Origin of the sequence: Flavobacterium endoglycinae (genome assembly GCF_017352115.1) — a bacterium.
Lineage (GTDB): Bacteria > Bacteroidota > Bacteroidia > Flavobacteriales > Flavobacteriaceae > Flavobacterium > Flavobacterium endoglycinae.
Map to the genome: position 1 here is coordinate 519,042 of NZ_CP071448.1, position 57,671 is coordinate 576,712.

General features: G+C 34.7%; 59 protein-coding genes (2 of these 59 cut by a window edge). 43 read left to right on the forward strand and 16 right to left on the reverse strand.

Going from position 1 to position 57,671, the window contains the following annotated elements; genetic code table 11:
* Positions 1–1,471, forward strand: the 3' portion of a protein-coding gene (locus J0383_RS02195) for a PAS domain-containing sensor histidine kinase (protein ID WP_207296820.1). 35 nt of this gene lie to the left of the window's left edge; 1,471 of the gene's 1,506 nt are visible here — the last part of the coding sequence; its start codon lies beyond the left edge, outside the window; it ends in the stop codon at positions 1,469–1,471.
* A 464-nt stretch (positions 1,472–1,935) separates the two neighbouring features.
* On the opposite strand, the gene J0383_RS23830 is transcribed toward J0383_RS02195, so the two are convergent.
* Positions 1,936–2,142, reverse strand: coding sequence for a DDE-type integrase/transposase/recombinase (locus J0383_RS23830; RefSeq protein ID WP_394369538.1), 207 nt, complete (start codon positions 2,140–2,142; stop codon positions 1,936–1,938).
* 70 nt (positions 2,143–2,212) lie between these two features.
* On the opposite strand from J0383_RS23830, the gene J0383_RS02200 reads away from it, so the two are divergent.
* Positions 2,213–2,500 carry a hypothetical protein gene (locus J0383_RS02200; protein WP_207296821.1) on the forward strand — a complete coding sequence of 96 codons (288 nt, stop codon included), beginning with the start codon at positions 2,213–2,215 and terminating at the stop codon, positions 2,498–2,500.
* A 292-nt stretch (positions 2,501–2,792) separates the two neighbouring features.
* Here J0383_RS02200 and J0383_RS02205 read toward each other — a convergent pair whose 3' ends face one another.
* Positions 2,793–2,984, reverse strand: coding sequence for a cold-shock protein (locus tag J0383_RS02205; protein WP_207296822.1), 192 nt, complete (start codon positions 2,982–2,984; stop codon positions 2,793–2,795).
* Positions 2,985–3,290: 306 nt separating this feature from the next.
* Between J0383_RS02205 and J0383_RS23835 the strand changes: the two genes are divergently transcribed.
* From J0383_RS23835 to J0383_RS23660, 6 genes are all read left to right on the forward strand, one after another.
* Positions 3,291–3,359 (forward strand): hypothetical protein, encoded by a 69-nt coding sequence (locus J0383_RS23835; RefSeq protein WP_394369552.1) that lies wholly within the window; start codon positions 3,291–3,293, stop codon positions 3,357–3,359.
* A gap of 939 nt (positions 3,360–4,298) precedes the next feature.
* Positions 4,299–4,508 (forward strand): hypothetical protein, encoded by a 210-nt coding sequence (locus J0383_RS23645; RefSeq protein ID WP_239023221.1) that lies wholly within the window; start codon positions 4,299–4,301, stop codon positions 4,506–4,508.
* Positions 4,409–5,410: an IS3 family transposase gene (locus tag J0383_RS02215; protein ID WP_239023342.1), complete on the forward strand. Its 1,002-nt coding sequence runs from the start codon at positions 4,409–4,411 to the stop codon at positions 5,408–5,410. The genes J0383_RS23645 and J0383_RS02215 overlap by 100 nt, the downstream gene beginning before the upstream one ends.
* A gap of 18 nt (positions 5,411–5,428) precedes the next feature.
* Positions 5,429–5,647, forward strand: coding sequence for a transposase (locus tag J0383_RS23650; protein ID WP_239023222.1), 219 nt, complete (start codon positions 5,429–5,431; stop codon positions 5,645–5,647).
* 35 nt (positions 5,648–5,682) lie between these two features.
* A complete protein-coding gene (locus tag J0383_RS23655) occupies positions 5,683–6,249 on the forward strand; it encodes an IS3 family transposase (RefSeq protein ID WP_239023223.1) in 567 nt (188 codons plus the stop codon).
* 83 nt (positions 6,250–6,332) lie between these two features.
* The gene (locus J0383_RS23660; protein ID WP_239023224.1) at positions 6,333–6,548 is read left to right on the forward strand and encodes an IS3 family transposase; all 216 of its coding nucleotides are present in this window, start codon (positions 6,333–6,335) and stop codon (positions 6,546–6,548) included.
* A 306-nt stretch (positions 6,549–6,854) separates the two neighbouring features.
* Here the strand turns inward: J0383_RS23660 and J0383_RS02225 are convergent, their stop codons facing one another.
* From J0383_RS02225 to dnaK, 5 genes are all read right to left on the reverse strand, one after another.
* Positions 6,855–7,187 carry a helix-turn-helix domain-containing protein gene (locus J0383_RS02225; protein WP_207296823.1) on the reverse strand — a complete coding sequence of 111 codons (333 nt, stop codon included), beginning with the start codon at positions 7,185–7,187 and terminating at the stop codon, positions 6,855–6,857.
* Between the two features lie 113 nt (positions 7,188–7,300).
* Positions 7,301–8,050 (reverse strand): hypothetical protein, encoded by a 750-nt coding sequence (locus J0383_RS02230; RefSeq protein ID WP_207296824.1) that lies wholly within the window; start codon positions 8,048–8,050, stop codon positions 7,301–7,303.
* The gene (locus J0383_RS02235) at positions 8,047–9,306 is read right to left on the reverse strand and encodes a site-specific integrase (RefSeq protein ID WP_207296825.1); all 1,260 of its coding nucleotides are present in this window, start codon (positions 9,304–9,306) and stop codon (positions 8,047–8,049) included. The genes J0383_RS02230 and J0383_RS02235 overlap by 4 nt, the downstream gene beginning before the upstream one ends.
* Positions 9,303–9,857, reverse strand: coding sequence for a helix-turn-helix domain-containing protein (locus tag J0383_RS02240; protein WP_207296826.1), 555 nt, complete (start codon positions 9,855–9,857; stop codon positions 9,303–9,305). The genes J0383_RS02235 and J0383_RS02240 overlap by 4 nt, the downstream gene beginning before the upstream one ends.
* A 205-nt stretch (positions 9,858–10,062) precedes the next feature.
* Positions 10,063–11,949 carry a molecular chaperone DnaK gene (gene dnaK / locus J0383_RS02245; protein WP_207296827.1) on the reverse strand — a complete coding sequence of 629 codons (1,887 nt, stop codon included), beginning with the start codon at positions 11,947–11,949 and terminating at the stop codon, positions 10,063–10,065.
* A 320-nt stretch (positions 11,950–12,269) separates the two neighbouring features.
* Here dnaK and J0383_RS02250 point away from each other — a divergent pair, with 320 nt between their 5' ends.
* From J0383_RS02250 to J0383_RS02300, 11 genes are all read left to right on the forward strand, one after another.
* A complete protein-coding gene (locus tag J0383_RS02250) occupies positions 12,270–12,926 on the forward strand; it encodes a hypothetical protein (RefSeq protein ID WP_207296828.1) in 657 nt (218 codons plus the stop codon).
* A 65-nt stretch (positions 12,927–12,991) separates the two neighbouring features.
* Positions 12,992–14,254 (forward strand): Na+/H+ antiporter, encoded by a 1,263-nt coding sequence (locus tag J0383_RS02255; protein ID WP_207296829.1) that lies wholly within the window; start codon positions 12,992–12,994, stop codon positions 14,252–14,254.
* 88 nt (positions 14,255–14,342) lie between these two features.
* Positions 14,343–14,780: an acyl-CoA thioesterase gene (locus J0383_RS02260; protein ID WP_207296830.1), complete on the forward strand. Its 438-nt coding sequence runs from the start codon at positions 14,343–14,345 to the stop codon at positions 14,778–14,780.
* A 12-nt stretch (positions 14,781–14,792) separates the two neighbouring features.
* On the forward strand, positions 14,793–15,185 hold the full coding sequence (locus J0383_RS02265) for a hypothetical protein (RefSeq protein WP_207296831.1): 393 nt from the start codon (positions 14,793–14,795) through the stop codon (positions 15,183–15,185).
* 33 nt (positions 15,186–15,218) lie between these two features.
* Positions 15,219–16,052: a mechanosensitive ion channel family protein gene (locus J0383_RS02270; protein WP_207296832.1), complete on the forward strand. Its 834-nt coding sequence runs from the start codon at positions 15,219–15,221 to the stop codon at positions 16,050–16,052.
* Between the two features lie 101 nt (positions 16,053–16,153).
* Positions 16,154–17,140, forward strand: coding sequence for an alpha/beta fold hydrolase (locus tag J0383_RS02275; RefSeq protein WP_207296833.1), 987 nt, complete (start codon positions 16,154–16,156; stop codon positions 17,138–17,140).
* Positions 17,141–17,216: 76 nt separating this feature from the next.
* A complete protein-coding gene (locus tag J0383_RS02280; RefSeq protein WP_207296834.1) occupies positions 17,217–17,606 on the forward strand; it encodes a DUF1398 domain-containing protein in 390 nt (129 codons plus the stop codon).
* Between the two features lie 2 nt (positions 17,607–17,608).
* Positions 17,609–18,466, forward strand: coding sequence for a ThuA domain-containing protein (locus J0383_RS02285; RefSeq protein WP_239023225.1), 858 nt, complete (start codon positions 17,609–17,611; stop codon positions 18,464–18,466).
* Positions 18,467–18,485: 19 nt separating this feature from the next.
* Positions 18,486–19,334, forward strand: coding sequence for a sulfurtransferase (locus J0383_RS02290; RefSeq protein ID WP_207296835.1), 849 nt, complete (start codon positions 18,486–18,488; stop codon positions 19,332–19,334).
* 17 nt (positions 19,335–19,351) lie between these two features.
* Positions 19,352–20,590: an ATP-binding cassette domain-containing protein gene (locus tag J0383_RS02295; protein ID WP_207296836.1), complete on the forward strand. Its 1,239-nt coding sequence runs from the start codon at positions 19,352–19,354 to the stop codon at positions 20,588–20,590.
* Positions 20,591–21,202, forward strand: coding sequence for a family 16 glycoside hydrolase (locus J0383_RS02300; RefSeq protein WP_207296837.1), 612 nt, complete (start codon positions 20,591–20,593; stop codon positions 21,200–21,202). It abuts the gene before it with no gap.
* Positions 21,203–21,444: 242 nt separating this feature from the next.
* Here the strand turns inward: J0383_RS02300 and J0383_RS02305 are convergent, their stop codons facing one another.
* Together J0383_RS02305 and J0383_RS02310 are read right to left on the reverse strand one after the other, a co-directional pair.
* Positions 21,445–22,485, reverse strand: a complete 1,041-nt coding sequence (locus J0383_RS02305) for an RluA family pseudouridine synthase (RefSeq protein ID WP_207296838.1) — start codon at positions 22,483–22,485, stop codon at positions 21,445–21,447.
* Positions 22,475–23,095 (reverse strand): PASTA domain-containing protein, encoded by a 621-nt coding sequence (locus J0383_RS02310; RefSeq protein ID WP_207296839.1) that lies wholly within the window; start codon positions 23,093–23,095, stop codon positions 22,475–22,477. Before J0383_RS02310 ends, J0383_RS02305 begins: the two co-directional genes overlap by 11 nt.
* 258 nt (positions 23,096–23,353) lie before the next feature.
* Between J0383_RS02310 and J0383_RS02315 the strand changes: the two genes are divergently transcribed.
* The 4 genes from J0383_RS02315 (at position 23,354) to J0383_RS02330 (ending at position 26,331) form a co-directional block, all read left to right on the forward strand.
* A complete protein-coding gene (locus J0383_RS02315) occupies positions 23,354–24,325 on the forward strand; it encodes a D-alanine--D-alanine ligase (RefSeq protein WP_207296840.1) in 972 nt (323 codons plus the stop codon).
* Positions 24,326–24,444: 119 nt separating this feature from the next.
* On the forward strand, positions 24,445–25,137 hold the full coding sequence (locus tag J0383_RS02320) for a DUF421 domain-containing protein (RefSeq protein ID WP_207296841.1): 693 nt from the start codon (positions 24,445–24,447) through the stop codon (positions 25,135–25,137).
* A 91-nt stretch (positions 25,138–25,228) separates the two neighbouring features.
* Positions 25,229–25,687 (forward strand): pantetheine-phosphate adenylyltransferase, encoded by a 459-nt coding sequence (gene coaD / locus J0383_RS02325; protein ID WP_207296842.1) that lies wholly within the window; start codon positions 25,229–25,231, stop codon positions 25,685–25,687.
* Positions 25,688–25,752: 65 nt separating this feature from the next.
* Positions 25,753–26,331: a PhnA domain-containing protein gene (locus J0383_RS02330; protein ID WP_207296843.1), complete on the forward strand. Its 579-nt coding sequence runs from the start codon at positions 25,753–25,755 to the stop codon at positions 26,329–26,331.
* A gap of 197 nt (positions 26,332–26,528) precedes the next feature.
* Here the strand turns inward: J0383_RS02330 and J0383_RS02335 are convergent, their stop codons facing one another.
* Together J0383_RS02335 and J0383_RS02340 are read right to left on the reverse strand one after the other, a co-directional pair.
* Positions 26,529–26,972, reverse strand: coding sequence for a hypothetical protein (locus tag J0383_RS02335; protein ID WP_207296844.1), 444 nt, complete (start codon positions 26,970–26,972; stop codon positions 26,529–26,531).
* A gap of 174 nt (positions 26,973–27,146) precedes the next feature.
* On the reverse strand, positions 27,147–28,505 hold the full coding sequence (locus tag J0383_RS02340; protein ID WP_207296845.1) for a DEAD/DEAH box helicase: 1,359 nt from the start codon (positions 28,503–28,505) through the stop codon (positions 27,147–27,149).
* A gap of 266 nt (positions 28,506–28,771) precedes the next feature.
* On the opposite strand from J0383_RS02340, the gene J0383_RS02345 reads away from it, so the two are divergent.
* Together J0383_RS02345 and J0383_RS23870 are read left to right on the forward strand one after the other, a co-directional pair.
* Positions 28,772–30,499, forward strand: coding sequence for a M14 family metallopeptidase (locus J0383_RS02345; protein ID WP_207296846.1), 1,728 nt, complete (start codon positions 28,772–28,774; stop codon positions 30,497–30,499).
* Positions 30,500–30,883: 384 nt separating this feature from the next.
* Positions 30,884–32,002 carry a DUF4236 domain-containing protein gene (locus J0383_RS23870; RefSeq protein ID WP_207296847.1) on the forward strand — a complete coding sequence of 373 codons (1,119 nt, stop codon included), beginning with the start codon at positions 30,884–30,886 and terminating at the stop codon, positions 32,000–32,002.
* 350 nt (positions 32,003–32,352) lie between these two features.
* Here the strand turns inward: J0383_RS23870 and J0383_RS02355 are convergent, their stop codons facing one another.
* Complete coding sequence (locus tag J0383_RS02355; protein WP_207296848.1) at positions 32,353–32,982, reverse strand: NUDIX hydrolase; 630 nt, start codon at positions 32,980–32,982, stop codon at positions 32,353–32,355.
* Between the two features lie 7 nt (positions 32,983–32,989).
* Here J0383_RS02355 and pyrE point away from each other — a divergent pair, with 7 nt between their 5' ends.
* Together pyrE and J0383_RS02365 are read left to right on the forward strand one after the other, a co-directional pair.
* Positions 32,990–33,634 carry an orotate phosphoribosyltransferase gene (gene pyrE, locus J0383_RS02360; RefSeq protein ID WP_207296849.1) on the forward strand — a complete coding sequence of 215 codons (645 nt, stop codon included), beginning with the start codon at positions 32,990–32,992 and terminating at the stop codon, positions 33,632–33,634.
* 218 nt (positions 33,635–33,852) lie between these two features.
* Positions 33,853–34,245 (forward strand): orotate phosphoribosyltransferase, encoded by a 393-nt coding sequence (locus J0383_RS02365; protein WP_095930842.1) that lies wholly within the window; start codon positions 33,853–33,855, stop codon positions 34,243–34,245.
* A gap of 115 nt (positions 34,246–34,360) precedes the next feature.
* Here J0383_RS02365 and J0383_RS02370 read toward each other — a convergent pair whose 3' ends face one another.
* The gene (locus J0383_RS02370) at positions 34,361–35,089 is read right to left on the reverse strand and encodes a biotin--[acetyl-CoA-carboxylase] ligase (RefSeq protein WP_207296850.1); all 729 of its coding nucleotides are present in this window, start codon (positions 35,087–35,089) and stop codon (positions 34,361–34,363) included.
* A 95-nt stretch (positions 35,090–35,184) separates the two neighbouring features.
* Here J0383_RS02370 and rsfS point away from each other — a divergent pair, with 95 nt between their 5' ends.
* The 8 genes from rsfS to J0383_RS02410 all read left to right on the forward strand — a co-directional run bounded on the left by rsfS (position 35,185) and on the right by J0383_RS02410 (position 41,947).
* Positions 35,185–35,556 (forward strand): ribosome silencing factor, encoded by a 372-nt coding sequence (gene rsfS, locus J0383_RS02375; RefSeq protein WP_012024667.1) that lies wholly within the window; start codon positions 35,185–35,187, stop codon positions 35,554–35,556.
* A 17-nt stretch (positions 35,557–35,573) separates the two neighbouring features.
* Positions 35,574–37,499 carry an ATP-dependent zinc metalloprotease FtsH gene (gene ftsH, locus J0383_RS02380; protein WP_207296851.1) on the forward strand — a complete coding sequence of 642 codons (1,926 nt, stop codon included), beginning with the start codon at positions 35,574–35,576 and terminating at the stop codon, positions 37,497–37,499.
* A gap of 115 nt (positions 37,500–37,614) precedes the next feature.
* Positions 37,615–38,223, forward strand: a complete 609-nt coding sequence (locus tag J0383_RS02385; RefSeq protein ID WP_207296852.1) for a lactate utilization protein B/C — start codon at positions 37,615–37,617, stop codon at positions 38,221–38,223.
* 1 nt (position 38,224) lies between these two features.
* The gene (locus J0383_RS02390) at positions 38,225–39,115 is read left to right on the forward strand and encodes a phosphatidate cytidylyltransferase (RefSeq protein WP_207296853.1); all 891 of its coding nucleotides are present in this window, start codon (positions 38,225–38,227) and stop codon (positions 39,113–39,115) included.
* Positions 39,105–39,758 (forward strand): phosphatidylserine decarboxylase family protein, encoded by a 654-nt coding sequence (locus tag J0383_RS02395; protein WP_207296854.1) that lies wholly within the window; start codon positions 39,105–39,107, stop codon positions 39,756–39,758. The genes J0383_RS02390 and J0383_RS02395 overlap by 11 nt, the downstream gene beginning before the upstream one ends.
* Positions 39,759–40,028, forward strand: coding sequence for an acyl-CoA-binding protein (locus J0383_RS02400; protein ID WP_207296855.1), 270 nt, complete (start codon positions 39,759–39,761; stop codon positions 40,026–40,028).
* 6 nt (positions 40,029–40,034) lie between these two features.
* Positions 40,035–40,817: a superoxide dismutase gene (locus J0383_RS02405; protein WP_207296856.1), complete on the forward strand. Its 783-nt coding sequence runs from the start codon at positions 40,035–40,037 to the stop codon at positions 40,815–40,817.
* A 71-nt stretch (positions 40,818–40,888) separates the two neighbouring features.
* The gene (locus J0383_RS02410; protein WP_207296857.1) at positions 40,889–41,947 is read left to right on the forward strand and encodes a glycoside hydrolase family 130 protein; all 1,059 of its coding nucleotides are present in this window, start codon (positions 40,889–40,891) and stop codon (positions 41,945–41,947) included.
* A gap of 63 nt (positions 41,948–42,010) precedes the next feature.
* Here the strand turns inward: J0383_RS02410 and J0383_RS02415 are convergent, their stop codons facing one another.
* A complete protein-coding gene (locus J0383_RS02415; RefSeq protein WP_207296858.1) occupies positions 42,011–43,879 on the reverse strand; it encodes an alpha-amylase family protein in 1,869 nt (622 codons plus the stop codon).
* A 281-nt stretch (positions 43,880–44,160) separates the two neighbouring features.
* Between J0383_RS02415 and J0383_RS02420 the strand changes: the two genes are divergently transcribed.
* The 7 genes from J0383_RS02420 to J0383_RS02450 all read left to right on the forward strand — a co-directional run bounded on the left by J0383_RS02420 (position 44,161) and on the right by J0383_RS02450 (position 53,351).
* Entirely contained in the window at positions 44,161–45,855 is a 1,695-nt protein-coding gene (locus J0383_RS02420) for an OstA-like protein (RefSeq protein ID WP_373921627.1), read from the forward strand.
* A 231-nt stretch (positions 45,856–46,086) separates the two neighbouring features.
* The gene (locus tag J0383_RS02425) at positions 46,087–47,280 is read left to right on the forward strand and encodes an aspartate aminotransferase family protein (RefSeq protein ID WP_207296859.1); all 1,194 of its coding nucleotides are present in this window, start codon (positions 46,087–46,089) and stop codon (positions 47,278–47,280) included.
* Between the two features lie 219 nt (positions 47,281–47,499).
* Positions 47,500–48,894, forward strand: a complete 1,395-nt coding sequence (locus J0383_RS02430) for a tetratricopeptide repeat protein (protein WP_207296860.1) — start codon at positions 47,500–47,502, stop codon at positions 48,892–48,894.
* Positions 48,895–48,896: 2 nt separating this feature from the next.
* A complete protein-coding gene (locus tag J0383_RS02435; RefSeq protein WP_207296861.1) occupies positions 48,897–49,646 on the forward strand; it encodes a shikimate dehydrogenase family protein in 750 nt (249 codons plus the stop codon).
* A gap of 67 nt (positions 49,647–49,713) precedes the next feature.
* Positions 49,714–50,466, forward strand: coding sequence for a lipid A phosphoethanolamine transferase (locus tag J0383_RS02440; RefSeq protein ID WP_207296862.1), 753 nt, complete (start codon positions 49,714–49,716; stop codon positions 50,464–50,466).
* 237 nt (positions 50,467–50,703) lie between these two features.
* The gene (locus J0383_RS02445; protein ID WP_207296863.1) at positions 50,704–52,686 is read left to right on the forward strand and encodes a DUF349 domain-containing protein; all 1,983 of its coding nucleotides are present in this window, start codon (positions 50,704–50,706) and stop codon (positions 52,684–52,686) included.
* A gap of 248 nt (positions 52,687–52,934) precedes the next feature.
* Positions 52,935–53,351 (forward strand): OsmC family protein, encoded by a 417-nt coding sequence (locus tag J0383_RS02450; protein ID WP_207296864.1) that lies wholly within the window; start codon positions 52,935–52,937, stop codon positions 53,349–53,351.
* A 71-nt stretch (positions 53,352–53,422) separates the two neighbouring features.
* Here J0383_RS02450 and J0383_RS02455 read toward each other — a convergent pair whose 3' ends face one another.
* Both J0383_RS02455 and gyrA read right to left on the reverse strand, forming a co-directional pair.
* Positions 53,423–54,694: a tetratricopeptide repeat protein gene (locus J0383_RS02455; protein WP_207296865.1), complete on the reverse strand. Its 1,272-nt coding sequence runs from the start codon at positions 54,692–54,694 to the stop codon at positions 53,423–53,425.
* 44 nt (positions 54,695–54,738) lie between these two features.
* Entirely contained in the window at positions 54,739–57,384 is a 2,646-nt protein-coding gene (gene gyrA, locus J0383_RS02460) for a DNA gyrase subunit A (protein ID WP_207296866.1), read from the reverse strand.
* Between the two features lie 257 nt (positions 57,385–57,641).
* Here gyrA and J0383_RS02465 point away from each other — a divergent pair, with 257 nt between their 5' ends.
* Positions 57,642–57,671: the start of an ATP-dependent Clp protease ATP-binding subunit gene (locus J0383_RS02465; protein WP_207296867.1), read on the forward strand. It continues 2,517 nt past the right edge of the window; 30 of the gene's 2,547 nt are visible here — the first part of the coding sequence; it begins with the start codon at positions 57,642–57,644; its stop codon lies off the right edge, out of view.

The following is a 57,671-nucleotide window of genomic DNA, read 5'->3' on the forward strand; positions in this document are numbered from 1 at the left end:
GGACAATACCCTTCTGCCTACGGCCGCCTATACTGGTGATAATCTTACAATTGTATTTGCTAACCAAGCTATGACCGAAACTTGGGGCAGAGGAAAGCAGGTGCTGGGCAGAACATTTAGCGAAGTGCTTCCAGATTCTAATAAAGAGTATTTATCTAATCAGGCTCTGAGCGTTTTAAAAACGGGAATACCAATTCAAGCCAGGGATGAAAAAGTAGAAGTCAGCAGAAATGGTGCCATTTTATCCTATTACTTCAACTATAGTTTTATTCCGCTTTACGATCAAGATAAAAATATCTACGGCGTACTTAATACCGCTGCAGATGTAACAGATCTTCATGAATCCAGACAGAAGACCCTTCAGGCGGATGAAAGGCTTAAAATGGCAGTTGATGCTTCTGGAATAGGAACATACGAGATAAATCTAACAACCAGAGAAGTTACTTCATGTGGAAACTTTAAGCAGATTCTAGCAGTTGATGAACTGAAAGATATTGATGAATTGATTTCAAAAATACATCCAGAAGATCTGGCTGTCCGCGAGAATGCACATAGAGAAGCCGAAATTACAGGGCTGATATCTTATGAAGCAAGAATAATCAGCAGCCAGTCGGAGAAGTGGGTAAAAATAACCGGAAAGATTATTCGTGATGTAAATGGATCCCCACAGACCATTATAGGAACTATTCTGGATATTAATGAGCAGAAGAAGTTTCAGGAAGAATTAAAAAAACAGGTTGCACAAAACACAGAAGAGCTTCGCCGCTCCAATGATGATCTGCTGCATTTTGCCCGTATTGTCAGCCATGATCTTAAAGAGCCTGTAAGGAAAATTAAGTTTTTCAATAATCTCTTAAAAAATGAGGCACAGGGTTTTATAAAAGAAAAATCTAAAAATTATTTTGATAAACTGGATCAGAGCGCACAGAGAATGCAGAATATTATTGAAGGAATTTTAGCCTACTCCACTATTAACAAATCCATACAGACTGTTGAAAGAATAAATCTCAATGAGATTTTTGAAACTATTAAAACCGATCTCGAGCTTATCATAAAAGAAAAAGGAGCCATACTGATTACCAGGGAACTTCCTGATGTAGAAGGGGCTCCTATTCTGATACACCAGCTCTTTTACAACCTTATCCAAAATGCGCTAAAGTTTTCAAAACCCGATCAGCCCCCGCGTGTTACCATAAAATCGTCGATTATAAAGGATAACGGTTCGGACTTTTTAAGAATCATGATTAAGGATAATGGAATCGGGCTGGACCCAGTCTACGCTGAACGGATTTTTAATGATTTTGAAAGGCTGCATTCAAAAGATGAGTACGAAGGAAACGGCCTGGGGCTTTCGCTCTGCAGAAAAATAGTAAAAAGGCATAATGGAACAATAAATGCTTCCGGAAAAAAAGATAATGGTGCAGAATTTACAGTTACTCTTCCATTAAGACAGAACAGATCTGCAATTTAATTATATGTATTCAGCTGGTCAAATGGCAAAACTGTACAATAGTGGATGAACACCTGCCGCGCAAATAATTTCCAGATCTTCATCTGAAAGGTCTGTATGGTCACGCAGGTATCTGGCAAAAACTTCAAACATCATAAGTAAAAGTAATAAAAAGCGAAAAGGTAATAGTTAAATATCACTTTTTTCGAAAAAAGGCTTTTCATAATAAGGTTCATCAGGTTTCTGTCGCATCTGCCATTTTAATCGGTAAGAAATCAGAAACCCGAAAATTATGCAGCCAATTTACAAAATGATTTGAACATAGTTGTTCCTGGCTTAAACTTCTGATTCTTTCTAAAAATATGTACAGCTTCAATTTCTGCAAAGGTTCTTCTGGCAGACTCAAAACTTTTAAAACCCAAGCCGTTTTGTATTCTCCATTTTATAAAACGATGATCTTATTCTGCAATATTGTTAAGGTATTTTCATTGCCTAATCTTTATATTGGAAAATGAGCTTTTGTTGTAAACCCGTATTGCGCTGGTGTTACAGCCGCTTTTGTCTATATTTACTATGGTTGGCCGGCAGTTATTATTTACCGCCTTAATCAGGAAGGACCGGGCACTCACTCTCTGCCTTCTTCTGGTCGAAAGAAGATCCACCGTACTGCCACCACTATCAAAGCCCGACATCAATAATGCCAGATTTCTTTTACCTTTATATAAGTTTCAGCCTTATGCCATTATTTTAAACTATTATACATTGGAAACACCATACGTTTATTTTGAAAGGATACTGAGTAAACTTGCAGAAAGTTACCTTGGGAGCTGCACACTGCAAGCGCTTGCGCCACTTGTGATACCCCCTTATAATGTACTGAAAACATTTAGCGAAAATATATCTGTACAGAGGGAAAATCAGGCAAAAATACTCGATGCTCTGATCCTATTGGAAGATCTGGGATATATTGTCCTTGATCAGGCTTCAGATGAAAGCTGCATAACCGCCAAAGGCCTGATCCAGATAAATCATAGAATATTATCCAATTAACCTGTAAAAAACTGTCCTTTGAAAGCATCAAGTGAATCAGCAATTGCCAATGGTCAAACCCTGCAAAAAATTACTGGAATCAAATCAAAAAAAAGAAGAATACTCTGATTTAATAATTTGTACACTAAATTTTGGAAATACGAATATGAAAATTATAAGTTCCGGCAGTTATGTTCACAGAATCGGAGTCTATAAAAAATACTTTAAGCGGCGCTCGGAAATGATCGGTTCTGCCAATAAAAAAGGCGCCTGCTTGAGCAGGCGCCTTTACAAGCTCACTGTGATAGTATGGTTATGCTACAACTACGTTTACTGCGTTTGGACCTTTAGGGCCTTCTTCGATGTCATATCGTACTGCATCGTCTTGACGGATGCTTTCTGACAGGCCTGAAGCATGAACAAAAACTTCGGCTCCTCCATTATTAGGAGTTATGAATCCGAATCCCTTTTCTTCATTGAAAAATTTTACTGTACCTTCTTGCATTTTAATGTATTTAATTATTCAAAGATATGTATATTTAATTAGAAACGCCTGATTTTGAGTTTTTTATTTTATTTTCTATAATTTATATGGCTGTCCACGGAGTTTCACTGCAGTAATCTGTCCTGCCCGTTCCTTGATGCCGCAGCAAACTTGTCTAAGATCAAGGCTGTTTGTTATAATTAAGTCCTGCTTTCTAAATTACACTGCAAATTCCATATTCGAACAATGAAAAGATTCACTTAAACGCATAGTAGGAATTTATCAGAAAAAGGGCTTATACAAGGGCTGCTGAGTTTTGTAATGCCAATGGCCGCACTCTCTTTTCTAATCGCAGCTCCCGAGGTTTTTCTACCCGATCCAGGCGGAGACTTATAGACAGCAAACCATGTATTACCATTCCTTTCTGCCGGCGTAAGACCAACCGGTAAAGATAGCAGTATAATGGCTGCCGGTCCGGCTCCTGCAGCTGACTGGTCCAGAAGAATATTGAACAATTTCTGCTGCGGTAAAGGATCAATCAAATACATCGCCTAGATCTGCAGTACATACTGTTGAATCTAAAATCGAAAATATTTATGTGGCCGTTTCATTTAAGGCTGCATAACGTGAAGCCCTTAATCGTATTCTGGCATAAGCATTGGCAGAGGTGATTTTCTTATTTATTTTGAGAAGTTTTCCGAACTACGTTTTTGATGCTGCTAAAATCGCCATAAATTTCCCTGCTGCTGCTGCGATTTTACGTCACTTGTCAAAGTGCAGAGAAAGGAAAACGGGCCTATACAAATGCTTTACAGAAAATTGAAAAATCTGGTATAATTTGAAGAAAGCCGAGCTGAAGCTCGACAAAAGACAGCCTAATATCACAGCGGATCAGCAAAAAAAACAGCGGTTATCTAAAAGCCGGAGCCCCTGCACCGGATCTAAAGGATTAGAAAGGCTGAGAAAGCGGCTGATAACGTCCTGGCTGGTCTTTCAGTAAAAAGCCCGCCGGCATACTGCCGGCGGGCTCGGGCATAAACCCGGAATTAACTTAGTTTGTTTATAAAAGACTGCGTACAGGTATTGAATGCTGATAAAAGAATTGCTGCTTTTTTTTAATGGTAAGGCGCTGAAGCCCTGCAAAATTAAAACTGCTCATTGCTTCTTATTTGATCAAAGATAATAATCTTACTGATATTTTCCGCAGGCCGGAATGTTAAAAAAAGCATGCCCCATAATGATATACCTAAGCATGTTATTATCTTCTATTATTTATATATCTAAATCATTATTATTTCTTAAATTCACGTGATCACAGTATCAAAACTTCAAGAGATGGAGAAGTATAAAATTTATGACCGTGATTTCAGAGTGAATGCTGTCAAACTGGGACTTGAAACAAATTTTTTAAAGCGGCAAAACAACTTGGCGTACCTACAACGAATATTTACAGATGGCGGAATGAACTTAGCAAAGACGGATCAAAAAGCTTTTGCGGCAGAACTCCTGAACAAAAACGGATTGCAGAACTTAAGCTCGCACTGAGAAGAAAACTAAAAAAAGTTGAAATTCAAATTGAAATAACACAAAGCGCAGGCAGATATATTCGTGAAGGCAAGCCGCATATTTTTCACTTTATTGAAAACAATCTAGATAAATATTCACTTTGGAGAATGTGCCAAGTTTTAGGTATAGTGCCGGCTACTTATATTAACTGGAAAAACAAAATACTTTCTCCCAGAAAACGTAAGACAATTTTATTAGAGAAAGAAATAACTTCTATATTCTATGAATATAAAGAGATGTACGGTAATGCAAAAATTGCAGCAGAATTACAAAGCCGGGGCATTCAATTAAAATTGTGCGCAGTATCCTGGTATATGAAAAGACTGGGCCTTGTCAGTAAACATAGCACAAAAAACAAGGTCAAATCCAGTATACGATTTACTGCTCATAATCCTTGTATTTTTCCTAACGTTTTAAATAGACAGTTTAAAGCCGACAAACCTTCTCTGATCTGGGTAACCGGCATAGCGAGTCTGGAAACAGCCCAGGGGCTGCTGTATCTGACAATTATCATAGACTTATTCGACAGAAAAATTATTGGATGGAATCTAAGCGAACATTTGACAATAAGAGAAACCTCCATGCCTGCCTGGGAAATGGCTGTTCAAAACCGCGGAACAAAAAAAGGGCTTATATTTCATTCTGACAGATCATCTCAATACGCCAATAAAATTTTCACTCGTAAATTAAACTCTTATGAGCATATTATAAGAAGTATGGCCCGGGCAGGAAATCATTTAGACAATGCTGTCCCCAGGAGCTTTTTTATTTCCATTAAATCGGAACTAGTTAATTTAAACAGTCTTCCAACAAAAAAGGATATGGAAGACAAAGTAGATCACTATATTGAAAATCTCAATTCAAAAGTCGTAACGTCATAAATTATAAAACTTTAAGCTGTGAAAAGAAAATATGAAGACCATTTTAAAGAACAGGCCGTCAGGTTAAGTTTTGAGCGGGGGGAGATCAGCAGTGTCGAGAGAGAGCTCAGCATAAACCGCACCAGTTTGGGCAAATGGAGGAAAAAATATGAACACCTAAAATTAGCGCCGAAGGATGCTGTAATTATAGAGCTCAACAAAAAAATTAAAGATTCGCTGCTTACACTTGAGATTTAAAAAATGGCAGTGAGTTCGCCGCTCAAGGAAAAGTAATGACTAAAAGATTCATTGAAAATAATTCATCGAAATATCCTATTGGTAAAATGTGTGCATTACTGCAGATATCCCAGCGTGTCTATTACAAACTAAAAAAACAAGAAATATCGGATAAGCAGTCTCAAATAATTCTCTTAAAAGAAGAAGTTGCGGCGGTATATTATGAGTTTAAGAAGACATATGGATACAGGAAAATTGCAAAAGTACTTCAATGCCGGGGATTTAAAGTGGGAGAATCGCAGATTAGAATATACATGAATGCACTGGGACTGCGCAGAAGAGCTAAAACCAGATTCACTATAACAACTGATTCCGTTCACAATCATTATATTGCACCAAATATCTTAAACAGGGAATTCACAATTAATCAGCCCGCTAAAGCATGGGTTTCAGACATTACCTATATCGCAGCAGAGAAAGGCTTCCTGTATCTTACAATCGTCTTGGATTTATTTGACAGGAAAATCATTGGATGGAGTTTAGCGGACAGCATGAGCACAAAAGAAACTACTTTACCTGCTTGGGAAATGGCCGTTAAAAACAGGAATATTACTCAAGACTAATTTTTCACTCTGACAGAGGGGTTCAATATGCCAATAAAATTTTTACTGAAACTTTAGACTCTTATAAATTTGTAAGACGCAGTATGAGCCGCAAGCAAAATCATAATGACAATACAGTTTCCGAAAGCTTTTTCGGCAATTTAAAAAGAGAACTAATTAACGGGAATAAGCCTCTTCCAAGAGAACAAATGAGAGTCCAAGTTTACCAGTACATTGAAAACTGGTATAATAAAAAGAGAAGGCATTCATATCTAAATTATAGAACAATCGAAGAGTTTGATAAACTGCATTTCATATGATTGCATTTCGGTCTCCACCTTTAAAATAATTTACGGGCAATAAGGGATAAATTATTTAATTATACACCTACCGCAGCTTATTAAAAAAAACATCTTGAAAGCAGAAGGATAGAAGATAAATTAAGCTACTGCCTTTAAATCTCCCATAAATCTTGCAGAAGTCTGTTCTGTGCTATAACCGCAGCCAAAAGGCGCCGATTGGGCTTCTGAGTCCGAAAACTGGCGTTCTTAACAACTTTCTGCTGCACCTTCTAGAGTAGTGAGGATCTAATTGAACGGCAAAGCTATCCTTGCCGGCTATTTATTTCAATTACGATTATACTTCGATGCTGCTGATTCGATTTCCTGTATTGTTTTCTTTTTCCCTTTAGAAATCCATTCTAAAAGTTCCTCTTCAAAAAAATAAAGTTTTTTACCATACTTATAGCACGGGATTTTTCTCTGCCTTACAAGAGCGTAAATTGTAGGCTTTGCTTTCCCTATCAGCCTGCTTGCTTCTTCAACCCCGATAGGAATGCTTTTTTCTTTAGATTCATATACCTGCACATTCTGAATCAGAAGTTTGATCTCGGCAATTTCTTTCACTATATGCGCTACTGCTTTGGGCAGGTTCTCAAAAGAGATTTCGTTAATGTCCATAGCTATCGTTTTTAACAGTTATGGTGCAAATGAAAAAAGTGTTTCTGCTGTGTCGCTCTTCACAGCAGAAACACTTGAAAAACACGGTGCTTAATGTCAATATCTATCAGTATTTAAAAATCTGCAAGATCCTCCATAATCTTTAAAAGCCCTTTCTGTTCATCATCTTTGAGATGCGTTTTAATGCTCTTCTGCTCGACATCTTTTAAAGCTTCAGCAAAAGTGAGCTTTAGAAATTGTGCGGCTGTGTCCTGTCTGCTGACTTTAAAATAATTCCAGATATTCCAGCCAAAATGATACAAATCCAGATTGGACAGATCTTTTACTTTTACCGGTTTAATCTTTTCAAAATTTAGGCCTTCAGCATATATGAGTATATTGCTGCCCAACTGCTCCAGATCATCATCCGACACATACGGCGCAAACTCCTTATGCGCATAACTGATGGCGATATCAATTCTGGCCTGTTTTTGATTTCTGGCTGCATTTTGCCGCTCCTCCCTTATTTGCTCAATATCAATTGCTGCATTTTTATTTTCAGGCATTTCGGGCTTAATTAAAGTATCCTCCCACTCCTCTTCTATTTTTACAAGGTCCTCACTTGTAATGAAGCTTTCAGGCGATTGCTTTTTTTCAGTCTTCAAAAAACGATTCACCAATCTCTCGGCCAAACCGTTTAGAAACAAACTTAGAATTGCAAACATTAAAACTCCAAATCCAGTGCTGATCCAAAAGAAAACGCCGGCCGTATATTCATCGGCACCTTTTTCCAGAAGCACCAGCCTTCCTATTGCACCGACAAAGACACAGACTAAAAAAACAGACAGGTAAACTGCAATATATTCGAAGTACTTTATTTTCATTGCGCATTTTTCTTTAAAGATTCCAATTGTATTGCCTGCGATGCTCTGTTTTTCTTCTCATCTATTACTTTGGCGTAGATTTGAGTAGTTTTTACGTTGGTATGCCCCAGCATTTTGCTGACCGTATAGATGTCTGTCCCGCTTGAGAGCTGAAGTGTTGCAAATGTATGGCGGAAGCAGTGGAAGGTAATGTTTTTTTTTATGCCGGCAGATTCAATCCATTTTTTCAGAGGACGTGAAATCCACGACGGGTCCGGCAGATCCTCAAAAACAAGCTGCCCGGGAAGTCTTGGCTCTCCGCAGAGCTGCAAAGCCTGCTCAGAAATAGGCATATACTCGACACCCCTTGTTTTTTTCTGGGTGAAATGCAGTTTGGCCATGTCGTCTTCAAGGCTTATCTCTTTCCAGCGGAGCTTCTGGATGTCGGAATGCCGCAGGCCGGTAAGCGCTGAGAAAAGCGCGGCTCTTTTAAGGACATCTTTTTCGCAGGGCGTTTCAGCCAGCACGTTCAATTCTTTAATGGTAAGATATTCGCGTCTTGATTCCTGCTCAGGTATGCCTTTTATTTTTGAAGACAAATCAACGGTTAGATATCCGTCGATAAAGGCCTGTTTTAAAGCAGCTTTAAATATGGAAAAATACCTTGCTGCAGTGTTGCGGGAAAGTATCCCTTTTTTGCCTCCTCCGAGCGGCGCAGCCAGCAGAAACAGCTTAAAATCTTCCGCCATTCTGCTGTCAATCTGGGAAAACACCAGCCTGCCTTTGGAATAGCTTTTTAAAAACTCTATGGTCCGCTCCCAATTGATCATAATGGATTTTGAGCTTCGGGCATGCCTTTTTGCTACCACAGAGGCAATGTATCTGATAAAATCCTCTTTTGCTTTTTCTTTCTGTTCAGCCAATAGGTTCTCGGCATCACTGTACAGATCTGTATTATCGTATTCTTTCTGCCTGATTTTACGCACTCCGTCGGCATAGAGCATAATTTCACGGTCGGTTTCGCTTCTGGTGATTATTATTCCGTTATCGCTGCGTCTGGGCTTATAGGATTTTATGCCCTGGGAATCTGTACGGGCGGTTCTCTGCTTGTCCCACTCCACGGTTTTTACGGTTCTGTTTAAGTATTCACGGATTCTCTGCGGCGTTTTCTTTCCGGAAACCTCAACAGGATAGCTTTCTATGTAGACATACCATTCCTCTCGGTCTTCTGCTTTTCGCAGGCGCACAGTCACCTTGGTTTTTGCTAATTGTTTCATATAAAATCATTTCCGTTATACAAGTTATCAATTTCGCTTTTTGGAGCATATACATGCTTTCCGATCTGCCTGGTAGGTATTGAATATTTCCTGATATGGCTGTAGACAGAACCTTCCGATATCTGAAATCTCTGAGCAATTTCACCAATCGAATAGCAGTCCTCTTTTTCAAGGCTGTATAATTTCTTCTTCGGAGCGCTTTCAGGCTTCGGCAGGCTGCGGGCAGGGCCGAAAATCTCTTCCATGACTCTGCGGTCTATCCTTACAAGGCGGGTTCCAAGATTGACTGAAGGAATTTTTCCCTTGCCGACAAGCCTGTAAAGGGTCTTTTTTGCAATGCCAAAAAGCATGCCAGCTTCAGGAACAGAAATAAATGCTCTGTTCTCGGGTATTTTATCTACCATAGCTTTGACTTCGCCTTCAATTTTAAGCTGCTTTATCTTCTGTTTGTATGCTTTTTTACTGCATATATGTGAGCAGTAAACAGAAGTCACGGTCTTGGGCATAAATTCCTCCCCGCAGTTAAGACATTGTTTATTTGTTCTTTTCATCGCCTTTGTCTCCTTATTAAGGTACCATAAGGGTACATAAGGGACACTTTGTCTCCCTTTAAGTGCCGGTACAAATATGGTACAAATATATGATAAAAAACGATTAAAAAACAGCAGAAACAAAAATGCATAAAAAAGAAAAACCGCTGTAAACTTTACGTTTACAGCGGTTTAACACTTATTGTTAACTGATGTTAATCAGTACTTATTTGACTTCTTCGAATTCAACGTCTTCAACATTGTCTCCAGATTGCTCTTGTTGTGGAGCAGCTTGTTGACCTGCTTGATCACCGCCTTGAGCGTACATTGCTTCTGTAGCTGTTTTCCAAGCTGCATTTACATTGTCTAATCCTTTTTGGATTGCGTCAAGATCTTGAGATTGGTGAGCCATTCTCAATTCAGTTAAAGCGTATTCGATAGCTGTTTTTTGATCGTCTGTCAATTTATCTCCTAACTCTTTCAATTGAGATTCAGTTTGGAAGATAGTACTGTCAGCTTCGTTCAATTTCTCAGCTCTTTCTTTTGCAATTCTGTCAGCATCAGCATTAGCTTCAGCATCTTTTTTCATTTTTTCGATTTCTTCAGCTGTTAATCCAGAAGAAGCTTCGATACGGATATCATGAGATTTTCCTGTTCCTTTATCAGTTGCAGAAACTTTGATGATACCATTAGCATCGATATCGAAAGTTACTTCGATTTGAGGAACTCCTCTTGGTGCTGGTGGAATACCATCTAAGTGGAAACGACCGATAGTTTTGTTATCAGCAGCCATTGCTCTTTCTCCTTGCAATACGTGGATTTCAACAGATGGTTGAGAATCTGCAGCAGTAGAGAATACTTGAGATTTTTTAGTTGGGATAGTTGTGTTAGACTCGATTAATTTAGTCAATACACCACCCATAGTTTCGATACCTAAAGAAAGAGGCGTTACGTCAAGTAACAATACATCTTTTACATCTCCAGATAAAACTCCACCTTGAATAGCAGCTCCAATAGCAACAACCTCATCAGGGTTAACTCCTTTAGAAGCTTTTTTACCGAAGAATTTTTCAACTTCGTCAGCGATTCTTGGCATACGAGTAGAACCTCCTACAAGGATTACTTCGTCGATATCAGATGTAGATAAACCTGCATCTTTTAATGCTTTAGCAACTGGCTCCATAGAACGTTTTACTAAAGAATCAGATAATTGCTCAAATTTAGCTCTAGATAATTTTTTCACTAAGTGTTTTGGTCCAGAAGCAGTAGCAGTTACGTATGGTAAGTTGATTTCTGTTTCAGCAGAAGATGATAATTCAATCTTAGCTTTCTCAGCAGCTTCTTTTAAACGCTGTAATGACATTGGGTCTAAACGTAAATCAATTCCTTCTTCAGATTTGAATTCGTCAGCTAACCAGTCAATAATAACTTGGTCAAAATCATCACCACCTAAGTGAGTATCACCGTTTGTAGATAATACTTCAAATACACCGTCTCCTAATTCAAGAACAGAGATATCAAAAGTACCTCCACCTAAATCGTAAACAGCAATTTTTTGATCATTTCCTTTTTTATCTAATCCGTAAGCAAGTGCAGCAGCAGTTGGCTCGTTGATGATACGCATAACTTTAAGACCAGCGATCTCTCCAGCTTCTTTTGTAGCCTGACGCTGAGCATCGTTAAAATATGCAGGAACTGTAATAACTGCCTCAGTTACTGTTTGACCTAAATAGTCTTCAGCAGTTTTTTTCATTTTTTGAAGTGTCATTGCAGACAATTCTTGAGCAGTATATAAACGACCGTCAATATCCACACGTGGAGTATTGTTGTCACCTTTTACTACTTTGTAAGGAACTCTTTTTGCTTCTCCTTCAGTTTCAGCAAAAGTGTGTCCCATAAAACGTTTAATAGAAGCAATCGTTTTTGTAGGATTCGTTACTGCTTGTCTTTTTGCAGGATCACCTACTTTAATTTCGCCACCTTCAACAAAAGCGATGATAGATGGCGTAGTTCTTTTTCCTTCTGCGTTAGGGATAACAACTGCTTCGTTACCTTCCATTACAGAAACACAAGAGTTCGTCGTACCTAAGTCAATTCCGATTATTTTACCCATTTTTTATATATTTAATTTTGATTTAATTTTCATAACTCAGGTGGCATAAGTCAATCATTGTGCCAATATAAAAAACCAAAGTAAATTGTCAGTTTTACTGTAAACACCAATTAATCATCTGACAACATGACATTTTTTATCCCTGACATGTATGGCAAACCTCAATTTGTGTGTCATTGATTTGAGGAAACTTCTCATTACTTTTCAGTATCTAGAAAATAAAATCCTGATTCTTCTTTTTTATTTGAAACTTCAGAATTTATACGTTATTTTTAAGCCATATTATTCAAAACCAGTCACTATCATTTAAAAAACATTCTATGAAAAAACTGTCAATAATAATTCTTTTACTTATTCTGTCAACTTTAAAAGCCCAAACATCAAAAGTAGAACAGTCTATAACTTTCCCGCTCTCTTTTACAGAGATAATCAATACCAGCAAATCTAATCCTAATCAAAATATTTTAGTTTTTGAACAGCCATTTGACGCTTCGAATTATAAAGTTTATGGCGGGACTCCAATTGGTCTGAAAACAATCCTTGAAAAAACATGGAAAATTCTAGACAGTACCAAACAAAAAATTACTGCACCAGAAAAAATTGCAATCCAGTCTAAAATACAAAAAGACGCATTGCAGAAATTTCCAGAACAAACCGATATTACTTTTGTAACTCTTAAATCCTATCAGCATCAAAATCTGGGTTCGAATGTGGTTCCGAATGCTGATACTTCAGAAGATGTTTTAGATGCTTTAATTTCAAGAAGAATCGATATTATCAGAGCCAACACTCCGTTGCAGGAACAGGAAATTTATCAGTTTACCAAACCGCTGTATTTTAATAAAAACACCAATGCTCTAGTATTGTATTTAATTGCAAAGCCTGGAAAATATGAATTCTACGCGAATTTATACAGCTTTGTAAATAAAAAATGGGAAAAAAAAGACAGCTATCTCTTAACAGCTGACAGAAATTAAAAACCCAAAATCTTTACTTTTAATTTCCCGAAATACTTACATTCGCATTTTTCTAGATTACAAAAATGGAGAATTACAGCATTATTATCTTTATTCTGGCAATCGTAATAGGATTATCAGCTTTTGCCGACAAAGCAAAATTACCCTACCCTATTCTTTTAGTTATTGTGGGAGTTGCCATTGGTTTTATTCCAACCATGACCGAAATTGAAATTAATCCCGAAATCATTTTCCTGATTTTCCTGCCGCCTTTGTTATATGATGCTTCTTTTAATATTTCTCCCAAAGATTTCAAAACAAATATCAATACGATCAGCACTTTAGCCATTTCGCTTGTATTTTTAACGGCAACCGGAATCGCAGCTGCAGCATACTTTATGATTCCAAATATGACATGGCCATTGGCATTTGTTCTGGGTGCTATACTTTCTGCCACAGATGCCGTTGCAGCCATAAGCATTACAAAAGGCTTAAACCTTTCTCATAAAACATTGACTATTCTTGAAGGCGAAAGCCTTATAAACGATGCATCTGCACTGGTTGCCTACCGTTTTGCTGTAGCCGCCGTTATGGGCTCAACTTTTATAATATGGAAAGCAACCTTAGAATTTGTACTTTTATTGGGCGGAGGCTTTTTAGTGGGATTGGTTGTTGCAAAAATACTGGCGATTATTCTCAAAAAAGTTCATAAAAATACCAATGTTACCATCAGCTTTATGCTTTTAATGCCATTTGTAGCCTATTTAATTGCCGAAAACCTGCATGTATCTGGAGTAATTGCAGTTGTAGTCTTAGGTTTGAAAATTGCACGTTTAAGCAACAAAATTTTCCCTGAAAGCCTAAAAAACAATTCCAGAAACCTTTGGGATATCATCATATTTTTATTGAATGGGTTGATCTTTATCCTTATCGGACTTAATTTCCGTTATGTATTAAAGAATATAGATGATGAAATGATTCTGCCTTATATTGGTTATGCTGTAATTATAACTATTGTAGCGTTGTTAATTAGAATGATTAGAATTTTTCTTCAGAAAGTAAATCTGCAAAAAGCTTTTCAGAATACGAAGCGAAAAAGAAAAATCAGCGAGCATGCCCTTCTCGATACCAAAAACAGTATTATTTTAAGCTGGTCTGGAATGCGGGGAATTGTTTCTCTTGCTATTGCTATTGGGCTTCCCAAAGTACTTGAAAACGGAGAAGAATTTCCGCAAAGGAATGCCATAATTTTCATCTCTGTGGCTGTTGTACTCTTAACATTGATTGGACAAGGACTTACACTGCCATGGATTGTAAAAAAATTGAACATCAATAATAATTCAATTTAAAAAATATGCACGCATAGTAATTTTGTCATGTTTGTTTATTTTTTATTCGTAATTTCGGTTTATCAATAAAAAAATACAATTAGAAAAAATGGCATCATTTGTTAAAGAAATATCTTTTCGCTGGTCAGATCTTGACCCAAATTTTCACGTTCGTCACAGTGCCTATTACGATTTTGGCGCACAGCATCGTATAGAAATCCTTGAGGAATTGGGCTTAACTTTAAAAGTAATGCAGACACAAGGTTTTGGTCCCGTTTTGTTTAGAGAAGAATGTGTTTTCAGAAAAGAATTAAAACTTTCGGATAAAATCTTTATTCATACCAAAACATCAAAAATGAAATCTGATGCTTCACGCTGGTCTATTATTCACGAATTTAGAAGAGAAGATGATACACTTTGCGCTACCATTACCGTTGACGGCGCATGGATGGATACCAAATTACGAAAACTGGCTTCTCCAACTCCAGAAATTGCTATTCAAGCTTTGAGTATTTTCCCAAAAAGCGATGATTTTGTGGGACTTTAAAACATAATTACTATGAGGCGTGTTATTTCTTTTTTAGTTATTCTGACACTTTTTACAAACTGTAAATCCCATCAAGAAGCAAAATCACCAAAAGAAACTGTTGAAGCGTATTTAGCAGCCACAAACCGTTTTGATTTTGAAGTCGCTAAAGAATTATTGATTCCTACCAAAGAGAATCAACTGACTTTAGAAACGTTGAAAAAAATGGAAAAAAGTCTTCCTGATAATCAAAAAAAGAGGTTTTTAAACAAAGAGAAAAAAGCTGTTTATTATGAAAAAGAAATAACCGGCTCAACTGCCAAAATTATCGTGTCACTAGATCAAAACACTGTTACGCCATTTGAATTTAATCTAAAAAAAACAAATGAAACCTGGCTTATAGAATCGATCATCCAATTACAATAATTACAATAAATCCAATATCAATTTTCATCCAAAATGGATTTCACTGCCGACTTTAGAATAGGAATTATAATTGCAATAATTATCCTTACTACCATTATTTTAGGTGCTTTTACAGACAAAGTTCTTCGCTATTTCCTGTATCGCAAACTCAGCCAGAAAGAATATGATGTAACAGGATTTAAATTCCTAAAACATTTTATTATCACAGTAATATACATTTTAGGATTTGCTTTTGCTTTGATTCAAATTCCCGAATTTAAAATCATCGGACATTCGTTTTTAGCAGGCGCTGGAGTTATTTCCTTAGTTGCCGGTCTTGCCTCCCAGCAAGCTTTAAGCAATATTGTAAGCGGTATTTTTCTCGTTATTTTCAAACCATTCAAAATAAATGACAAAATAACAATCAATAATTTTGTGGGTGTTGTTGAAGATATTAATCTTAGACAAGTAGTTCTAAAAGATTCCGAAAACAATCGCATTATCATTCCAAATTCGGTTATCAGTGCCCAGATTATTGTAAACACTAATATGAACGACACCAAATGCTGTAAAATAATTGAAATCGGTATTGGTTACGAATCTGATCTTGAAAAAGCGTTGGAAATCATGAAGGAAGAAGTGGCAGCACATCCGCTGTTTATTGACACGAGAACTGCCGAAAATAAAAAACAAAACGCACCTTTGGTAATTGCCAGAGTAGTCGCCCTAGCAGATTCTAGTGTCACTTTAAAAGCTTGGGCTTGGGCAAAAAATTCAACAGATGCTTTTGTATTGTACTGTGATTTATTGCAAAGTATTAAAAAGCGTTTTGACGAAGCTGGAATTGATATTCCGTATCCTCAGAGAGTGGTAACGCTAAAAAAGTAATCCGTTCTCATTTTTTTCTGATAACTTTAAGAATCTATTTTTTGGTTTTAAAAATGCAAGCGGTAAATTTATAATTCTTAACCTAAAAACTGCTTCAAAAAATGAAAACCATAAAACTCTTCATACTTTTATTACCGCTTTTTTGCTTTTCGCAGGAAAAGATAAAGCCATTAGATATCAACTTAACCAATTATGAATATCCTTATCCAGTTAGTTTTCTTGAACTAAATAATCAGCGCCAAGATCTCAAAATGGCTTATATGGATATTAAACCTAATAATTACAATAATAAAAACATACTTCTCCTTCACGGAAAAAACTTTAATGGGGCTTATTGGGAAACCACTATTAAAGCGCTGACAAAAGAAGGTTTTCGGGTTATTGTTCCAGATCAAATTGGGTTTGGAAAATCTTCAAAACCAGATAATTTTCAATATACTTTCCAGCAGCTTGCCGAAAATACCAAAAAACTTCTGGATCATTTAGGCATTCAAAAAACAGCCGTTTTAGGTCATTCTATGGGCGGTATGTTAGCCACAAGATTTACATTGATGTACCCTGAAACAGCTGAAAAACTTATTTTAGAAAATCCGATTGGTTTAGAAGATTGGAAACGTATTGTACCTTATAAACCTGTTGACTGGTGGTTCGAATCAGAATTGAAACAAAATTATGAAGCCATTAAAAAATACCAAATGGCTAATTATTACGATGGAAAATGGAATGCCGATTACCAAAAATGGGCAGAATTAGGCGCCGGATGGACAACAGCTCCAGATTATAATAAAGTAGCTTGGAATTCTGCTCTTTTGTATGATATGATTTTTACGCAGCCGGTTTTATATGAATTTAAAAATATTAAAAGCCCAACATTATTACTCATTGGAACAAGAGATAAAACCGCTTTAGGAAAACCGTTAGTTTCTGCCGAAATTCAAAAAACAATGGGAAACTACGCCGAATTAGGTAAGATAACTCAAAAAGCAATTCCGAATTCCAAATTAGTCGAAATTCCAAATACGGGACATTTACCCCATATTGAATCTTTTAACCAATTTATAAAACCATTAATCGTATTTTTGAAATAACTTTTTGGTTTTAAGGCAAAATTCAATTTACGCGAAACAAAACCTTTTACTATACTAATCTAAAAACTAAAATTATATGTTTACAGTAGAACAAATCAAAGAAGCCCATGCTAAAGTAAAAAGCGGAGAAGATTTTCCAAATTACATTCAGGATTTAATAATTCTGGGAGTAAAAGGATACGACACTTTCGTAAATGACGGACACGTTGAATACTATGGCGTCAACGGTTACTCAGTTACATCTGACGAAAAATACAACCCGATTTCGATTGCTGCAACTCCCAATAAAGAACTTTTTATAGAATTTCTGGTAAAACATCAGCATGGAGAAACTGATTATCTTACTTTTTGCAATCATGCAGGACAATGTGGTATTGCAAAATGGAGAGTTGATATTGTAGAAATGACCTGCACTTATTTCGATATGGCTGGAAATGAAATATTAATCGAAAAAATTCCAGACTAAATATGTCGTATCAAAATTTACAACTGCATTCGGCAGCTAAAAAGAGTATCCTTTTAATACTCTTTTTAGTTTTTTTTTCAGGATTTTCTCAGGATAAAAAAGAAAAACCAAAATTTAAAGTAATTGCTTTTTACACCGCAAAGAACGATCAGGCACATATTAGTTTTGTGCATGAAGCAAATAAATGGTTTCCAAAAGAAGCCGAAAAAAATCACTTTGTTTACGATTCTACAGATAATTGGAACAATCTCAACGCTAAATTCCTTGCCAATTATCAAGTAGTTTTATTTCTAGATACAAGACCTGAAACGCAGGAACAACGTGAAGCTTTTCAAAAATATGTGGAAAATGGCGGTGGTTTTATTGGGTTTCATTTCTCGGCTTTTGCCTTAAATAATTCTTCGTATCCACAAAACTGGGATTGGTATCACAATACTTTTTTAGGTTCAGGCGAATATGGAAGCAATACTTGGAGGCCGACTTCTGCTGTTTTACGAGTTGAAAACCAGCATCCTGTAACTAAAAAGCTTCCTAAAACTTTTACTTCTGCTCCAAATGAGTGGTACCGCTGGTCGAATGATTTAACCAAAAATCCTGATATAAAAATTCTTTTGGCAATCGACGAAAGCAGTTTCCCTTTAGGAACAGGACCAAAACAACATGAAATCTGGCATAGCGGTTATTATCCGGTAGTTTGGACCAATAAAAATTACAAAATGTTGTATGTAAACATGGGACATAATGATATCGATTATGAAGGCGGCACTAACAAAACCCTATCGTACACTTTCGAAAACAAAACACAAAGTCAGTTACTATTAAACACCTTGCTTTGGATGGGAAACTCAAAGAAAAAATAAATCAAAAAAAAAAAAAAAAATGGCTACAATTTCTCCACTAATCACTGCGCAAGAATCACTTGAATTAGACGCTTCAAAAATCATTTTAGTCGATGCCCGAGCGGGTGCAAATACTTTTGAAAACTATCAAAAAGAACATTTAAAAGGCGCTCGTTTCGTCGATTTAAACCGTGATCTAGCCCATATTCAAGAAAATCCTGCTAATGGCGGAAGACATCCTTTGCCTTCACCCGAAGAATTTTCAAAAACACTTTCTGCGTTAGGAATTTCACCTTCAGATCATGTTATCGTTTACGATGATAAAAACGGTTCTAATTTCGCCGCACGATTCTGGTGGATGATGCGCGCAATTGGACATGAAAAAATTCAGGTTTTAAATGGCGGTTATCAAGCGGCAATTCAAGCAGGTTTTCCAACAAATTCTGGAAATGAGACTTTTGAAACAACAACATACCCTTCTCAAGAATGGAAATTACTTCTAGCCGATATTGAAGAAGTTGAAAAAGCTCGAAAAAACGATCAGAATATCGTAATTGATGTTCGCGATAAAAACAGATATGACGGTCTAACAGAACCTTTGGATTTAATTGCAGGACATATTCCTGGGGCGGTCAATGTTCCGTTAACTGAAAATTTAGACGAAAACGGATTGTTTAAATCAGCTGATGAATTGGCTGCAAAATACAAAGCCATTCTTGGAGATAAAAAACCAGAAAACACAATAGTTCATTGCGGTTCAGGAGTTACAGCCTGCCATACTTTATTAGCCATGGATTATGCAGGACTTCCAATTCCGAAATTATATGCTGGTTCTTGGAGTGAATGGTCTAGAAACGACCGCGAAATGGCGTTAAAAGAGAATCAATAATATTTTAAAATAATACAATGCAACACTGGGATATACTTTTGTCAAATCAAGTAAATAAAAAAGCTTTTATAGACGCTTTACTTGCAGGCGAAGCAAAAGGAGATTTAGCCGTTTTTAATAACCAAAAAGGAATTCTTTTCTCTGACATTGCGATCGAGAAATTCATCGAAAAAGAGTTTCAATACGATAGCGTTGAAGCTTCAACTTCAAATAGACAATTGCGAACTTTTTCATCGGGTGAACGAAAAAAAGAATTCTTAAAATACTGCATCAATCAAAAACCAGATTTTATCATTTTCGACAATCCGTTTGATCATTTAGACCAAGCTTCACGAGTAGTTCTTGCAGAATCATTAAAAGATCTTAGTAATGAAATCGCCATTATCCAAATTGTCAATCGTGTAGTCGATGTGCTCGCATTTGTTCCAAACAAAGCACAAATAAAAGACAATACGTTTGAACTGCATGCGCTTTCTCAAACCAATACACATTTTAAAACCTTAAATACAGCTGTAATCCCAAAAGCTGCAGAACCGCATACCTTCCACGAAAGTGTATTAATTAAACTCGACAATGTTTCGGTTAGTTATGAAGAAAGAAAAATTCTGGATAAAATTTCGTGGACTATTAAACAAGGGGAATTCTGGCAATTAATTGGCCCAAACGGATCTGGAAAAAGCACAATCTTATCACTAATTACAGGTGATAATCCAAAAGGATTTGGACAGGATTTGTATTTATTTGGACGAAAAAAAGGAACGGGAGAAAGTGTTTGGGATATCAAAAAACAAATCGGAATCTTCACCACTTCCATGACTGATTTATTCCAAAAAGGCCACACGTTAGAACAAATGATCTTATCGGGATTCTTTGACCAGATCGGACTTTATACTGAACCAACAACACATCAAAAAAATATAGTTACACAATGGCTGGAAGTGATCGAAATGACACATTTACGAAAAAAGCGTTTTATTGATCTTTCTATTGGCCAGCAAAGAGTTGCTTTAATTGTTCGTGCCGTTTTAAAACATCCGCCATTATTGATTCTGGACGAACCTGTAGAAGGTTTAGACGATGAAAATGTTGATTTGGTAATTCAGCTTATTAACACTATAAAACAAGAAACAAACGTTACCATTTTATATGTTTCCCACCGAATTGAAGAAGGCCTTGCTCCTACTTCGGTTTTTGAACTTCTACCATCAGAAACAGGATCAATTGGAAAAATAAAATATCACTCGGAATTAAATTAAATGAAAACAAAATTTGCCTTATTTCTTATTCTTCAATTAGCAATGATTTCGTGTTCTAGTACGATTTCAACAACAAAAAAAGAATATACTTTAAACTACTCTAAGGAACTAAAATCAGATTGGACAATCAATTCTAAAGAATGGATTCTAAAAAATGATACCCTTACCGGAAACGGTTCCCTTTCGCCTTGGGGTGTTTTAGTTTCCAAAAAACAGCTTCCAGAGAATTATGAAATAGATTTGAGCGTCAACATGACCAAAGAATCTTTATTTGAAATCATGCTCAATCTGGATAAAGAAAAATACATTAGAACCTATTTATATCAAATTGATCAAAACATAGTAATTGGCGACGGCGTATATGATAAAAAAGACGATTCGTATGGCAAACGAGGGGGAAAAACCTTGTTTAAAAAACCAATGGAATTGGAAAACAACAAATGGTATGCGGTAAAAATTAAAGTCCTCAATAATCAATTGTACTTTTCTGTAAACGACAAAACAACTTTAGAATATTCTCTTGAAAAAAGCAATCTAAACCAAAAAGGAAAATTAGGATTCATAACCAACGGAGAAGTCAAAATAACCAATTTAAGAATCAAATCTATTTAAATTAGTTAATTTGAGAATGTGTCAATTAGAAAATTATAACACAAAGTATATCTGTAGAGGCGCACTGCAGTGCGTCTCCGCAACGCATATCCACGATACGTTAGACGCACTTCAGTGCGCCTCTACGGAATATTGGAACGAATAAAATTATGGTAAAACAAAAAAGCTCCAAAAAGGAGCTTTTTCTATTTTATAAAGGAAGGAAAATTATCTAATTTCCTAATTGCCAAATTATCTAATTACTACTCTTCGTCAACATTATGCGACTTAGAATAATTACGCCATTTCTCAATACATTCTTTAAAATCGTCTGGCAGTTCGGTATCAAAACGCATTAATTCTCCCGTATTCGGATGAACAAATCCAAGCGTTTTAGCATGCAGCGCCTGACGTGGCAATGCTTTGAAACAATTTTCAATAAACTGTTTGTATTTCGTAAAAGTCGTTCCTTTCAAAATCAAATGACCACCGTAACGTTCATCATTAAATAACGGATGTCCGATGTGTTTCATGTGCGCGCGAATCTGGTGCGTTCTTCCCGTTTCCAGTTTGCAAGAAATCAAAGTCACATAACCAAAACGTTCCAAAACTTTATAATGAGTAATCGCAGGTTTACCAATTTCAGGATCATCAAAAACCGCCATTTGCATGCGATCTTTTAAATGTCTTGCCAGATTTCCTTCAATGGTACCGCTTTCGGCAGCGACATTTCCCCAAACCAAAGCAATATATTCGCGTTCAGTTGTTTTAGCTTCAAACTGTTTTGCCAAATGCGTCATAGCTGCTTCAGTTTTCGCTACAACCAAAAGTCCTGATGTATCTTTATCAATTCGGTGTACCAATCCCGGACGTTCACTGCTGTTCATTGGAAGATTTTCAAAATGAAATGCCAAAGCGTTCACCAAAGTTCCGGTATAATTACCATGTCCTGGGTGCACAACCAATCCTGGCGGTTTATTGATCAGCAAAAGTGCATCATCTTCATAAACAATATCCAGCGGAATATCTTCAGGATCTACCCTGTTTTCAAATGGAGGATGCGATAGCATAACCGTTATCACATCAAAAGGTTTAACCTTGTAATTTGATTTTACTGGAACATCATTCACAAAAATATTCCCATTCGTTGCCGCATTTTGAATTTTATTTCGTGTGGCATTCGGAATCAAATACATCAAATATTTGTCAATACGCAAAAACGCTTGACCTTTTGGGACTTCAAATCTGTAATGCTCGAATAATTCGTCTTCCAGATCTAAATTTTCTTCAATATTATTGTTCATCATTTGGGGTTTCTACAGGCGCCGCAGTACTATCTGCTGCCTGACTTTCATCTACATAACTCGCTTTTCCATCACCTAAAACCAAATCAATTTTAGACGCTTTCAAAACACGATCTCCTACTTTTAAGTTTCTTCCTTTCAAACGCATTTCCAAAACCATATCTTTTCCAAGATTTGGAATATAAGTAATCGTTCCCGGCTCAAGACCTAAAGCCTTTAAAGTTGGAACAGCTTCACGATATGTTTTTTCAATTAAATCAGGAATCTTAACAGATGAAAATCCCGATGAATTAATTTTAATATATATTTTTCTTCCCACTTTTACTTTTGTTCCAGGCAGAGGATCCTGCTCTACAACACTGTATTTCGGAAATTCACTTCTATAATCCACACTATCCAACAGCACATAATCTAAATCCAGCTCGTCTAGTTTTTCTTCAACTTGCTCTTCTGTCAGTCTTGCTAAATTCGGAACCGCAATTTCGTGTCCGTGATCCGTTGTAAATGTCAACCAATGCATAAACAAATACCCTAAAATCGCAATAATAGCAGCTGCAGCCAATACTTGTAAAAAAAACACTCGGCTGGTTAAATACTTACGTAAACTCATAAATTTATTTTTAGTTGAACGCAAAGATAAAGTATTTCATTTCAAAAAAAATGATAATTTTGTTTAAAACAAGAAAGCCTCTATTCATCATCCTGAGCCTAGTCGAAGGAAGGAGCATTTTCCCGCTTTCGCCTATATCTTTTTGCTCTCATAAAAGATGAGATCAAAAAGGATACCGGCTCTATCGGGGCTAGGCATTCGTTTTCAAAAGAAAATTTCGATTCAAAAAATAACGATTAAACAATTAAACAAAAGTCAATGAAAAACATTGCCATCATAATGGGCGGATATTCAAGCGAATACAAGATCTCCCTTATCAGCGGAAACGTTGTATACCAATATCTTGACAAAACAAAATACAACGGATTCCGTATTCATATTTTCAAAGAAAAATGGGTTTATGTAGACGCCAACGATACCGAATTCCCAATCGACCGAAATGATTTCTCAGTTACAGTAAACGGAGAAAAAATTACTTTCGACTGTGTTTTCAACGCCATTCACGGAACTCCGGGAGAAGATGGATTAATGCAGGCTTATTTTGAATTATTGGGAATTCCGCAGTCTTCTTGTGACTACTATCAATCGGCATTGACATTCAACAAAAGAGATTTATTGTCGGTTTTAAAACCTTACGGAATCAAAACTGCCATTTCATATTACCTAAACAAAGGCGATGTTATCAATACTCAAGAAATCATTAAAAAAGTAGGGCTTCCTTGTTTTGTTAAACCAAACAAAGCCGGTTCTAGTTTCGGAATTTCAAAAGTAAAAACCGAAGCCGAATTACCAATCGCAATTGAAGTTGCTTACAAAGAAGACAACGAAATCATCATCGAAAGTTTCCTTGACGGAACGGAGGTTTCTGTTGGTGTAATAAACTACAAAGGCGAAATCATCGTTTTACCAATTACAGAAATCGTATCCGACAATGATTTCTTCGATTACGAAGCGAAATATGAAGGAAAATCACAAGAAATCACTCCTGCCAGAATCTCTGATGAGCTGACACAAAAAGTAGGAGAAACAGCCAAACGTGCTTACGAAGTTTTAAAAATGAAAGGTTTCTCAAGAAGCGAATTTATTATCGTAGACAATGAACCTTATATGCTCGAAATGAACACGATTCCGGGACTTACAACAGAAAGTTTGATTCCGCAGCAAGCAAAAGCAGCTGGAATTTCTCTAGAAGATTTGTTTACAAATGCAATTGAGCTGGCTTTAAAATAAGATATTAAGACACTAAGGTGCTAAGATTTTAAGTTTTAGCACCTTTATTTTTGATGGTCAGGCTGAGCAAAGTCCAAGCCTATGAACCTTAGAATCTCAAAATTAGAACCTCCAAAAAAATGAAAGAAATCTTTGAATGGAATAGACTGTTTTACAACAACCTTCCAGAATCATTTATCCTTGAAGTTATTTTCCGTTCAACGGTAATGTTCACTATTTTACTTCTAACCCTAAAATTAGCTGGAAAACGAGGTGTAAAACAATTATCGATTTTCGAAACCGTAATTATTATAGCATTAGGTTCAGCCGCTGGCGACCCAATGTTTTATGAAGATGTTGGAATCATTCCCGCAGCGATAGTTTTTTCTACAATAATCATTTTATACCGCTCCGTAACTTGGCTGACAGGAAAAAGCAAAAAATTTGAAGAATTTATAGAAGGCAAAACCGAATGTCTAATAAATGATGGTAAGTTCTCTATATCAACTTTCAAAAAAGAAAGTCTGGCACAAGACGAATTCTTTGCTGAATTGAGAATCAAATCAATCGAACATTTAGGTCAAGTCAAACATGCTTTTATTGAAACCAGCGGCGAAATCAGCGTTTTTTATTACGATGATAAAGATGTTGGATATGGATTACCTATTCTGCCTTCGTTATTTTACACAAAAAATAAATTCATTCCTGCTGACGGAATTTATTCTTGTAGTTTCTGTGGACATACGCAAGAGCAAAAAACTGGAACAGCAAATTGTAAAGTTTGTAAAAGAGACGAATGGGTTACGTCTATAAACACCAAGAGAATAACATAAAAATTTCCAAAAAATAAATTCCAAATTCCAAAAATAAGTTCAAATTAATCCTTTGAATCTTTGCCACTAAAAACCTCTGAACCTTAAAAAAATGAGAAAAGCAATATTTCCGGGCTCATTTGACCCCATTACACTTGGACACGAAGATATTATCAAAAGAGGAATTCCTTTGTTTGATGAAATCATAATTGCAATTGGTGTCAATGCCGAAAAAAAATACATGTTTTCTCTCGAAGAAAGAAAACGCTTTATTGAAGAAACCTTCAAAGACGAGCCTAAAGTTTCGGTTATTACGTATGAAGGATTAACAATTGATCTGGCCAAAAAACTAAAAGCCAATTTTATTTTAAGAGGCCTTAGAAACCCTGCCGATTTCGAGTTCGAAAAAGCGATCGCACACACCAACAGAAAACTATCGAAAATAGAAACTGTTTTCTTACTGACAGCTGCAAGTACCTCGTTTATCAGTTCAAGCATTGTACGCGATGTACTGCGTCATGGAGGCGAATATGAAATGCTGGTTCCAGATGCAGTTAGGGTTCAGAAATAAAAATCATAAATTTGCCAGCGAAGCAAATTATAAGTAATTTCGTATTTTTAAAATAAACAATCATAATGAGCATCGAAAGAGAATTAAGCAAACGAAGCGGATCTAAATGTGAGCTTTGCGGAGCTGAAGAAAACCTAAAAGTTTATCAAGTATTACCAACCAGAAAAGGTGGACTTGATGAAAGTATATTAGCCTGTAATACCTGTATTGACCAAATTGAAAATCCAGACAAAGTAGATTTAAATCACTGGAGATGCCTGAATGACAGTATGTGGAATGAGAATATTCCAGTACAAGTGGTCGCTTGGAGAATGTTAAGCCGTATGCGCTCTGCCGGATGGCCTCAAGAATTACTTGACATGATGTATTTAGAAGAGGATGTTCTTGAATGGGCAAAAGCAACTGGCGAAGGCGAAGATGACGAAAACAAACTAGTTCACCGTGATAGTAACGGAGTAGTTTTGCAACACGGAGATTCTGTAGTTTTAATCAAAGATCTTAAAGTAAAAGGATCAAGTATGGTTGCCAAACAAGGAACTGCCGTTAGAAACATCCGATTAGATCACGAAAACGCAGAATACATCGAAGGAAAAGTAGACGGACAGCAAATTGTGATTATTACACAATACGTGAAGAAAATATAGCTTTTTTTGAGTAACAAAGGGACAAAGGTTCAAAGGGACGATTTCTAATTGAAATCAACCTTTGAACCTTTTTTTGCTCTGACCTTTTGAGCCTAAAAACAAAAAAGCCGTTCAATTAAGAACAGCTTTTTTTATAATATTAAGAGAGAAAAAACTTTGTCCCTCTGTCCCTTTGAGACTTAGTCCCTCAAAAAGAATTATTTTTGGAATAATTTGTTGATTTGATCTTTTACGAATGGCTCAGAAACGTTATTTGTTGCTGCGTCTCTTTCTTTACCAGAAACCATAAATTGAACTGTAGCCTTATCTGGAACTACATTTCCTGTGTAGTGTAACCAGATGTAATTGTTAGGTAACTCTAACTTGATATCGTACAACGGAGAAGCTGTAAATCCGCCCATGATAATGTTGTATAAAGAGTTATAAGCATTATCTATGTTCTTGAATGAAAATTTTCTCAAAGTCGAATCATCATCACTTTGAACAATAGTGTAATACACAGTGTATTCGTCACCAATTTTCTGAATGTAATTGTTATTTACTTTTCCTAATTTCTCAACAGGAACTGTTTCAAGAACTTTAACCTGTGCAAATGAAACAACGCTAAAGAACAAAATAGCAAGGGTAATAATCTTTTTCATAATGAATTTGGGGTTACAATTTTACTGCAACAAAAAAACATAGAAATATTGAAAAAACACCTATCAAAGCATTATTTTTTTAACACAAAATTGTAAAACTTGTTCAATATTGCATAATAAATTGATTTACAATATCATACAAAAACAAAAGACTTCTTAAAAGTTCAAAAAAAACTAAAATTTCTTACTTTTTTCTTCTTCTTTTTTAATAACATTTCGGGCTACTTCAATTTTAAACTTTTTACCCTTCATTTTTTCGTCTTTTACGTTCTTCAAAAGATCTTTTACTTTATTGTATTTTACAGCAGCAAACGACACAAAATCTTTTACTTCGATTAACCCCAAATCATCTTTTTCTAATTTTCCTTTTTGCGAAAAGAAACCTACAATATCAAACTTATTCAGTTTTGTTTTCTTTCCTCCGCTGATATAAATAGTTTGAAATTGTGGCGGTTTTGGCAGCGAAACTTTTCCTTCAACATCTAAAACAGCCATTTCATAATCGATATAATCCAATTCTTTTTCACTTTCGTGAATGATTATATAGGCCGTTCCCGTTGCCTGCATACGCGCTGTACGTCCGTTTCTATGCGTGAATTCGTCTTCTTTTAAAGGCAAATGATAATGAATAACATGTTTCATTTCAGGAATATCCAAACCTCTCGCAGCCAAATCGGTTGTGACTAAATACGTAACACTTCCATTTCTAAACTGAATCAAAGCCCTCTCCCGCTCTTCCTGATCCATTCCGCCGTGATAATACACTGAATAAATTCCTTTTTCGTTCAAAGTATCGCTAATACGTTCTGCAGCATCGCGATGATTACAGAAAATAATAGCCGATTCTGATTTTAAAGAACAAATCAAATGGAACAAACTTTGCAGTTTATCTTTTGCTGGCGAAATCACCATTTTCATCGAAAGATTCGTTTTTTCTTCTTCTTCCGGAATAAAATCTAAAACCGTTGGATTGATGACTTTTGTATATTTTGGAATTTCAATATCTGAAGTTGCCGAAACCAAAACCCGTTTATTAACTTTCGGTAATCTTGCAATAATAAAAGACATTTGCTCATGAAAACCCAATTGCAGCGATTTATCAAACTCATCTAAAATCAAAGTTTGGATTTTATCGGTTCTGAAAGTTTCACGGTCAATATGATCGGCAATTCTTCCTGGCGTTCCAATTAAAACTGCCGGCGGATTGCTTAAATTCTTGATTTCTGTTTCAATTGAATGACCACCATAACAAATATTGACTTTATATTGCGTTCCCATTTTTTTCCAAACCTGTTCAATCTGCAGTCCAAGTTCGCGTGACGGAACCAAAATCAAGCACTGAACCGATAATATTTCCGGCTGCAATAATTCTAATATCGGAAGCAGGAAAGCCAATGTTTTACCCGATCCAGTTGGAGAAAGTAATAAAGTATTGTTTTCGTTTAAAATAGCATCGTGTGCCATTTCCTGCATTTCGTTCAGACTCTGAATCCCTAAATTCGAAAGTATATCGTTAGAATGGTGTTTTTTCATGCTGCAAAAGTAACTAAAATTTTGTTTCAAGTTTTTCTTGTTTCAGGTTTCAGGTTATGGTAGTGATTTAACCGCAAAGCACGCAAAGTTTTTTTGTTTTAGATTTAGTTGAGCAAATGCAAAGCACGCAAAGCTTTGCGAACTTTGCGTAACCTTAGCACCTTTGCGGTTAAAAAAATATAGACAAAGTACATCAACTTGAAACCTGAAACTTGAAACTTTTAAACAAATAAAAAACTATATTTGATTCCATAAAAACCCAAACCATGAAACTTTTTACCATTCTCATTTCACTTTTCACAATCTCTATTTCTGCTCAAAACATTAAAAAATACGACACTTTTTTTGAGAAAGGAAACGGAAATCAATCCGCATCTTATCAGGAAACCATTGCCTATTTTAAAATGCTTGCTGCTGATTTTCCGACTATTCAAATGAAAGAAATGGGACTGACAGATTCTGGCGAACCTTTGCACATGATTACTTTTAATCCTGACAAAGAATTTGATTTTGATAAAATTCAAAAAACCAAAGCCGTTTTGTTTGTCAATAACGGAATCCACGCCGGAGAACCTGACGGAATAGATGCAACTATGCAATTCTACAGAGATTTAGCAACCGGAAAAATGAAAGCGCCAAAAAATACGGTTTTGGTTACCATTCCGGTTTATAATATTGGCGGCGCTTTAAATAGAAATTCGACAACTCGCGCCAATCAGGACGGACCGGAAATTTATGGTTTTAGAGGAAATGCCAGAAACTACGATTTGAATCGTGATTTAATGAAATCCGATACTCGAAACACCAAAAGCTTTGTAGAGATTTTCCAAAAAATAAACGCCGATGTTTTTATTGATAATCACGTAAGCAATGGTTCTGATTACCAATACAAGCTGACGTATATCATGACGCAGCACAACAAACTCGGAACGGTTTTGGGCGATTTTATGAATAACGAAATGATGCCGGCTTTGGTGAAAGATCTTCAGAAAAAGAAAATCGAAACGACGCCTTATGTTGATTCGTTTAAAGATACACCTGACAAAGGTTTCGGACAGTTTGTTGATAGTCCGCGATATACAACGGGTTACACTTCATTGTTTAATACGATTGGTTTTGTGGTCGAAACACATATGTTGAAGAAATATGCCGAACGCGTAAAAATGACCTACGAATACATGAAAACAACTATGGATTTTACCGATGCGAATTATCAGAAAATCAAAGAGCTTCGTGTGAAAAATTTAGAGCAATATCAGCCTAAAAAATCGTATACTTTAAAATGGGAAATGGACAGTACGAAAGCAACCAAATTTACCTTTTTGGGTTACGAAGCAGGTTACAAAAAAAGCGAAGCGACAACAGGCGATCGTTTGTATTATGACCGAAGCAAACCGTATAAAAAAGACGTTCCATACATCAAGGAATTCAAATCACAAAAAGAGGTTATTATACCTTCTGCTTATATCATTCCGCGTGGTTATTGGAATATTATTGAGCTGCTGAAAAACAATAACATCTCTTTCAGGCAATTTAAAAACGACACTATTGTTGAGGTTGAAAGCTATAGAATTGCCGATTTTAAAACCGTTCCGTCTGCTTACGAAGGACATTATTTGCACCGAAATACAACCATAACTTCTAAAATGGTAAAAATGAATTTCGCTAAAGGAGATTATTACGTTCCAACGAATCAAAAAGGTGTAAAATATCTTGTAGAAGCTTTTGAACCAGAAGGTGTTGATTCGTTCTTTAACTGGAATTTCTTCGATGCGATTTTACAGCAAAAAGAACATTATTCCCAATATATTTTTGAAGATACTGCAGCTCAGCTTTTAAAAGACAACCCAACTCTAAAATCAGAATTAGAAACCAAAAAACAAAATGACCGCGAATTTGCAAAAAGCGCCGAAGCACAATTAGACTGGATTTACAAACATTCGGTTTACTATGAAAAGGCGCATATGCAGTATCCTGTTTATCGTGTTTTGTAGATTTTTTAACGCTGATTTTTTAACGCAAAGTACGCTAAGATTTTTTGTTTATGATTGTGTTTAGCAAACGCTGAGGTCGCAAAGCTGTATATTTAGAACTTTGTCAAAGTTTGAAACTTTGACAAACTTACCGAAATGATAGCGCAGATTTGCAATCTGTGCCCGCGAAGTAACTCCCTAAACATTATTACGACAAAGTATTATGGTTTAGAAAGTGATTTAGGTGTTATTATATTATTTTGAAATACTAACCTTTTGCATTTGCTCATTCAACTGTACAGGCACAGATTGCAAATTTGCGCTAACGGTTATTATGGATTTCCGTAAATTTCAAATTTCACATGTTATTATTTTTGAATATTCATTAATTTAAAAATAAGAAATATGGCTTGGAGTTTTCGAAAACGCATTAAAGTTATACCTGGAGTTCATTTAAATTTAAGTAAAAGTGGCATAAGTACTTCTATTGGAATTAAAGGTGCCAATATAACTTTTGGAAAATCAGGAAATTACTTAAATACAAATATTCCTGTTTTAGGAATTACTAATCGACATGGATTATCTGATTCAGATAGTAATTTAAAACCCGAAATACATGAGGTTATAGAACTTTCCGATAACATTTTTAGTTCAGACATTCATGAAATCACAAGTCAAAATATGCAAGGAATAAAAGAAGCAATTGTTTTAGCAAATCAACAGAGAAAAGATCTTAAGAATGATTTGTTAAAAATTCAAACTTCATTGAATTCTTCAAAATTAAAACTTGGTTTAAGTTACTTTTTAATTTATGGTTTAGTTAAAAAAAATATTCCTGAAAGTATAAAAACAGATATTGAAGCAAAAAAAGAAGCTTTAAAACAAACAAAAGAACAAGTAGGAAATAGCTTGGTTAAACTTGATATCGAATTTGATCCAGAAATTATGGAACAATACAAAGTTCTTGTAGAAGCATTTAGAAAACTTACAACTTCCCAAAAAATTTGGGATGTTACAAGTGCACATTATCAAGATAGAGTTGCCGCAAGATCATCTGCCAGTACTTTAGTAAAAAAGAGAGATGTTAGATTTGCATTAAAATCACTTCCAGATATAAAATCAGATTTTAATGCACTGTATTTTCAGAATGCAAATGGTGCGGATTTATATTTTTATCCAAGTTTTATAGTTATGTATTCAAACAATACAAATTTTGCATTAATAGGGATTGATGAAATAATTTTTAGTCAAAGCTACGTAAGGTTTACAGAAACTGGTTCTATTCCTAAAGATTCTAAAGTGATTGATCGAACCTGGGCGAAAGTAAATAAAAATGGAACACCTGATAAAAGATTTAAAGGTAATTATCAAATTCCTGTTGTTCGTTATGGAGAAATTAAATTAAGAACAAACACTGGATTAAATGAAGAATACGAATTTAGCAATTATGAATCTACAGAGGAATTTGGCAGAGCTTTCAGAGATTACCAGTCAACAATAAAATCTTTAAAACATCTTAATTAATACTTGTATTCTACCTAGCGCAAGCATCCCGATCGTGAACGCAATCTAAATAAAATACGTAAAAATTGCACGAGCGGACACTCGCGCCAGTGACATAAATTGAAACAAAAAAAGCCTAATAAAAACATTATGTTATTAGGCTTTTCATTATTGTAGAAAGAATAAAAAGAACTTATTTATCCTTCAATAATTTTTCTAAAAATTCCACTTTTTCTTTTTCAGCTTGAACAAAATACACGATTGCGTGAGGGATTGAGCTAAGCTGCCAAAGTCTTTTTTAATTGGTGGCACGACCAAATAATTTAAATTCCAATTTAAACTTGGAAATAGCTTTGTTATTTGGAATTTTTCTATTGGAATTTTTCCATCGATTTTTTATCCGTTGGAATTTTTTCTTCTTCAAACAATAATTTGATGTTTTCGTAAGAGTTTGTAAGTGCTTCTTTGATTTGTTCTGGGTTTAACCAAGCCACTTTTTCAATTCCTTCTTCTAGTTGTCCGTGTGGCGTTCCTTCAAAATCAGACTGCATTTCGAACCAATGCGTGATTTTGAGCTTGTACTTTCCGTTGCGTTTAAAGATATGATAGGTTTTTTGAAGTTTATTCGTAATACGAAGCTTGTTAACCCCTGTCTCCTCCTCTACCTCACGCATAGCGGTTTCTTCAATGTCTTCCCCTTTCTCGATTCCTCCTTTTGGCAGGTCCCATTTTCCGTTTCTAAAGATAAATAAGACCTCGCCTTTCTTGTTATATACAAAACCACCGCCGGCTTTGTTAACCGGAATCTTGGCTTTAAGGGTTTTCATGATCTCACTTTCGTCGGGATGATATAGAATTGCTTTTTGAATTTTATTTTGAAAAATTTTTATAATAAGCTGTTCGATATCAATACTTTCCAACAAGAACAATTGAAAATCTGTTTCCTTTGAGATTTCATTTGTCAAAAAAAGTGGTTTGTCGTTTACAAAAACTTTATACATTTGTACTATGATTTTTAATAAAGATACTGCCGAAAAAACAGCCGAATTGCTTTTGCAAATAAATGCAATTAAATTGAATCCCGAAAATCCTTTTACATGGGCTTCTGGTTGGAAATCTCCTATTTATTGCGATAATAGGTTAATTCTTTCATTTCCGAGCATCAGAAATTATGTTCGTGATGAGTTTGCTAAGAACATCGAAAAACAATTTGGAAAGCCTGATGTCATTGCTGGTGTTGCCACTGGAGCCATTGGAGTTGGTATTTTGGTTGCCGAAAGTTTAGGTCTTCCATTCGTATATGTGCGTCCGGAACCAAAAAAACACGGTAGACAAAATCAAGTGGAAGGTTTTTTACAAAAAGGTCAAAATGTTGTAGTGGTTGAAGATTTAATCAGCACTGGAAAAAGCAGTTTACTTGCTGTAGAAGCTTTACGCAATGAAGGCGCTAACATTAAAGGTATGGCCGCTATCTTCACTTACGGATTTGGTGTTGCCGAAGAAAATTTCAAAGAAGCTAACCTTGATTTATTCACTTTAAGCAACTACGAAAATCTTTTAAGCTTAGCGGTTCAAAAACAATACATCACCGAAGATCAGCAATCGACCCTGCTTGAATGGAGCGAAAGCCCATCGACTTGGGGACAGGAATAATTTTAGATTTTAGATTTTAGATTTTAGATTTTAGATTTTAGATTTTAGATTTTAGATTTTAGATTTTAGATTTTAGATTTTAGATTTTAGATTTTAGATTTTAGATTTTAGATTTTAGATTTTAGATTTTCTAAAAATCGCTTCGCTCTTTTTGGAATTTGGGATTTAAAAAATTGGAATTTATTTTTTAAACAAATAAATAATAAACAAAATATTATATGAACTTAGAAAGTCCAAAAGTTACAGTTCAGAAATCAGCTCAAGATTTATTTGATCAATTGACTGACGTAAAGAATTTCGAAAAATTAATGCCAGATAATATTGCTAAATTTGAAGTGACTGGCGAAGACGCTTTTATTTTTGGATTGAAAGGGATGCCGGAAATCAAATTAAAAATGAAAGATAAAGTTGCTCCAAACAAAATTGTTTTGGGTGCGGCAAGTGATAAACTTCCTTTCACATTAACTTCAAACATTGACACCATTTCTGATTCAGAAAGTGCGGTTCAATTATTCTTTGAAGGAGAATTCAACGCTATGATGGCAATGATGGTTAAAGGTCCAATCAGTAAGTTTATCGAAACTTTAGCAAACAACATGCACAAGTTATAATGGTGAATTGTAAGTTGTGAATTATAAATTAAAAAGTCCAATCTAAGCGATTGGACTTTTTTTGTTTTTCATCTAAAAACCTCTGAACCTCTGCACCTTTGAGCCTTTGCCACTCTCAATAAAGCATTTTAACCTCTTTAATTTCAAATTCCGCTACAGAATCATCTTCAAGTAAAACCTGCAATTTTCCAATTCGAGAAACACCTTGAATGATTCCCATGAAATTTTCGTCATTTTGATTTCTAAAAGGCATTGGAACTCCTTTTTTGAATAAAGAATTAAAATAATCATTTCGAAAACTCTCAGCAGAAGTTTCCCAAAGCTTAATTTTCTCCTGCAGTTTTTCGACAATTAAAACTGCTAGTGTTTCTTTATTAAAGGTTTTTCCCGAAATAACAGCTAGAGAGGAAGCATTTGGCAGTTCGCTGTAATCAGTTTGGTTAACATTCATTCCAATTCCTATAACTGACAAAATCCTGCCATCGCTTTTTATAGTGTTTTCGATTAATATGCCAGCCAATTTCTTATTGTATGACAGAATGTCGTTTGGCCATTTAATACAGATATCAGGAATATTTAACGATTTTAAAACCTCGGTAACTGCTAAAGAGACCACAATACTTAAATCAAAAACCTTTTCATTATCAAACAGAAAATCCTTTACCAAAACACTCATAATTAAGTTTTTACCGGCTTCAGAGCTCCACTTCTCTCCCATTTGTCCTTTGCCTTTTGTCTGATTTTCAGCTGTTACCACAGTAAAATTCTCTGGTTCATCGTGGCTCGACAACGATTTTAGGAAGTCATTTGTCGAATCTATGGCATCGAGTTTGATTAGTCTCATTAAAATAATTTAAATAACTTAATTTAATATTTTGTTAAGGTTCAAAAATAATCACAAAATTTGGTAACTTTACAAATTCACATATAAAATAATTCATGGCGAAAAAGACTATTAATAATGATGTTCTATTGGCGAACATAATCAAAGGGATTGAGGAAGTAAAAGGAAATGACATCGACATTCTTGACTTAAGAGATATAGACACAGCAGTTTGTGACTATTTTGTAATTTGCAACGGAAGCTCAAATACCCAAGTTAACGCCATTGTAAACTCAATTCAAAAAACTGTATCAAAAGACTTAAAAGATAAACCTTGGCACGTAGAAGGAACCGATAACGCGGAGTGGGTTCTAATGGATTATGTGCATATTGTGGTGCATGTTTTCCAAAAACACATTCGTGAATATTACAATATCGAGAGCCTTTGGGGTGATGCCAAAATAACTACAATCGAAAACAAATACTAAAAGAAAAATTTTTCTAAATGGCTAAAGATAATAATCCAAATCCGAGTAAATTTAAAATAAGTCCCTGGTTAATATATACCGCAATACTTTTAGTTTTTTTATTTATAAGTTTTGCTACCGGAGGATCTAACTTAAGCGAACCTGCTCAATTGACTTCTTCTAAATTCAATACACTTTTAGAAAAAGGACAAATTGAAAAAGTGATCGTTTACAATAAAGCTGAAGCTGAGGTGTATTTAAATACTGCAGCACTGAAAGACCCTGCTAATAAAAAAGTTGCTAAAGATATTTTTGAAAGACCAAACAAAGGTCCTCACTATACACTAGAAATTGGTAACGATCAAATTTTCCAAACTAAACTTGAAAAAGCAGTTGGAGAAGGTAAACTAAAAGACTTCAATTTCCTTCAGAAAAATAACTGGAGCGATATTTTAATCAGCTTACTTCCTATTATCATCATCATTGGTGTATGGATTTTCATTATGCGTAAAATGTCTGGCGGAGGCGCTGGCGGAGGCGGACAGATTTTCAACATTGGAAAATCTAAAGCCAAACTTTTTGATGAAAAAACAGATATCAAAACTACATTTAAAGATGTAGCTGGTTTGGAAGGTGCAAAAGAAGAAATTCAGGAAATTGTTGAATTCCTTAAAAATCCAGAAAAATATACCAATCTTGGAGGTAAAATTCCAAAAGGAGCTTTACTTGTAGGACCTCCGGGAACTGGTAAAACATTATTAGCAAAAGCAGTTGCTGGTGAAGCTCAGGTTCCGTTCTTTTCATTATCTGGTTCTGATTTCGTTGAAATGTTCGTAGGAGTTGGTGCATCTCGTGTACGTGACTTATTCAAACAAGCGAAAGAAAAATCTCCAGCCATCATTTTCATTGACGAGATTGATGCTGTAGGTAGAGCAAGAGGAAAAAGCAACATGTCTGGCGGAAACGACGAAAGAGAAAACACCCTGAACCAATTACTAACAGAAATGGATGGTTTTGGAACTAACTCTAACGTAATTGTTTTAGCAGCAACCAACAGAGCTGACGTACTTGACAAAGCTTTAATGCGTGCAGGACGTTTTGACAGACAAATTTTTGTTGACTTACCAGACATTCGAGAAAGAGCTGAAATTTTTAAAGTTCACCTAGCTCCTATTAAAAAAGTCGAAGGTCTTGACCTTGATTTCTTAGCAAAACAAACTCCAGGATTCTCGGGTGCTGATATTGCTAATGTTTGTAACGAAGCCGCTCTTATTGCCGCTCGTAACAACAAAGCTGCAGTTGACAGACAAGATTTCCTTGATGCAGTTGACAGAATCATTGGTGGTCTTGAAAAGAAAAATAAAATCATTACTCCAGAAGAAAAAAGAGCAATTGCAATTCATGAAGCTGGTCATGCTACTGTAAGCTGGATGTTAGAGCACGCTGCGCCGCTTATTAAAGTAACAATTGTTCCTCGCGGACAAAGTTTAGGTGCTGCTTGGTATCTTCCAGAAGAAAGACAAATCGTAAGAACAGATCAAATGTTAGACGAAATGTGTGCTACTATGGGAGGAAGAGCTGCTGAAAAGGTAACTTTTGACAGAATTTCGACTGGAGCACTAAGCGATTTAGAAAAAGTAACGCGTCAAGCTCGTGCGATGGTAACGATTTACGGTTTGAATGATAAAATCGGAAATGTTACGTATTACGATTCAACAGGACAAAGCGAATATAATTTCTCTAAACCATATTCTGATGAAACAGCAAAAATTATTGATGCTGAAATATCAGAACTAATTGAAGGTCAATACCAAAGAGCCATTCAAATTCTTGAAGAAAACAAAGACAAGCTAAATCAGCTTGCCGATATATTGATTGAAAAAGAAGTTATCTTTAAAGATGATTTAGAAGCAATTTTCGGAAAACGTACTTTTGATAAAAATTTAGAGGAAGTCGTTTCGTAAATTATTCAGTAAATAAGTAATATTTTTTAAAATCTTAATTCAAAATACCCTTTTGAATTAAGATTTTTTTATCTTTGAACGTTTTCAATTAACATGTAAAGCATTTCATATAAAAATGAATTTTTTCAAAAAAATATTTGGTTCCGGCGAATCTGCTTCTGACGAAGAACACGAAAGCGAATATTCAGGAACTTCTTCTGCCCCGAATAGTCATTTGTCTTTAGATGAACAATTCATTTTCAATTTCAAGAAAAATGGAGGTAAATTTCTATACTGTGAAAATAAAGATGAAGTTGTAGAACAATTTGAAAACATCTTAGAAGAAAATGACTGGTTCGAAAATGAAGTTTTATGTTATGAATCAGCTCTTTTTCCTTTATTAGAAGAAAACAAATTATTTTACATCGCTCCTTCTCATCCGAAATTTCTTTTAGCAAGCTGCGAAAATTTAATTGCAGATGAAGGCTCTATCTTGTTTTCATCAAGACAGATTAGACAAAACAAACCAAACGATTTACCAGCAAATATTGTTATTCTTGCTACAACAAGTCAAATTCTTCCCATGAAAAGTGATGGACTAAGCGCCATTAAACGTAAATACGAAAGAGATTACCCTACTAATATCACCACAATAAAATATTTCGAAAAAGCAAAAGAAGAAGATTTTACCCAATACGGAAGTGTTGCTAAAAACTTATATTTATTGCTCTTAGAAGATCTTTAAGATGAATGAAACACTGAAGAGAACCATTTCTGGTGCTGTTTATATCGCTTTACTATTAACTTCGATATTGTTTTCTACCGAAAGCTTTATTCTTCTTTTTGGCCTTTTTTTAATCATTACGATTTACGAATTCAGCAACATTGTAAATCTGAATAAAATTTCCTCAATTTTATTTGGTTTAATACTTTATTCATCGGTAATATTAATCAGTCATTACAATTTACAGACTGAGAACTTCCTAAATACAACTTTTAATTCAAACCTGATATTAAATGTAAATATTAAACAACTAGATTTAATACTGCTCGCTGTTACACTTGTCGTATCGATAAAATGTATTATTTTTTTGTTTTATGATTCTGTTCAAAAAATCAGCACTTCATCAAAATATTTGTATTTATTAGGATACATTACGCTTCCTTTTATTTTTACGGTAAAAATTTCATTTGGAACAAACAATTACAATCCGAAAATCATTATTGGTTTGTTTGTATTGATTTGGACAAATGATACTTTTGCTTATTTGGTTGGAAAATCAATGGGAAAACACAAACTTTTTGAGCGTGTATCTCCTAAAAAAACCATTGAAGGTTTTGTGGGTGGAATGGTGTTCGCGGCCTTTGCCGGATATTTAATTTCAAAATTATACATCCAGCCCAAACCTGAATTTAGCAGTAAATCAATTTTAATCTGGATGATTATTGCACTTATCGTAAGCTTTTTTGGAACTATCGGTGATTTAATTGAATCCAAATTCAAACGAATTGCGGGCGTAAAAGATAGTGGTTCAATCATGCCCGGTCATGGAGGTATTTTAGATCGATTAGATAGTGTTATATTTGTAGCACCAATTATATTTTTATTTTATCAAATTTTATATTATGTTTCATAAAGAAGGAGGCCCGTCTATTTTATTAGGTGTAGTTTTTACTGTTATTGTAGTCCTATTAGCTGACCAGTTTATTAATATTTATTGGTTACAAAAACTAGTGCAGATTTTTGCTTTAGCAGTTTTAATTATTATTCTACAATTTTTCAGAAACCCAAAAAGAATTGCGATTCGAAACAGCGATCACGTTCTTGCTCCGGTTGATGGAAAAGTGGTAGTTATTGAAGAAGTTTACGAAGGTGAATACTTCAAAGACAAACGTTTACAGGTTTCTATCTTTATGTCACCAATCAACGTACACGTTACACGTTACGCAATGGACGGAATTATAAAATTCAGTAAATACCATCCAGGAAAGTTTTTGGTAGCTTGGCATCCAAAAGCGAGTGAAGAAAACGAAAGAACGACTGTTGTGATCGAAAATGCTACTTTTGGAGCAATTCTTTACAGACAAATTGCTGGTGCTTTGGCACGTAGAATTGTAAATTATGCTAAAGAAGGAATGCAAGTGGTTCAAGGAACGGATGCAGGTTTTATTAAATTTGGATCTAGAGTAGATTTATTTTTACCTTTAGGTACACCAATTGATGTGGTTCTAGGCCAAAAAGCAATTGGAGGTAAAACTATTATCGCGACCAAAGCTTAAATGACAGAAAAAGATTTAGATACCCGTTTTTCTGAGGCTGTAGAAACTGCTTTAAAAATGACTCAAGCCTCTCTGCCGCAAGATGTGCAGTTAAGACTTTATGCGTTTTACAAACAGGCTACATTTGGAACAGCTGTCTACAATCAGTCTGACAATTTTGATTTAAGAAATGCTTTTAAAACAAATGCTTGGATGCAGATCAGCCATTTATCAGTAGACGAAGCAAAAGAGAATTATATCGAAATTATCAATTCACTAACATCAAAATAAATTATTATGAAGAATAACATGATTCGTTTCGGTATTTTGGCTTCATTCTTTCTATTATTTTCTTGTAATGATAACAATAAATTGACTGAAGTAGTTGAGGTGCCGCTGCCAACGAAAGAAGAAAAAATTACAATTGGATCACCAAACGATGTAAAAGCAGATCCGGGTTCATTTGAACTTACCAAATTACCTTTTGCCTACGATGGTTTAAGTCCTGCAATACGATCCTTAACTTTAGAAACACATTATTCTAAACATTACTTATCGTATACCAATAACTTTAATAAAGAGATTGTTTCGACTGAATACGAAAACATGCCTATTGAGGATATTTTGAAAAAACTAGACCTTAATAACGCTAAACTTCGTCAGAACGCTGGAGGATATTACAATCATACGCTTTATTTTAATGTTTTGGCTCAAAAAGAACAAACTCCAAAAGATACTTTGGCAGGTTCTATTAACAAAGAATTTGGTTCGTTTCATAATCTTACCAATCAGTTTAAAGCGCAGGCTGAAAAACAATTTGGATCAGGCTGGGTTTGGTTAGTAGTAGACCGATACGGAAAATTACAAATCACGACAACTGAAGATCAAGACAATCCGTTAATGAAAAACGCATTGATTCCGGGAACGCCAATTTTAGGTATTGATTTATGGGAACATGCTTATTATCTGGATTATCAAAACAGAAAAGGAAGTTATATCGATGCTTTTTACGAACATATTAATTGGGAAAAAGTAAACGAATATTATATAGAAGCCCTCAAAAAGGTTAAAAAAGTCTAATAAAAAAGCTGGTACGAATTAAGTATCAGCTTTTTTTTATACCTTAAAAGTACTTTTAGAAATTTAAGGATATGAAAGATATTGCAAATCGTTTTACAGAAAACCCTCTGTTATCGCCATCAGATCTGCCGCCAAGCAGAGAAGGATTAGAAATTACCTGTCTGTTAAATCCAGGCGTATTTCAGTTTCAAGATAAAACCTGGCTCGCAGTGAGAGTTGCCGAAAGACCCAAACAAGCAGAAAATATTATCTCCTTCCCTATTTTAACAGAAAACGGAACTATACAAATTATCGAAATTTTAAAAGATCATCCTGAACTTACCGCAACAGACGCACGAGTAATTAATTATCAAGGAATTGATTATTTAACGACTTTATCGCATATTAGGTTATTGTGCAGCGACGATGGACGTCACTTTTACGAACCAGAAGATTATCCGTATTTGGTAGGTGAAGGAATTTTAGAAACTTTCGGAATAGAAGATTGTCGTGTTTCTTTAATCGAAGGAAAATATTATTTGACATTCACATCAGTTTCTGGAAATGGTGTTGGCGTTGGACTTCGTACGACAACTGATTGGAAAAACTTTCAAAAACAAGGGATGATTCTGCCACCGCACAATAAAGACTGCGCCATTTTTGAAGAAAAAATAAACGGCTTATTTTATGCTTTACATCGTCCGAGCAGCGTAGATATTGGCGGGAATTACATTTGGATTGCTTCTTCACCCGATGGCCTTCACTGGGGAAATCATAAATGTATTATAAAGACTCGAAAAAATCATTGGGACAGCAAAAGAGTTGGCGCAGGAGCTGCACCCATTAAAACAGAATTTGGCTGGCTCGAAATTTATCATGGCGCGAATGAATTTCACCAATATTGTTTAGGTGCTTTTTTAATGGATTTAAATGATCCGTTCAGAGTCATTTCAAGAACCGAAACTCCTATTATGTTTCCTAAAACTCATTATGAATTAAGCGGATTTTTCGGAAATGTTGTATTTACAAACGGTCATATATTAGAACCAGACGGCGATACACTCACAGTTTATTATGGTGCTTCGGATGAATTTGTATGCGGTGCTCATTTTTCAATTAGAGAAATCCTATCTCTTCTTCAAAAGATATAAAAACAAAAAACTCGTTTAGACAGAACATCCAAACGAGTTTTTTTATGTCGTTAAGAAAAGTTATTATTCTACTTCATAAATAAATGATTCAGAAGGCTGAATTTTAATTCTAGCAGTTCCTTCTCCATTTTTAACGGTGAAATATGTTTTACTTTCTTGATACAATTTATCTAAAAGTACGTAAGACCCGTCTTTTAAATTCCATTTTGAAATTACATCAGACGGAATTTTTAATTCAAATTCACTTGCTTTTTCTGATGAGAAATTTACAATTACAATCAATTTTTGTTTTCCAGACCAGCGAACATATGAATAAAGTAAACCATCATAACCTGCATTTTGTCGGTTTACAGATTGAATTTCCTGAAAATTACCCATTAAAGCAGGGCTTTTAATAGAGAAATTTAATAATCGTTTGTAAAAGTCTCGTAAATTCTTCTCTGATTCAGATAATTTTCCTCCATCAAATTTTCCGTCGTTCATCCACTTTTGGTGACTTGGAACGCCGATATAATCGAAAATAGAAGTTCGAGAACGAGTTCCGAAACCTGCGTTTTCATTTCCAGCCTCTCCAACTTCCTGTCCGAAATAAATCATAGTTGGTGATGTGCTTATGGTTGCAGAAACTACCATTAATGGTTTTCCTCGCTCTGGTGTTCCAGCAAATTCTGGAGAAGCCAAACGCTGTTCGTCATGATTATCCAAAAAGTGAAGCATATGATGTTCAATATCCTCCATGCCTTTTTGAATGTTCGACAAATCATCTGGAGAAGCTTTTCCGCGAATGATATCTTTTAATTTATCATATGTTTCTACTTTATCATACAAATAATCCATTTTTCCTAAACGAATATAATTTCGATATTCATTCGGATTATATACTTCTGCTAATAAAAAAGCATCTGGATTTTTAGTTTTGATGGCTGAATTCATATAACTCCAAAATTCGTACGGCACCATTTCGGCCATATCGTAACGGAAACCATCTACACCCTTTTCTGTCCAATACAAAGCAATATCTTTAAACTTTTTCCAAGAATCTGGAACGTCTTTATCCTGCCAGAAAGCAAAATGTTCTTTGTATGATTTCTGGTCAAAACCAGCCGGAAGTTCTGGAAAATCTTTAGTACCATCAGGAAGAACACCGTAATTTACTTTTACTGTTTCATACCAGTCGTTCTGATCCGGTTTTGCTTTACGTGATCCGTTTCCTGTCCATTTTGCAGGATTTTCATCAAATTTTCCATCGATTAAAGGATTTTTTTCTCCATTTAAAGGATTAATTCCATTTGGGATTTCAAAAGGCGTATTTGGAATATAATAGAAATTATTGTCGCGTTTGTATTCAACCGTTACATCATCATTGGCACCAAAATCCTTTACCCCTTCAGGATTATTTTTCCCTTCATATTTTCGTGCAATATGATTCGGGACAATATCAATAATCACTTTTAAACCTGCTTTGTGAGTACGAGCAATCAAAGCTTCAAATTCCTGTAGTCTATTGGCTAGATTTTCAGCTAAATCAGGATTTACATTGTAATAATCTTTAACAGCATAAGGCGATCCGGCACGTCCCTTAACCACTTCAGGATCGTCGTTTGAGATTCCGTATGCAGTATAATCACGCACCAAAGCATGATGTGGAACGCCTGTATACCAAATGTAAGTAACACCTAAATCTTTAATTTCGTGAAGTGCTTTATCTGTAAAATCATTAAATTTTCCAACTCCGTTTTCTTCTATTGTCCCCCAAGGTTTATTAGTAGTATTTTTATTTCCGAATAAACGGGTAAAAACTTGATAAACGACCACTTTCTTCTCATTAGAATGATCTTCTTTTGCTTCACTCATTTTTAAATCTTTTGTTTTACATCCAGAAAAAAGCATGGCCAGTGCGATTCCTGCTGTAATAAATCTAACTTTAATCATATTTTATTTTTATAAACTTACTTTAAAATCTAAAACATGAATTTACAATTCATATCAGTTATTAAATTTAGTTTATTTTTTAAAACTCAAAAGAAACTCTTCTCCTATTGGCTCATCATAGTTGAAAAATAAACAACTACAACGTGAGAGTTCTAGGTTTTGTTGATAAATTCAATATCAAAAACACACAGCATTACCTTATAAATTTTGAATTATAAATTAATGCTAATAACAATATAAGGTTGTAACCTTTTTCATAAATTTGACAAAAATTTAATCACTTGAAGAAATCACTCTTTTTCATATTCTGTATGCTGTTTTTAGGCACACAATTCATTTCTGCCCAGAAGCCAAAAAGTGCAAAAGCACCTAAAAATGCGCAGGCTCCAAAGAAAATAAATATCGAACATTCTGATTTTTTAGATGTTGATCAGGTTTTGGTTCCCGATGGAATTTTGCTTACCGGAAATGTAAAAGTAAATCACGACGGGGTGGTTCTTACTTGTAATAAAGCGTATTATTTTCAGAAAGAAAATTATTTGAAAGCTTTTGGAAACGTACAATTGGTACAAGGTGATACTTTGTTTTTGAATAGTAAATATGCCGAATACAGTGGTAATATCAAGAAAGCATTTGCAACCGGCGATGCTGTTATGACTTCCCCTGATGCTACTTTGCAGACTGACACGATCAATTTTGACCGAAACATACAGCAGGTTTTTTACAATACCAAGGGTACAATCGTCAATAAAGACAACACATTGGTAAGTAAATCAGGAAGATATTATGTAGCCGAAAAGAAATTTCAGTTCCTGACCGAAGTTATCATAACGAATCCGAAATATGTTATAAAATCAAATCATTTGGATTATTACAGCAATTCGGGACATACGTATTTGTTTGGTCCTTCAACGATTACAAGTAAAGCCAATTATATTTATACTGAAAAAGGGTTTTATGATACCAAAAAGAATCTTGCGCATTTCCTGAGGCGATCGTACATAAAATACGACGACCGACTTATTGAAGGTGATAGTTTATACTACAACCGAAACATCGAATTTGCATCGGCAACACGAAATGTAAAAATTACCGATTCGATAAACCGCGGACTCGTAAAAGGACATTATGCCGAAATTTACAAACTAAAAGATTCAATGTTTGTAACCAAAAGAGCCGTTGCGATTAATTTAGTCGAAAATGATTCGGTTTACATTCACGGAAAAAAATTAATGGTGACTGGAAAAGAAGGCGAACGTATTCTAAGAGCTTTTAATAATGTTCGTTTCTATAAAACAGACATGAGCGGAAAATGCGATTCGATTCATTCCAACTCAAAAACAGCTTTAACCAAACTAATTGGTCATCCGATTTTATGGAATGGCGAAAGCCAGATTACAGGTGATATTATGCACTTAATTGGTGATAATAAAACCCGAAAATTGGATTCTTTAAAAGTACTCAACAATACTTTTATAATCTCAAAAGATACTCTCGGCACCGGATACAATCAGGTCAAGGGACTCAACTTGTTTGGAAAATTTCGGGAAGGAAAACTCCATGATGTGGATGTCATCAAAAATACTGAAGTCATTTATTTTATGCGAAATGATGCCAATGAGCTAATTGGTATTAATAAAAATGTGAGCAGTAAAATCAATATGATTCTTGAAAATAATGCGGTAGACAACATCACATTTTTCAATCGTGTAGACGGAGATATTTATCCTGAGGCTGATTTACCTGAAAATGCACGAAAACTTCGAGGTTTTGTCTGGCGAGGCGATGAAAGAATCAAATCTAAAGATGACATTTTTTCTGAAGAAGATAATGAACTGAATGATAAACTGATTAAAGAAGGAAAAGACGAGGAAGAAAAAGGTAAAAACGTTCCGCTGAAAGTTCGAAAGGAAACTTTGAATTACGACAAAAAGAAACCAGCAGCTAAAACAGAAGCCAAGCCTAAAGAGAAATAGTTTTTTAGTTTTCAGTCGCAGTTTTACAGTATTTATCTAAATGTTTCGAGTTTAGTAACACCTAGCATCTTTGTGATTTTGAAACTTTACAATTTTAAACCTTTAGAATTAACTTAAGCATAAAGTTAAAATCTTTGTACCTCAGTACCTTTGCAACTTTGAGCTTTAAAATAAAACGCAAAGCTAGAAACCTCAGTACTCAGTACCTTTGCAACTTAGCACCTTAAAAAAATGAATCCAGATTTTATAAAATATCAGGCACAAACTTCTCCTTACCCATTAGGAATGGAAGTGTCACATGCCATTGGCTCATATATTTACGATACCAACAATAAAAAATATTTAGATTTTGTAGCCGGAGTTTCGGCTTGTACTTTAGGACATCAGCATCCAAGAGTAAATCAGGCTATAAAAGATCAGCTGGACAAATATTCTCATGTTATGGTTTACGGAGAATATTCACAGAGTCCAGCGGTTCAGTACTGCAAATTAATGGCTTCTTTGCTTCCAGAATCATTAAACAAAACTTATTTGGTAAATTCAGGTACAGAAGCTATTGAAGGCGCTTTAAAACTTGCTAAAAGAACTACAGGACGCAGTCAGCTTATTTCATGTTATAACGCCTATCACGGTAACACAATGGGTTCTATGAGCGTTATGGGATTTGAAGAACGCAAACAAGCATTTCGACCACTGCTTCCAGATGTTGATTTTATCACTTTTAATAATGAAGCAGATTTAGAAAAAATAACCACTCGAACGGCAGCAATTCTTTTAGAAACTATTCAGGGAGGAGCAGGATTTATTCAGCCGGAAAATAATTTTCTTGAAAAAGTCCGCAAACGCTGTGATGAGGTTGGTGCGCTAATGATTGTTGATGAGATTCAGCCTGGTTTTGGCAGAACTGGAAAACTATTTGGTTTTCAAAACTACAATGTTGTTCCAGATATTGTAGTAATGGGAAAAGGTATGGGAGGCGGAATGCCGGTTGGCGCTTTTACTGCCTCTGCTGAAAAAATGGACCTTTTAACCGAAAATCCGAAATTAGGACATATCACGACTTTTGGAGGACACCCTGTCATTGCGTCAGCCTGCTTAGCTACTTTGCAGGAATTAACTGAAACGAATCTGATGGAAGAAACTCTAGAAAAGGAAAAACTCTTCAGATCACTTTTGGTACATCCTTTGATTACAGAAGTAAGAGGAAAAGGATTAATGCTGGCAGCAATGACTGAAACAGCAGATATTACCAATCAAGTTATTTTAAATTGTCAGGATAAAGGTTTAATATTATTCTGGCTCTTGTTTGAAGGATGCGCCATCAGAATAACACCACCATTAACCATTTCTGAAGAAGAAATAAAAGAAGGCTGTGCTATAATTTTAAGTGTCATGGATGACATATTAAAAAACCAGCAATTGTAATAAAGGAGCTTCAAAAACTTCAACTCATTACCTCTGGCTGTCATAAAAAGAGCGGTAATCTGGTTAATATTTTATATATCAAAAGATTACAACTTAAAAAACACATAATTTGTGCCATTATTGTTAATTAAATTGTTCAAAACAATTAAATTTACAGCCTAACATCAATGACATGGATGCCTAAATTTATAATAGGCTAATTTCAAATAAAACTAAAGTATGCAATTAAGCAACGAAGAAGAAGATTATAACCTATCCCTATCCAAATTTGAGTCGATGTTAAAAACGAACAAAGTACTCTTTTTTGATTCTGAAGAATTTGAGGAAATCATTCTTCATTATTTAGACATAGGTAAGGCTAATTTAGCAAAAAAAGCCTTAAAACTTGCATTAGATCAGCATCCGAAATCTACAGGCTTAAAATTAGTACAAGTAGAAATGCTGGTTTACGAAGACAAACTCGAACTTGCTGAGAAGCTGTTAAACGAGTTGTATGCAATCGAACCGAACAACGAGGAAATCTATATTCAAAAAGCCAATATCTGCTCTAAAAGAGATCAGCACGAAAAAGCAGTAGAACTTCTTAAAATTGCTCTGCAATATACAGATGATTACGCCGATGTGTACAATCTTATTGGAATGGAATATCTTTTTATGGACAATCTCGAACTGGCAAAAGAAAGCTTCATCAAATGTCTTGAAGAAGATTTAGAAGATCAGTCTGCATTGTACAACGTGGTTTACTGTTTTGAATTTTTAGATCAAAATCAGGAAGCTATCGTTTATCTTAACGAATATATTAATAGAAATCCATACAGTGAAATCGCCTGGCATCAGCTTGGAAGACTTCATTATGGTGTTAAAGAATATGAAAACGCCATTCGTGCTTTTGACTACGCAACCCTAATCGACGACGAATTTTTGGGTGCTTTTATGGAAAAAGCAAAAGCATACGAGCGTCTTAAAAAGTACAACGAAGCCATCGAAAGCTACAACCGTACTATTGAATTAGACGACGCGACATCGTATGCGTTACTGCGAATTGGAAAATGCTATGAAAAACTTGGAAATGCTGTAAAAGCACTTCAGTATTACAATCAAACTGTTCATGAAGATCCTCTTTTGGACAAAGGATGGATTGCAATTACTGATTTTCATATGCGCCAGAAGAATTTCCAAAAAGCATTATTCTTTGTCAATAAAGCATTAGCGATTGACAATCAAAATCGTTTGTATTGGAAACGCTACGCTACCATCAATAAACAAATGAACTTTTTTGAAGAAGCTGAATTTGGTTATAGAAAAGCAGTAGAATTTGGTGATTATGCTTTGGATACATGGTTATTTTGGGTTGATATACTTCAGTTTCTAGGAGAATTCGAAAGTGCAATCCAAACTTTACTGCAGGCTTCAGAATATTTTCCAGAAGAAAACGAAATTGAATATCGTTTGGCTGGATTGTATTTCATGATTCAGGACAATACAAAAGCCAAATTCCACTTAAGCAATGGTTTGAGATTAAACTTCGACAATTACATTATAATTGAAGATTTGTTTCCGGTAGTGTGGACCAAAAAAATGGTTAGAAATTATATAGAAAAACATAGAAAATAATAATGATAGATACTCTAAAAAGACGATTTGGCTTGTTAGGCCGTAATATTAGTTACTCATTTTCAAAAGGTTATTTTACAGAAAAATTCAACAATGAAGTTTTTGCAGGCAACACCTATGAAAACTTTGATATTTCTGAAATCAACCATTTTACAGGATTAATTAAAAACAATCCAGATTTAAAGGGTTTAAATGTTACGATTCCTTATAAAGAACAGATTATTCCTTATTTAGATAAACTATCAAAAAAAGCCTCTTTAATTGGCGCTGTAAATACTATTAAATTTACCAAAAGCGGAAAATTAAAAGGATACAATACTGATTATTACGGTTTCAAAAAATCATTAAAACCGCTTTTAGAACCGCATCACAAAAAAGCTCTTATTTTAGGGACTGGTGGCGCTTCAAAAGGAGTTGCATTTGCTTTAGACGAATTGGATATTCCATACACATTTGTATCAAGAGAAGCCAAAGAAAACATTATCGATTATGATTTGATAAATGCTACTACATTTGACAATTTTCAAATTATCATCAATTGTACACCAGTGGGTACAAGTCCAAACATTGAAGCCTGCCCTGACCTTCCGTATGAGTTTTTCACTGAAAAACACATCGCTTACGATTTAATTTACAATCCAGCGGAAACACAATTCTTAAAAAATGCCAAAGAAAGAGGTGCTGTAATCAAAAACGGATATGATATGCTTATTTTTCAGGCAGAAAAGGCGTGGAAAATCTGGAACAAGTAAAAAATACTGCAAAATAAAATATGAAAAAGTAATTTTCGTAAATTAGTCTACTCATTTGTAGATAGTTATGAAAAAATTTATACCTTACTTCTGCATATTTTATTTCATTTCATTTTACACCAAAGCTCAGGTTTCGGATACTTCCAAAACTAACAATCCGTTTGCTGAAGCTCGTTACCATTATTTTCTTAAAACCGTAATTCTTTTTAACGAATATCTTGATACAGACAACGGTTCGTACAATACTACACAATTACGACTTTTATATCCTATAGGAAATAAGGCATGGAATCTTCGATTCGATGTTCCTTTAATATCTGCCAACACTAACTCTGTCAACAAAACTGGTATTGGCGACATTGGAGCAGGTATAAGCTACATTCCATTCATTAAAAACAACAACGGACTTGCCATAAGAGCCAGAGTGATTTCAAATTCAGCGCAAGATCCTAATTTCGGGAGCGGAAAATGGGTTTTTATTCCTACCGTTTTTTATGCCCGATATCTCAAAACCAAAAAATTTCTCTGGATTTCTTCTTTAGAATATCAAGCTAGTTTTGCAGGTCAAAGCGATCGCAGCGATATTAATATAACAGCTTATGAAAATGTAGTTTTATATTTCTTTGGAAGAAACTGGATCTCAGCCGATACAGCTTTCCGTTATAATAACACAGTAAAAGGATTTCAAAATAATGCTTTTTTAGAATACGGAAGAAAAATATCTGCCGATGATTTGATTTATATTCACCCGAGTTATGCTTTTGGAGGAGAAAAAACTTATAATTTTGGTTTAGAAATAGGAATTCTGGTATTGTTTTAATTTAATTTTATCCCCTTTTTGATGCCTATAAATATGAATTTATCTAAAAATTATATGAAATCAGAATTTTTATTTCTTTCAAAAAAACAATAAAAATTAATATATCATAGTTATAAAGTAGAGTAAAGAATAAGAATTTCATCGTAAAATTCGGTATAAACAAACGATTTATTTTGTAGTTAGAAACACCTTTACTATCTTTCGCTCTGTTTAAAGTAAAACCTTATACATTTAAAAATGTTAGAAGAAAAGAATGATAACCTGCATGAAGCAGACGGAAAATTAGGAATCGATACCAGCAGTGCTGCGCAAAACGATGCCATCGAAAGTGAAGAAACTGAAACAGCAGAAACAAATGCCGTTTCAAATGATGAAATTGAAGCTGAAATACCAGCAGAAGCAGATCATCAGGATGCACTCTATGCCATAACCAATTCAAACGCTGAGGAAAGTGAAGACGAAACGCTGAAAGAGCGTCATGATATTCCTATGAAGGATTATGACACTTTATCGCTTGATGCACTTGTAGATGAATTGAAAAAGCTGATTACTATAGACAAAGTAATGTCTGTAAAAGATCATATCGAAGAAATAAAAAAATCATTTTTATCAAAATACAATCATCTTTTAGATGAAAAAAGAGAGGAATTCAATGCTTCAAAAGAAGACCCGAATGAAGAATTTGAATACCACTCACCTTTAAAATCTAAATTTGACGAGTACTATAATGTATTCAGAGAAAAAAGAAATGCCCACTTTAAGCATTTACAAACCAATCTAAAAACAAATTTAGAAAACAGACTTGCTATAGTTGAGGAATTAAAAGAACTTATTAATCCTCAAGAAAATATAAAAGATACTCTTAAGCATTTTAATGATTTAAGAGAAAGATGGAAAAATGCTGGAGCGATTCCAAAAGACAAATACAATCACGTTTGGAACAACTACCATTTCCATGTTGAGAATTTCTACGACTACCTGCATTTAGATCGTGAAGCAAGAGATTTAGACTTTAAACACAATCTAGAGCAAAAGCAGAAAATTATTGCTCGTGTTGAAGAATTAGTAAACGAAGCTGATGTTGCAAAAGCATTCCGTGAATTGCAAGATTTACACCGAATCTGGAAAGAAGAAATTGGACCAGTTTCTAAAGAATACCGTGATTCTATCTGGAACAAATTCAGTGAATTGACTAAAAAAATCCACGATAAAAGAGAACTATTATTCGAAAGCCAAAGAGCAAACGAACAACAAAATCTTGAAGTTAAAAAAGATATCATTGCTAAAATTGAAGTTTTAGGAACTGAAAAAGTAAACTCACATTCGCAGTGGCTGGTTCAGATTCAAAAAGTAGAAGCTTTACGAAATGATTTCTTTGCGACTGGAAAAGTACCAACTGAAGTAAACGAAGAAACTTGGGCTGCATTTAAAACAGCTGTTAGAAATTTCAATGCTTTTAAAAATTCGTTTTACAAAGACATTAAAAAAGATCAAAACGATAATTTAAACAAAAAAATGGCTCTTGTTGCCAAAGCAAAAGAGTTACAGGAAAGCACAGATTTCAGTTCTACTACTCCAATTATGAAACAAATTCAGGAAGAGTGGAAACAAATTGGTCATGTACCTAAAAAATATTCAGATAAAATCTGGAAAGAATTTAAGGATGCCTGCAACCATTATTTTGATAAATTAAAAGAACACAAATCAGAAGAAAACGCTGATGAGGTGGCTGCTTTTGACAACAAAAAAGCTTATTTAGAAACTTTAAGAGCTTATCAATTAACTGGAGATCACAAGACAGATTTGGATGCTATTAAACAGCATATTGAAATCTGGAAAGGATATGGAAAAGTTCCTTTTTCAAGACGTCATATCGAAGGTAAATTCAATAAAATTTTAGATGCTCTTTTTGAAAAATTAAGCTTAAGCAAAAAAGAATCTGAAATGATGCGTTTTGCAAACCGTATCGACTCTTTATCTGACAGCAACGATACGCGTAAATTAGACAATGAAAAAATCTTTATTATGCGTAAAATTGAAGAAGTTCAAAATGAAATTTTCCAGTTAGAAAATAACATTCAGTTCTTTGCCAATACCAAAAATTCTAAAAAAGAGAATTCAATAGTTACTGAAGTTCGCAAAAATATTGCGATTCACAAAGAAAGCCTTGAGGTTTGGAAAGACAAACTAAAACAACTTAGAAATTTAAACCAGGAATAAACTGGTAAAATTTCCAATATTTTAAATTCCAAATTCCATTGAAAACATATTCAATTGGAATTTGGAATTTTATTTTTGCTGCAATTTTTAAAAGATGTATGATTGTTTCATGACATCTTTTTTTATGAATTTACTTTCAAATAACAAATTGGTAAATTAATACTAAAAAATATTCGTTATATTTGATTAACCACTATTTATTGATAATCAATATAGTATATAGCTATTAATTTTTAATCACTAAGAAAATGAAATTTACAAGAAAAGCACACGCCAACTGGCAAGGAACCGGAATGGAAGGAAAAGGAACCATAAGCACACAAAGTACTACTTTAGATAACGCTCAATTATCTTTTAAAACAAGATTTGCAGACGGAGTTGGAACAAATCCTGAAGAATTGGTTGCTGCAGCTCATTCTGGATGTTTCACAATGCAATTAAGCTTTTTACTAAATGAAGCAGGATTTACAGCAGATGATTTAACTACAGAAGCAACCGTAACTTTTGAAGACGGTACAATTACCCTAATTCATTTAGACTTAAAAGGAAAAGTACCTTCAATATCACCAGAGGAATTTGAAAAAACAGCAGCAAAAGCAAAAGAAATCTGTCCTATTTCAAAACTTTTAAACACAACTATTACTTTATCTGCATCTTTGGTTTAATGAAAGATTTATGAATAAAAAAACCATCAGTTTGTGGCTGATGGTTTTTTTATTTTATATCAAACTTTAGATTAGTTCATTGTCGCTTTTAAAGCTTTTGCTTCAGCAGTCATTTCTAAAGCTTTGTAAACACCTAATAATGTTTTAGCAACATCTTCGTTTTTAGGGTCTAACTCATTTGCTTTTTTAAGGTAAGGAATCACTCCTTTGAAAACATCTTCTCTTTGCGCTTTTAAAACATCGTAACGTTTCATGTCTTTTGCAGAAGTTCCTAATTTATTCATCTCATCGATGATTGGTTTTTCAGCTTCTAATTTCAACGCTGCAAGATTTAAATATGCATTAGTATAGTTTGGATTGATTTCGATTGCTTTTAGGTAGTATTTCTCAGCATCAGCATTGTTTTTTGCATTAGCGCTTAATACTCCTAAATTAAATACAAGATCAGCATTGTTTGGATCTTTTTGCAAAGCTTCACCCACTAATTTTTTATATTGCTCGAAATCTTTTGTTTCTAAGTAAAGATTTGCTTCAGTTAAAATTAATGAAGAATCGTCTGGGTTTGTTTTTCTAGCGTCAGCGATTGCTTTTTTTGCATCTTCAATTTTACCTTTTTGAACTAAAATTAAGGCTAAGTTTTTGTAGATTTCACCTCTTTTAGAAGGAATAGCTTCCGTTTTAGGTTTTTCGTGAGTTCCTAATTTAATAGCTAAATCTCTTTCTTTAGCATTAGCAAAGTTATCTTCGTTTCCGTTAGCTTTGTTTGTAGCTAAATATAAAGTTCCTTTTCCTGAATAGTTTAATTTTTTCAACTCTTCATACATAGGAAGAGCAGTATCAAAATCTTGAGCATTTACAGCTGTAGAAGCAGCATAATACAAGTTAATTGTATCATTTTTATCTAACTGATACGCTTCGTATAATTTTTTAGCTCCATCTGCATGTTTGTTAGCTTGAGTATCAGCAATTGCAGAGTTAATTAACAAACCTTTGATGTTTGTAATTGATGCAGCAGCCTGAGTTGAATATTTCTGTTTTCCAGAAGCTTTTTCAACATCAATTAATTTTTTATAACTCTCTGCAGCTGAAGATAAGTTTTTACTCTCTTCTACTTTTTTGTTTGCAAGGTCTAAGTAAGCATTACCTTGTACAAAATAGTACTGAGCTTGTTCAACATCTTTAGCATTTACTATTAAATGCTCAGCATCTTTTAGCTGTGCAAGTGCTCCTTGCGCATCTCCGCTTTTCAATGCTTTTTCTGCATTTTTAATTTGATCTTTTTGAGCAAATGTAGCTGCAGAGATCAGTAATGCTGATGCTAGTATTACATATCTACTTTTCATAATGTTCTATTTGTATATTTAATTTAATAATTGTAGTTCAAGTTTTATTCTTCAGATTCTTCTTCATCGTCAGAGTCATCCTCATCTTCTACTTCTTCTTCAGAATCGTCATCGTCATCATCATCCGCTGATCCTTCATCTTCAAGAACTTCTAAGTCAGGTTTTACTCTTTCGATCGCTGATTCAATTACGTTTCCGTCTTCATCAACTACCACTTCTTCCGCTTCGTCTTTCATTACTTTTGTAACGGCAGCGATAGAATCTTTTCCTTTCAAGTTAATCAATCTTACCCCTTGAGTAGCACGTCCCATAACACGTAAATCCTCAATTGCCATTCTAATTGTCAATCCTGATTTATTAATAATCATTAAGTCATCAGAATCTGTAACGGCATTAATAGAAATTAACTTTCCTGTTTTCTCTGTAATATTAAGAGTTTTAACCCCTTTACCTCCACGGTTTGTAATTCTGTACACATCTTCACCGTCGTCATCAACTAATTTGGTACGTTTTCCGTATCCATTTTCCGTTACAACTAAGATTTGAGAATCGTTTACATCATTTTTAGCTACAGTAACCATACCAATTACTTCATCAGTATCATCTTTTAACGTAATACCGCGAACTCCAGAAGCCGTTCTTCCCATTGGACGTGTTTTGGTTTCTTCAAAACGAACCAATTTACCAGATTTAACCGCAAGGATAATTTGGCTTTCTCCATCCGTTAATTTTGCTTCAAGTAATTCATCACCTTCTTTAATAGTAATAGCTGCCACTCCATTAGCACGAGGTTTAGAATATTTCTCTAAAGAGGTTTTCTTCACCTGTCCCTGTTTTGTAACCATTACAAGGTTATGTGTATTGATGTAATCTTTGTCTTTTAAGTCTTGTGTACAAATGAAAGCTTTTACCTTATCATCACTTTCAATATTGACTAGGTTTTGGATCGCTCTTCCTTTTGCGGTTTTGCTTCCTTCCGGAATTTCATAAACACGCATCCAGAAACATTTTCCTTTTTGAGTAAAGAACATCATGTATTGGTGGTTGGTTGCCACGAACATGTGCTCTAAGAAATCCTGATCTCTTGTTCCCGCACTCTTCTGTCCTACTCCTCCTCTGTTTTGAGTTTTGTACTCAGATAAGTTAGTACGTTTAATATAACCTGCATGAGAAATTGTAATTACCACATTCTCATCTGCAATTAAATCTTCAATACTTACGTCACCTCCAGAATATTCGATTTGAGAGCGACGTGCATCACCATATTTTTCACGGATTTCTGTAAGTTCTTCTTTTATTAAGTCAGTTCTCAAATTAACATCTGCTAATAATGCTTTTAAATGCTCGATTAACTTCATTAATTCTTCATACTCTGCTCTTAATTTATCTTGCTCCAGTCCTGTTAACTGACGAAGACGCATTTCTACAATTGCACGAGCCTGAATATCTGACAGTTTAAATCTTTCGATTAATTTCTCACGAGCTTCCTCAGTATTTTTAGAACCTCTAATAATAGCAATTACTTCATCAATATTATCTGAAGCAATAATTAAACCTTCTAAAATATGCGCTCTTTCTTCTGCTTTACGTAATTCGAACTGTGTTCTTCTTACTACAACATCATGACGGTGCTCTACGAAATAATGAATTAAATCTTTTAAATTCAATAATTGCGGACGTCCATTTACTAATGCAATATTATTTACACTGAAAGAAGACTGTAATTGTGTAAACTTATAAAGTGTATTTAAAACAACGTTTGGTGTTGCATCACGTTTCAGGATGTACACGATACGCATACCATTTCTATCTGATTCGTCTCGAATATTGGCAATACCTTCAATCTTTTTGTCGTTAACTAAATCAGCCGTACGTTTAATCATTTCGGCTTTGTTAACTTGGTATGGAATTTCGGTAACAATAATACATTCTCTTCCTTCCACTTCTTCAAAACCTACTTTTGCACGCATTACAATACGTCCTCTACCAGTTTTAAAAGCTTCACGAACACCTTCATAACCATATATAATACCTCCAGTTGGGAAATCAGGTGCTTTAATGTGGCCCATTAATTCGTCAACTTCAATATCATTATTATCAAGATACGCTAACGTACCATTAATAACCTCCGTTAAGTTATGAGGAGGCATATTTGTTGCCATACCTACCGCAATACCTGTAGCACCATTTACCAATAAAGTTGGTACTCTAGTAGGCATTACCTTTGGTTCATATATTGTATCGTCAAAGTTTAATTGAAAATCTACTGTTTCTTTTTCAATATCAGACAAAATTTCTTCAGAAAGTCTCTGCATTCTAGCCTCAGTATAACGCATCGCTGCCGGACTGTCACCATCGACAGATCCAAAGTTACCCTGACCATCAACTAATAAATAACGCATACTCCATTCCTGCGCCATACGTACCATTGCGTCATATACAGAAGTATCTCCATGCGGGTGGTACTTACCCAGAACCTCCCCTACAATTCTCGCAGACTTTTTGTGGGCAGATCTTGATGTTACACCTAAATCATACATTCCGTAAAGAACTCTTCGATGCACTGGTTTCAAGCCATCTCTAACATCAGGAAGTGCTCTCGATACAATTACTGACATCGAATAATCGATGTAAGCTGACTTCATTTCATCCTCTATGTTAATAGGAATTAACTTTTCTCCTTCAGACATAAGTTGTTATATTAAATAATTATATTAGTTTCAAAGCGTGCCAAGATACGGTTTTTTGAAATTTTTTCAGCTATTTCCTTACACTAATTTCAATGATTTATTAACAACTTTATTTTTACATTTAGTTAATAAATTAAGCGTTTTTTAACGCTTTTATTGTTATTTTTTTTGTCAATTAGCTGACAGCAGATCTCAATAGGTATGATTTTTGTTTTTCAATCAGTAAATAATTAAATTTACATTACCAATTATATATTATGGATGATAATTTTTCACCAAGAGTAAAA

What these genes read in the sequence shown, in the direction of transcription:
- J0383_RS23830 (WP_394369538.1), bottom strand. Translation starts at nt 2,142, where the DNA reads ATGTCGGGCTTTGATAGTGGTGGCAGTACGGTGGATCTTCTTTCGACC.
- J0383_RS02205 (WP_207296822.1), bottom strand. Translation starts at nt 2,984, where the DNA reads ATGCAAGAAGGTACAGTAAAATTTTTCAATGAAGAAAAGGGATTCGGA.
- J0383_RS23645 (WP_239023221.1), top strand. Translation starts at nt 4,299, where the DNA reads ATGGAGAAGTATAAAATTTATGACCGTGATTTCAGAGTGAATGCTGTC.
- J0383_RS23655 (WP_239023223.1), top strand. Translation starts at nt 5,683, where the DNA reads ATGACTAAAAGATTCATTGAAAATAATTCATCGAAATATCCTATTGGT.
- J0383_RS23660 (WP_239023224.1), top strand. Translation starts at nt 6,333, where the DNA reads ATGAGCCGCAAGCAAAATCATAATGACAATACAGTTTCCGAAAGCTTT.
- J0383_RS02225 (WP_207296823.1), bottom strand. Translation starts at nt 7,187, where the DNA reads ATGGACATTAACGAAATCTCTTTTGAGAACCTGCCCAAAGCAGTAGCG.
- J0383_RS02230 (WP_207296824.1), bottom strand. Translation starts at nt 8,050, where the DNA reads ATGAAAATAAAGTACTTCGAATATATTGCAGTTTACCTGTCTGTTTTT.
- J0383_RS02235 (WP_207296825.1), bottom strand. Translation starts at nt 9,306, where the DNA reads ATGAAACAATTAGCAAAAACCAAGGTGACTGTGCGCCTGCGAAAAGCA.
- J0383_RS02240 (WP_207296826.1), bottom strand. Translation starts at nt 9,857, where the DNA reads ATGAAAAGAACAAATAAACAATGTCTTAACTGCGGGGAGGAATTTATG.
- dnaK (WP_207296827.1), bottom strand. Translation starts at nt 11,949, where the DNA reads ATGGGTAAAATAATCGGAATTGACTTAGGTACGACGAACTCTTGTGTT.
- J0383_RS02250 (WP_207296828.1), top strand. Translation starts at nt 12,270, where the DNA reads ATGAAAAAACTGTCAATAATAATTCTTTTACTTATTCTGTCAACTTTA.
- J0383_RS02255 (WP_207296829.1), top strand. Translation starts at nt 12,992, where the DNA reads ATGGAGAATTACAGCATTATTATCTTTATTCTGGCAATCGTAATAGGA.
- J0383_RS02260 (WP_207296830.1), top strand. Translation starts at nt 14,343, where the DNA reads ATGGCATCATTTGTTAAAGAAATATCTTTTCGCTGGTCAGATCTTGAC.
- J0383_RS02265 (WP_207296831.1), top strand. Translation starts at nt 14,793, where the DNA reads ATGAGGCGTGTTATTTCTTTTTTAGTTATTCTGACACTTTTTACAAAC.
- J0383_RS02270 (WP_207296832.1), top strand. Translation starts at nt 15,219, where the DNA reads ATGGATTTCACTGCCGACTTTAGAATAGGAATTATAATTGCAATAATT.
- J0383_RS02275 (WP_207296833.1), top strand. Translation starts at nt 16,154, where the DNA reads ATGAAAACCATAAAACTCTTCATACTTTTATTACCGCTTTTTTGCTTT.
- J0383_RS02280 (WP_207296834.1), top strand. Translation starts at nt 17,217, where the DNA reads ATGTTTACAGTAGAACAAATCAAAGAAGCCCATGCTAAAGTAAAAAGC.
- J0383_RS02285 (WP_239023225.1), top strand. Translation starts at nt 17,609, where the DNA reads ATGTCGTATCAAAATTTACAACTGCATTCGGCAGCTAAAAAGAGTATC.
- J0383_RS02290 (WP_207296835.1), top strand. Translation starts at nt 18,486, where the DNA reads ATGGCTACAATTTCTCCACTAATCACTGCGCAAGAATCACTTGAATTA.
- J0383_RS02295 (WP_207296836.1), top strand. Translation starts at nt 19,352, where the DNA reads ATGCAACACTGGGATATACTTTTGTCAAATCAAGTAAATAAAAAAGCT.
- J0383_RS02300 (WP_207296837.1), top strand. Translation starts at nt 20,591, where the DNA reads ATGAAAACAAAATTTGCCTTATTTCTTATTCTTCAATTAGCAATGATT.
- J0383_RS02305 (WP_207296838.1), bottom strand. Translation starts at nt 22,485, where the DNA reads ATGAACAATAATATTGAAGAAAATTTAGATCTGGAAGACGAATTATTC.
- J0383_RS02310 (WP_207296839.1), bottom strand. Translation starts at nt 23,095, where the DNA reads ATGAGTTTACGTAAGTATTTAACCAGCCGAGTGTTTTTTTTACAAGTA.
- J0383_RS02315 (WP_207296840.1), top strand. Translation starts at nt 23,354, where the DNA reads ATGAAAAACATTGCCATCATAATGGGCGGATATTCAAGCGAATACAAG.
- J0383_RS02320 (WP_207296841.1), top strand. Translation starts at nt 24,445, where the DNA reads ATGAAAGAAATCTTTGAATGGAATAGACTGTTTTACAACAACCTTCCA.
- coaD (WP_207296842.1), top strand. Translation starts at nt 25,229, where the DNA reads ATGAGAAAAGCAATATTTCCGGGCTCATTTGACCCCATTACACTTGGA.
- J0383_RS02330 (WP_207296843.1), top strand. Translation starts at nt 25,753, where the DNA reads ATGAGCATCGAAAGAGAATTAAGCAAACGAAGCGGATCTAAATGTGAG.
- J0383_RS02335 (WP_207296844.1), bottom strand. Translation starts at nt 26,972, where the DNA reads ATGAAAAAGATTATTACCCTTGCTATTTTGTTCTTTAGCGTTGTTTCA.
- J0383_RS02340 (WP_207296845.1), bottom strand. Translation starts at nt 28,505, where the DNA reads ATGAAAAAACACCATTCTAACGATATACTTTCGAATTTAGGGATTCAG.
- J0383_RS02345 (WP_207296846.1), top strand. Translation starts at nt 28,772, where the DNA reads ATGAAACTTTTTACCATTCTCATTTCACTTTTCACAATCTCTATTTCT.
- J0383_RS23870 (WP_207296847.1), top strand. Translation starts at nt 30,884, where the DNA reads ATGGCTTGGAGTTTTCGAAAACGCATTAAAGTTATACCTGGAGTTCAT.
- J0383_RS02355 (WP_207296848.1), bottom strand. Translation starts at nt 32,982, where the DNA reads ATGTATAAAGTTTTTGTAAACGACAAACCACTTTTTTTGACAAATGAA.
- pyrE (WP_207296849.1), top strand. Translation starts at nt 32,990, where the DNA reads ATGATTTTTAATAAAGATACTGCCGAAAAAACAGCCGAATTGCTTTTG.
- J0383_RS02365 (WP_095930842.1), top strand. Translation starts at nt 33,853, where the DNA reads ATGAACTTAGAAAGTCCAAAAGTTACAGTTCAGAAATCAGCTCAAGAT.
- J0383_RS02370 (WP_207296850.1), bottom strand. Translation starts at nt 35,089, where the DNA reads ATGAGACTAATCAAACTCGATGCCATAGATTCGACAAATGACTTCCTA.
- rsfS (WP_012024667.1), top strand. Translation starts at nt 35,185, where the DNA reads ATGGCGAAAAAGACTATTAATAATGATGTTCTATTGGCGAACATAATC.
- ftsH (WP_207296851.1), top strand. Translation starts at nt 35,574, where the DNA reads ATGGCTAAAGATAATAATCCAAATCCGAGTAAATTTAAAATAAGTCCC.
- J0383_RS02385 (WP_207296852.1), top strand. Translation starts at nt 37,615, where the DNA reads ATGAATTTTTTCAAAAAAATATTTGGTTCCGGCGAATCTGCTTCTGAC.
- J0383_RS02390 (WP_207296853.1), top strand. Translation starts at nt 38,225, where the DNA reads ATGAATGAAACACTGAAGAGAACCATTTCTGGTGCTGTTTATATCGCT.
- J0383_RS02395 (WP_207296854.1), top strand. Translation starts at nt 39,105, where the DNA reads ATGTTTCATAAAGAAGGAGGCCCGTCTATTTTATTAGGTGTAGTTTTT.
- J0383_RS02400 (WP_207296855.1), top strand. Translation starts at nt 39,759, where the DNA reads ATGACAGAAAAAGATTTAGATACCCGTTTTTCTGAGGCTGTAGAAACT.
- J0383_RS02405 (WP_207296856.1), top strand. Translation starts at nt 40,035, where the DNA reads ATGAAGAATAACATGATTCGTTTCGGTATTTTGGCTTCATTCTTTCTA.
- J0383_RS02410 (WP_207296857.1), top strand. Translation starts at nt 40,889, where the DNA reads ATGAAAGATATTGCAAATCGTTTTACAGAAAACCCTCTGTTATCGCCA.
- J0383_RS02415 (WP_207296858.1), bottom strand. Translation starts at nt 43,879, where the DNA reads ATGATTAAAGTTAGATTTATTACAGCAGGAATCGCACTGGCCATGCTT.
- J0383_RS02425 (WP_207296859.1), top strand. Translation starts at nt 46,087, where the DNA reads ATGAATCCAGATTTTATAAAATATCAGGCACAAACTTCTCCTTACCCA.
- J0383_RS02430 (WP_207296860.1), top strand. Translation starts at nt 47,500, where the DNA reads ATGCAATTAAGCAACGAAGAAGAAGATTATAACCTATCCCTATCCAAA.
- J0383_RS02435 (WP_207296861.1), top strand. Translation starts at nt 48,897, where the DNA reads ATGATAGATACTCTAAAAAGACGATTTGGCTTGTTAGGCCGTAATATT.
- J0383_RS02440 (WP_207296862.1), top strand. Translation starts at nt 49,714, where the DNA reads ATGAAAAAATTTATACCTTACTTCTGCATATTTTATTTCATTTCATTT.
- J0383_RS02445 (WP_207296863.1), top strand. Translation starts at nt 50,704, where the DNA reads ATGTTAGAAGAAAAGAATGATAACCTGCATGAAGCAGACGGAAAATTA.
- J0383_RS02450 (WP_207296864.1), top strand. Translation starts at nt 52,935, where the DNA reads ATGAAATTTACAAGAAAAGCACACGCCAACTGGCAAGGAACCGGAATG.
- J0383_RS02455 (WP_207296865.1), bottom strand. Translation starts at nt 54,694, where the DNA reads ATGAAAAGTAGATATGTAATACTAGCATCAGCATTACTGATCTCTGCA.
- gyrA (WP_207296866.1), bottom strand. Translation starts at nt 57,384, where the DNA reads ATGTCTGAAGGAGAAAAGTTAATTCCTATTAACATAGAGGATGAAATG.